Origin of the sequence: Niallia taxi (assembly GCF_004005475.1) — a bacterium.
GTDB classification, from domain to species: Bacteria; Bacillota; Bacilli; order Bacillales; family Cytobacillaceae; genus Niallia; species Niallia taxi.
In genome coordinates, this window is sequence record NZ_RZTZ01000002.1 from 632,496 (window position 1) to 690,166 (window position 57,671).

A 57,671-nucleotide genomic window follows, 5' to 3' on the forward strand; every position below is an offset into this window, starting at 1 on the left:
TTTTTGGAGAATGTGGATTATACAACACTTGTTACCTATAATGGCAAAGCCTTTGACTGGCCGCAAGTTAAGACAAGGCATGTGTTCGTGAAGGAGCATGTGCCGAAGCTTCCTGAATTCGGCCATTTCGATTTATATCATGCTTCACGAAGAATGTGGAAGCATAAGCTAGAGCGAACAAAGCTATCCATTGTTGAAAAGGATGTCCTTGGTGTGGAAAGACAGGATGATATTCCTGGTTTTCTTGCGCCAATGATATATTTTGATTTCGTGGAAAGAAAAGACCCAGAAGGCATGCTTGGGATATTGAAGCATAATGAGATAGATATTCTCTCCCTCATCACCCTTTACACGCATATCAGCTTTCAATTATTAAACAAGGATGTCAATATGTCGGCTAGAGAAACATACGAGGTCGGCAGATGGTATGCTTCTTTAGGAGAAAACGCACAAGCTGTTGAAAGTCTGTCAGCTATCATAGATGGAAGCAGTGAAGAAAATATACTGGCAAAATTCATCTTGGCAAAGCAATACAAAAGGGAAAAGAAATATACGGAAGCAACATTACTATGGGAGGATATTATGGAAGCTGAGGGCAAGGTAGACAGCAAGATAGTATTTGAGTCCTATATTGAAGCAGCAAAACTCCTGGAACATAAAGTGAAGGATTTAGAAAAAGCATTAGCCTATACAAAAAGAGCGTTTATGCTGATAGAGGGAACAGAATATGCTGAAAAGCCCCGCTTATTAACAGATATTCACAAAAGGGAGCTGCGTTTGCAGAGGAAAATAGGTATATTAACCTAAGCGAGGAAATTAAAAAGCCACTATTTACCTTGTTGTCTTAATAAACCTTTCCTATTAAAATAAGATAGAACTGATAAATCCCTTCATTTCAAACAATATTTTACAAGTTATTGGAGTGTGCATGTTGTATAAAGTCGTAATGTTCATGTTTTTTGTCGTTGTTTGCCTGACTGCCATTTTATTTTCATCATTAAAAGAAAATCTATACGCTTTATTATGAATAATAAATTAAACTTAAAATTTAGGTGTTTGTATTAGTACAAGATAACCTCTCCCGACATAAGTTGTTACTGTAAGATAATTATACAAAACGGAGAGGAGATTTTAAAATGCATTGCAGACCTAATGTATTACCAGCAATCTGTCACCCAACTAAATGTTGCGTGAACCACACGTTCCAAAATAATATTGTTCCTCATATTCACCCAACTCATACTACTACAGTAAACCACGTGAATTATGAGCACCAACATTTCTTCCCACAAACACAATCTGTACAAAATGTGGTGACAAACACGCAAGCAAATATGGGGCCAGCACCAGTTCCATTCCCGGTGCCACAACAACCTGCACAAACTGGTGGCGTTCCATTTACAGCTACTGGAACAGCTTTTCCTGGAGGAGCTCCAGGCGGTTTCCCAGGTGGATTCCAGGGTGGATTCCCAGGTGGTTTTCCTAGAAGATAAAACTTACTAAAACCTTCATGGCTGCCAATTTTCACTCGGCAGCCATTTAATATGAACTCGAGGAAAAAAATTTCTCTTTTGGCCGAAAATGCTTATAATGATTCATATGGAGAAATAACTAAGTCTTATTTACAAAAAAATGTAAAAATGTGGTTATTTTTTATAAGGAACAGAAATAGATTAATTAAGGTTAAATAAGTGCTGAAAAATAAGAAGTTTATAGGCAAGGGAATGGACAATTCATGAAGGTAGCAGCTATTTCAGGCTATAAGCCATTTGAAATTGGCTTGTTTAAAAAAAATGATCCTGCAGTCGAATACATAAAAAAAGCGATACGAAAAGAACTGGAGCAGTTGCTTGAAGAGGGGCTTGAATGGGTGCTGATAAGCGGCCAGCTAGGTACAGAGCTCTGGGCAGCTGAGGTTGTATATGATATGCAGATAAATGGTCATTCAGAATTAAAGCTTGGAGTTGTAACTCCATTTTTAAACCAAGAGCAAGGCTGGAAGGAAGAAAATAAAGAATGGTATGAAGAGATTTTGATGCAGGCAGACTTTGTCGATTCTGTATCAAAAAAGGATTATGAAGGTCCGAACCAGCTGCGAATGAAAAATGTGTTTTTGTTGCAGAAAAGTGATGTGTTGCTGATGTTTTACGATACAGAAAAAACAGGGAGTCCTAAATATTTATACGATCTTGCAGCACAATATAAGGAAAGAAATAATTATGACATCCGGTTAATCAGTTTTTATGACCTGCAAGCAATTGTTGAAGAAGAACAATATAACAATGACTTCTTCTAGAAAAATTGACAAATCGGTAAATGTTTGAAAAAATTAATTAAATACGGCAATTGACTGAGGTGAGCGGAATATGATGCTATCAGATAAGATTAAATTAACGGCTAAGGATATTCTCGAGAAGGAATTCAAAACGGCCATGCGAGGATATAAGCCAGAAGAAGTAGATCAATTTTTAGATTTAATTATTAAAGATTATGAAACATTGCACCAAGAAATTGAGGAGCTGCAGCAGGAGAATATGCGCTTGAAAAGACAAGTAGAAGACAGCTCCAAAAGGCCGCAGGCACCAACAACCACGGCTGGGACAACTAATTTTGATATTTTAAAAAGGCTGTCTAATTTGGAGAAGCATGTTTTTGGCAGCAAGCTTTACGATTGAGTAAAGTCTGTCATCCAAAATCTGCTATTGCTATTATTGTGTGGACATACTATAATAACCTTTGTAATCAATAACAACGCTTTGGTAATCGCTGCAAACTTTGTTTGTAGAGGAAAGTCCATGCTCGCACAGGCTGAGATGCCTGTAGTGTTCGTGCCTAGCCAAAAAATAAGCTAGGGCAGCAAATATTGCTGACGGCAGGGAAAATGCCTAAGTCCTTTGGATATGGCATGAATACCTTGAAAGTGCCACAGTGACGGAGCCTGTTCAGAAATGACCAGGGTGGAACGAGGTAAACCCCGCGAGCGAGAAACCCAAATTTTGGTAGGGGAACTTTCTCTGAGGAACTGAACGAGGAGAAGGACAGATTTTATAATCTGTAGATAGATGGTTACCGCCTTTATACGAGGCCTTTAAAGGTCGTTACAGTACAAAGGAACAGAACATGGCTTATAAAGCGTTAATGTTGATACACTAAACATGAAAAATAGCACAAGGTGACTCGATGTTTGCACTGACTAAATCAGGTAAGCATAAAGTCATCTTTTTATTTGAAGATAAATGATATTGGCACATGCCAAATGGACATAATAGGAAATACATAATTAGTTATTTTTTAGGAAATAGGTGAAGTCATGAAAAAATATTCATTGGTTGCAACAGCAGCAATGGGGCTAGAAGCAATTGTAGCAAAGGAAGTAAGAGATCTTGGCTATGAATGCACGGTTGATAACGGCAAGGTTCACTTTAAAGGGGACGAAAAAGCAATTGCAAGATGCAATATGTGGCTTCGAACTGCTGACCGCGTAAAAATCATTGTGGGCGAATTTAAAGCAACAACCTTTGATGAATTATTTGAAAAAACAAAGGCATTGAACTGGCAGGACTACTTACCAGTTAATGCTCAGTTTCCTGTAGCGGGAAAATCAGTAAAATCTAAGCTTTTCAGTGTTTCAGACTGTCAGGCAATTGTTAAAAAAGCGATTGTTAACAAATTGAGCACGCATTTCAATAAAACAGGCTGGCTAGAAGAGAATGGCGCAATGTATAAAATAGAAATCAGTATGTTAAAGGATGTAGCAACATTAACGATTGATACATCAGGCCATGGCCTTCATCGTCGCGGATACCGTGTTGGACAAGGGGAAGCGCCAATTAAGGAAACACTTGCAGCAGCCCTGATTCAGCTCACAAACTGGACACCAGACCGTCCTTTTGCTGACCCTTTCTGTGGTTCTGGCACGATTGCAATTGAAGCAGCCTTAATCGGCCAAAATATCGCTCCCGGCTTTAATCGTGAGTTCATCTCAGAAGAATGGGATTGGATGAGCGAAAAAATTTGGGATGAAGTCAGAATGGAAGCAGAAGACTTAGCTAATTATGATCAGCCTCTTGACATAACAGGAACTGATATTGATCATAGAATGGTTAAAATAGCAGGAGAGAATGCTTTCGAAGCAGGTCTTGGCGAGCTTGTAACATTTAAGCAAATGCAAGTAAGAGACTTTACGACAATGAAGGAAAACGGCGTAATAGTTGGAAATCCGCCATACGGCGAACGATTAGGGGACAAGCCTTCTGTGCAAAAAATGTACCAGGAAATGGGACAAGCGTTTGAACCGCTTGAAACATGGTCTATCTATATGCTGACAGCAGATGAGGAATTTGAAGAGCACTACGGCAAAAAAGCAACAAAAAAACGCAAGCTCTTCAATGGCTTCATTAAGACAGATTATTATCAATACTGGGGCAGAAGAAAACGGGATTAATTGTAAAAAGCAACAGATGTAGTGCGTATATTTTCTCCATCATTTGTGTATATATAAATCTATATGCCGTTGGTGGAGGGAAAACGATGATGGACAATACAATTGATTATCAAAAAATATTGAATGCGATTAACCAGTCATTAGATATTATCAAAAACGAAGATATCGGAGAAGATATGCTTCAGCCATATATAGATGCACAGCAGACAGTTATGCAAGCAATGAACTTTTCCATATCAAACAGCATCAAGTAGAAAGCCTGATGCTGTCTTTTCTTTTTTAAAACTTTTTCGATTAAAATGGCAATACATGTAAGAGGGTGCTGTGCCAAAATTGGCGGCCCTCTTTTCGCTTGAATAGTACAAATTAATTGCCTATTTTAATCATGTCACACATTATAGTTAATGGAGGCATCCTCCTGTTAGAAATTAGTGAATTTACTTGCAGGCAGGCCTCTTATTTCATTTTTGCGGAGGGGTATCATGCAAAACAGCATGCCATTTGAGGTTTCGAAAACAGAATCATTTTACGATAAATTAGGAGAATGGATTGGGGATGTGTTCTACGACATTCTTCCGGACGCAGGGTATGAGCTTCGTGATGAACAAGTGTTCATGGCATACCAGCTCGAAAAAGCGTTTAAAGAGAAAAAGACGATTTTTGCAGAAGCAGGAGTCGGTACAGGTAAAACATTTGTATATTTACTTTACAGCATTTGCTATGCAAGATATGTGAATAAGCCTGCCATTATAGCATGCTCTGATGAAACATTGATTGAACAGCTTGTCAAAAAAGAAGGCGATATTGCGAAGCTGGAACAAGCTTTAGGATTAAAAATTGACGTACGCCTTGCTAAATCGAGAAACCAGTATCTTTGCTTAAATAAGCTTGATCAAAAAATCACTTTTGAGGATACGTATAATACCATTTATGATACATTGCCTGATTTCGTTCATGGCAGTGGTTCCCTGCAGTCATTTGCACCATATGGCGACAGGAAGGATTATTCTGACTTAACGGATGAAGATTGGGCTGGTGTAGCTTGGGATTCGATGCAGGATTGCTTTACATGCGATAAGCGTCACCGTTGTGGACAAACCTTGCACAGAGACTACTACCGCAATGCTAAGGACTTGATTATTTGCTCACATGATTTTTATATGGAGCATATTTGGACAAAGGAATCAAGAAAAAGGGAAGGTCAATTGCCATTGCTTCCAGATAGTGCTTGTGTAGTGTTTGATGAAGGCCACTTGTTAGAATATGCAGCCCAAAAAGCATTGACTTACAGACTAACAGAACAAAACCTAGAAAACCTTTTGACTAAACTCCTTGCAAATGACGTTAGAGAAAAAACATTAAATATTATTGAAGATACTATCTATCAAAATGAACAGTTTTTCGCTGCATTAACAAATGCATCGTTTGAAACAGAAGGCTCGGACAAGCAGGAAATTAAAAAAACAGATACTGTCATGAAGGAAGGCAAAAGACTTGCAGGACTTATCTCAGACTTAGAAGAAGAATTAGTCTTCGAAAGTGAGATGTACGTCATTAATGAGTATGATTTAAAAGTAGTGGAAGAGTACTTAGAGCAAATATCTCATTCCCTTCGTTTATTCTTAAGAGAAATGAATGGTATTACTTGGTTTGAGGAGCACGACGGGGAGCGCACCCTTGTCATTATGCCAAGACTTGTACAAGATATTATGAAGGAGGATGTATTCAGCCAGAAAAAACCGATTATCTTCTCTTCTGCAACATTATCTAACAACAAGTCATTTGAATATATGGCAAACAGCTTAGGAGCGAAAGACTTCCTATCTTTCTCTGTCGAATCTCCATTTGATTACGAAGAAAATATGAAAGTAATTATGAGAGAATATAATCAAGGAGATAATGAGCAGAAAACGGAATATGTACTAAAGCAGCTTGTCGATGCTGGCGGAAGATCACTTGTACTGTTCAACAGTAAAGAAGACTTAGCCAGGTTTAAAGCAGCATTGCCAAAGGATTTCAACATTCCTGTTTATTTTGAAGGGGAAGCAGAAATTAGCGGCCTAGTTTCCAAATTCCAAAATGAAGAAGAGTCCATATTATGCGCTGTTAACCTATGGGAAGGCTTAGACGTACCAGGAAGATCACTAGAAAATGTCTTTATCTTCTCCTTGCCGTTCCCGCCAAACGATCCTGTTTATAAATCAAAACGTGAAAACACAACAGATCCATTTACAGAAGTAGATTTGCCTTACATGATACTCCGCTTAAGACAAGGTATCGGACGTCTAATCCGTACTACAGAAGACAGCGGCAGCATTCACATCTTAATGGACAAAGAAGAAAAACAAGCTGTTAAAGAAGCAGTGACAGCAGCATTGCCAGTAGAGCCAGCTGCCGTTTAATAGGAGCAAAAAGAGTTCTCATTTGGACTTCGTCCGAGTGCTGGTAACCCCAATCGATTTTAATTCGATTGGGGTTTTTTATGCTTTAAGCAGATAACTCTCAGATATAAGATGTCTTTTTGAATTCTTGAGAATAAAAATGCGCCTCAGTCAAAATTTTTTAACAAAAACTAAAATAAGCAGTCCTCTATTAAAAAGTATTCGTCTAATAAATAGCAAACTGAATTGTTTGTAGAAGTGTTCGGATTAACGATTGCATATAGTAAAAAACGAGATAGTTTATTTTTTCAGCTACAGCGTTTTATATTTACATAGTAGAAAAATATGGTAAGATAGTTTTCATATCTTACTATTTTGATTTAAGGAGGAGAAATTATTTGAGCAACATAAAAGAAATAGAGCAGAATTTTTTAGCATATGTTAAAAAAATCGGGGCATATAATGAAGCATTAGCACTAATATATTGGGATTTACGAACAGGAGCACCAAAAAAAGCAGTTGATCAGCGTACAGAAGTTGTGGGCACATTATCGGCAGAGGCGTTCAACATGTCTGTTTCACCAGAGCTGGAAAGTTATTTGACAGAATTATCTGATGAAAGTATTCAAAAAGAATTATCGTTTGTAACGATAAAAACAGTCGAAGAAATGAAAAAAGAGTTTGAACGTAATAAAAAAATTCCGCCGAATGAATATAAAGAATATGTGATGCTTCAATCAAAAGCAGAAAGTGTGTGGGAAGAAGCGAAAGAAAAATCTGATTTTTCTATATTTGAGCCATATTTGGAAAAATTAGTTGAAACAACAAAACGATTCATCGGGTATTGGGGCTATGACAAAACACCTTATGATGTTCTTTTAGATATGTATGAACCAGGTGTTACAGTCCAAATTATCGATCAAGTATTTGATGAATTAAGAGGGAAGATTGTTCCACTTGTTCAGCAAATTGCTGATTCATCACAAAAGATAGACACAGACTTTTTATTTAAGCACTTCCCAAAAGAAAAACAGCATGCATTTAGCTTGGAGCTTTTAAAGCAAATTGGCTATGATTTTGATGCAGGCAGGCTTGATGAAACTGTGCATCCATTTGCAACAGGCATTAACCCAGGCGATGTGCGGATTACCACAAAGTATGTGGAATCTGATTTCCGTGTGGCAGTATTCGGTACCGTTCATGAGGTTGGCCATGCTTTGTATGAGCAAAATATCTCGGAGGAACTTGTCGGCACACCGCTGGCTACGGGAACGTCAATGGGGATACATGAGTCACAGTCATTATTTTATGAAAACTTTGTTGGAAGGAACGCCTCCTTCTGGAAGAAGAATTACGCTTTATTAAAGGAATATGCAGACGGGCAGTTTGATAATGTAGAGGTAGAGGATTATTACAAGGCAATTAATGAATCTAAACCATCACTTATCCGAATTGAAGCAGATGAATTAACATATCCATTGCATATTATTATTCGCTACGAAATGGAGAAAGGCTTATTTAATGGCGATATAAAGGTTAAAGACCTTCCGAAAATATGGAATGAAAAATATAAATCTTATTTAGGAATTGAACCAAGTAATGATGGAGAAGGAGTTCTTCAGGATGTCCATTGGGCAGGGGGCAGCTTTGGTTATTTCCCGTCCTATGCGCTAGGCTATATGTATGCAGCTCAGTTTAAACAAACCCTATTAAAGGACTTGCCTAACTTTGATGAGCTCCTTGAAAAGGGTGAGTTATTGCCAATTAAACAATGGTTCAATGAAAAAGTCCATCAATACGGAAAAACAAAAAAACCGCTTGAAATATTATCAGATGTGACAGGAGAAGGCCTTAACGCACAATACTTAATTGATTACCTGTATGAAAAGTACAGCAAGGTGTATCAACTTTAATTTAAAATTCCAGACAAAAAGAGCAAGGAAGTCCTTGCTCTTTTCTGCTTTTCGTAAGAAATGAGGCGCAATTGTCACGAAAAGCGCAGTACAGGAATATACTATTATAGAATTAATAAACTGGATGTGATAATCGATGGAACATTATTATTGCAAACACTGTCTCATTCTTTATAAGGAAAGCACAATCTGTTCTAATTGTGGAACGAAGGTTGAGAATAAGATAAAGATAGAAGTGCAAAGCCAAAAGGAAAATGAGTAAATAGCAATAACAAAGAGTATGACGATTTTGCCATCTCTTTGTCAGCTAATTTTCTATACTTCAAGCATTAAAATTATATAAAGCGTGCCTGTGTCAGCTAATGTTACTTTAAGGCTTAAAGCCTTGTCAAAGCCATACATTTTTGTCTCTCCCACCAAAACCGTCGGAGGGGTTATATCCATTGCAATTCCATTTTTTGATACAAAAGTAGTCAGGTTACCTGCGATCATGTTACCAAGCTCTCCAGAGAAAGAATCAAGCATTTCTCCTTCAAGAGCCATTCCAAACATTGCTTCACCGATTTTACCGAAAACCTCTTGATTTCCATCTATAATGACTCTACCGCGGAAGTCACCTGTCAGACCAATTAGCACACCTAAAGATTTCTGCTGATAAGGTGCCGTTACTAAAGTTGGTTTATCAATTGTTAGTTCAAAGGGGATTACATTCTTAACTGAATCAATAGTCCCGTTTAATATTTCTGTTGCGCTTCTTGTGATTGTCAAAATTCATTCCCCCATACTGTAGTTATCATCATCTTAACATAGTTTATAAAAAATTTGGATAAGGAAAATTCAAAAAAACGACAAAAATTATAGTATAATATACCTATCTTTACTGATGAGCGATTAGGTTTAAACTACTATGTTTTTTACTACTGGTTACTATTTACAATGAAATTTTAATTAAATCCTTTTATAATGAAGAAGCACAGCAACATCCTTCAAAACATTTCATTCCTCCTTTTATGAGAGGAATTTTTTTTTGCCTATATTGAAAATGATTATCATTGATGGTACAATGTAACTGAAATTGAAAATTACTCTCATTAAGGAAAGAGGTGTGCAAAGCATGGTTATGGTCTTTATTGCTGCTGCTGCAATTACTTGCTTGTCCGTTATGAAATATGTGTTGAAAAACGTCTCACCTACTGCAAATACAAAATAAATACATTAATGAAGGATATTCATATTCTTATTATTTCACTTTTCCCTCATAATTTATTCTGGTAATACCTCTTTTTTATCATCTGCGTTTAAAATTCAAAATATTTTCTTTATTCTAATGTTGAAAATGGTTAAAATGGAACTAATCTACATAATAAGATTAAAGGAGTTAGTCATGCTTCCGACAACCATTTTTCAGCTAAACCACCTAACAGAATTTCATCATTTTTTAAACAAACAAAAGGATTTTGCTGCAGCCGAAAAGGTGAAGGACTTAATCAACAAAATTTACAAGGACGATTTTGTCTTTACCTTTTGTGGTCATTATTCTGCTGGTAAGTCCAGCTTAATCAATGAGCTTATTGGCAAACCCTTGCTGCCAAGCAGCCCAATCCCGACAACAGCACATAAAATAAAGGTTACACGGGGCGATGATGCTGTCAAAGTCTATTTCACAGCTAAACCTACGCTGTTATTTCCAAACTGTACGGATTTGAAATTAGTGGATGCCGAGCTAATAGACAAAGATTTGATAAAGGAAGTAGCTGTAAATGTAAGCGATATCGAATTGCCGACTAATATTATGTTCGTTGATACACCTGGAATAGATAGTATAGATAAAGCTCATATGCTTGCAGCAGAATCAAGTATTCATTTGTCTGATGTATTGTTTTATGTAGTGGAATATAACCATGTTCAATCTGAAATTAATATTGAATTTACAAAACAACTTGTCGACAGCGGCAAAAGCTTTGTTCTGATCATTAATCAGATTGATAAGCATCGCGAAGCAGAAATTCCGTTCCAAGCATTTAAGGATAGTGTAGAGCAGGCGTTTGTTTCAAGTGGTGCAGTGCCTGAACAGATTTTTTACACATCAATAAAAGCAATGGACAGCAGCAAAAATCAGATAGACGCATTAAAACAGTACATTGCCGAAAAAATGGCGCACAAGGGCTCATTAATGGAAGCATCTGCAGATCAATCCTTTATAAAGATAAAAACCGATCACAGCAAGGTAATGGAATTGAAATTGGAAAAGGAATTAGCAGAAGCAGGTGAACCGCTTGCTAATGTAACAGCAGAAAAGCTTAACCTTTTAGAGAGTGACTTCCATGCACTTGAAAAGAAGCTTGAGGCACTACAGCAAACTAAAGTGCAGCAGGCAGAATTGGAAGCAGGCTTTCTAGCTATCATTAAAGACGCTTATATTATGCCGTATGCAAACAGGGAGCTTGCGGAAACGTATTTAAACTCTAAAGACAAAAAATTTAAGCTCGGATTGTTCTCCAGTAAACAAAAGATAAAAGCCGAGCAAGAAAAAAGGTTAGAGAATTTCCATGGCGTTTTGGCAGAAGCCGTCCAATTACAGCTGCTGGGACCTTTAACCAAATATTTAGAAACAGTCTCTGGGAAAATGGGGGTTAATACAGCTGCATTTAAAGAGGAATATTTAACAACTCCATTATTTAAGCTAGACAAACCAGCTTTAGAGGAGCTTGTTAATCCTAATGCACAAATGTCAGAAACCTATTTGCTCCGTTATTGTGAAGAAGTCGAAGATTACATAAAAAGCTCAGTGAAAAAAGAAGCAAATAAGCTTTTTTCAATTTTATCTAGTGAGCAAAATAGTCACGCTAAACAGGAAGAGCACATAATTTTAGAAGACCAGCGCCGTCTTGAAACCTTGCTTAAAGCGAAAGAAAAAAAAGAACAATTAACGAAAAACTGGCTTAAATGGCAGGAAACGCTTATGCAGCTTATCGAAAATAGACGTGAGAATATGGCTGACAATTACTTGGAGCTGATTGATGATGAGGCTGTGCCCGTTATTCAAGAAGTAAATCCTCTTAAACAGGTAAAGCAGGTTCAAAGGAAAAAAGAAACTCAAGTCCGCAGCAAACCAGAGCAAATGCTGGTAAACCAAGAGGAAATGCTGGCACAGCTTGATTTTATATCAGATCAATTGCAGGACTTAAAAGGGTTTAAAGAGGTTTGGCGCAATCTACAGCGGCGCACAGAGACAATCCGTAATAAGCAATATACAATCTGTTTATTCGGTGCTTTCAGTGCAGGTAAATCTTCTTTTGCGAACGCACTGTTAGGTCATCCACTGCTTCCTGTATCCCCTAATCCTATGACGGCAGCAATTAATCGTATTCTGCCTGTTGATAAGGAAAATGAGCATGGAAAAATGGTGATTGTCTGGAAAACAAAAGAGGACATGTTAGGAGAGCTGCAGGATTATTTGCAAGTATTTCATGAAAACGCAGATTCACTTGAGTCTGCACAGCTTGTCATTGAACGAATAAAAAATGACAGTGCTCCTTCCTCAGCCAGCCACTTTCGTTATTTAGAAGCGTTTTTAGAAGGATTTTCTTCCCACAAGGATATGCTTGGAGCAGTCTCGACTGCAAGCATGGAGGAACTGAACCAGTATGTATCAGTGGAAACAGTTTCGTGTTTTATCGCAAAAATCGATGTTTATTTTGATTGCAGCCTGACAAGAAAAGGCATCGTTTTAGTTGATACGCCTGGCGGAGATTCGATAAATACAAGGCATAGTGAACTTAGCTTTGAATACATGAAGGCCGCTGATTCTATTCTGTATTTATCCTATTATAATCATGCTTTTGCGAAAGCGGACCGCTCATTTCTGCTTCAATTAGGAAGAATGAAGGATTCCTTTGAAAAGGATAAGATGTTTTTTATTATGAATGCCATTGACCTAGCAAAGGATCAAGAGGAACTAGACCTTGTCTTCAATTATCTATATGACCAGCTTGAGCACTATGGTATCAGGAATCCGCGTATCTATCCTGTTTCAAGCTTATTTAGTGAAAAAGAGCCATATAAAGGACAGATGGATGCTTTTAAAGGGAGTTTGCTGCAGTTTATTGAGGATGAATGGCTTCCATTTATGCTGAAAGCAGCAGAGACGGATTGCGCTGCTAGCATTCAAATGCTTGAGGATTTCATTAATTCAGCGGAACTCGAGCATGCAAAGCAAAAGGAACAAATAGACGCATGGGAAAGAGAGGAGCAGGGGCTTAATTCGCTCCTCGCCCAGCAAAAGCATACTTATTTAAATAAGAAAATAAAAGCAGAGATAGACGAACAGGTTCATTATTTAAAGCAGCGGATATTCCTGCAATTCAATGATTGGCTGAAGGAATCCTTCCATCCTGGACTTCTAAAGGGAGAGAACCGGAAGCAAGAGGGAGAAAAAGCATTAGACGACTTCCTTTTTCAGCTTAGCTATGAGGTGGAGCAAGAGCTGAGGGCAGTTAACTTAAGATGCGAAAATTATTATTATGCGCAAAGAAAAGAGCTTTATGAATTGTCATTAAAAAGTATCCGCCAAGTAAATAAGGAAATTATTGTACAGCTTGATGATTCTGTAAAGCTGAGCGGGGGTATTACCCATCAAGCTCCATTCAGAACATTGGAAAGAGGATTGTTTAAAAAGGCATTGTCTTATTATAAAAATCCGAAGGCTTTTTTTGAAAAAGGAGACAGAAAATACCTTGCCGAGGAAATAAAAGCAGTAATGGAAACGGAGAGTTTTCCATTTTTTGAGGAGGAAAAATCCCGATTGTTTGCATTTTACGATGATACGTTAGAGAAGGAAAAGCGAGAAATGCTGCAAATATTGCAAGCACAAATGCAAGAGTATTACAGCGGCAAGATAGAGTTGTTCCAAAATGAGGAGATTCGCCAAAAAATGAAGGAAGCTCTTCGTACAATAAAAGAAAGTAATGTATGGACATATGCAGACAGTATCTAACAATGTAATTGGTTAAAAGGGAGGAAAAGGACGGATGAAATTCACAGTGGAAGCAGATTGGCTCCGCGATAACTTGGCTGAAAAGGATGTTAGGGTCATTGATTGCAGGTTTGAGCTGGCAAGACCTGTTGCAGGCCGAAAACAATTTGAGGCAGGTCATATCCCTGGAAGTGTTTATTTTGATTTGGAAAAGGATATGTCAGCACCTGTGAAACAGCATGGAGGAAGGCATCCTTTGCCTGATCTTGATGTCCTTAAAGAGAAGCTAGAGAAAGCTGGCATTGGAAATAATACAACTGTCGTTGCATATGACAGTGGAGAAGGAGCGTTTGCTGGAAGACTTTGGTGGCTTATTAGCTATATGGGGCATGAAAATGTCTACATCCTAAATGGCGGGATGAAAGCATGGCTCGAGCAAGATTATCCAATAACGACAGAACGACCAGCTTATGAAGAAACATCATTTAATTATAAGGTCAATTCAGCTATTGCAGCCTCCTATGAAGAAGTTGAAGCGATCGTCCAAGCAAATAATAATGGTGTTGTATTAATAGATTCAAGGGAGTACAAAAGGTTCACAGGGGAGGTAGAGCCAATTGATAAAAAAAGCGGCCATATTCCTGGAGCAATAAATAAGGTGTGGACAAATGGACTTGTAAATGGAAGATTTAAAGATGCCGAGGAACAAAAGGAGCGCTTTAGTGAGCTGGATCCTAACAAGCAATATATCGTTTATTGCGGCTCTGGTGTGACTGCGACTCCTAATTTTCTAGCATTAAAAGCAGCTGGATTTCAGAACGTTAAGCTTTATCCAGGGTCTTTCAGTGATTGGATTTCATATGATGACAACAAGGTTTGCACGATAAAAGAATGATTAAGCAAACAGGAATGTCAATGGAAAAACGCACTAGCTTCTTAATGGCTGTTTTTCTGTTATAATAGAATAGATTAATGTGAAGGAGCGATTTATTTGAACACAGAAAAACAGCCATCCCTCCTGCTTGTTGATGGAATGGCCCTTTTGTTCAGGGCTTATTTTGCAACAGCTGTTACAGGACAATTTATGATAAATTCGAAGGGTATCCCGACGAATGCGATACATGGATTTGTGAAACATTTCTTTACGGCAATTGACCATTTTAACCCATCACATGTTGCTGTTTGCTGGGATATGGGAAGCAAAACCTTCCGAACTGAAATGTATCCTGACTATAAAGCAAACAGATCAGAGGCGCCGGTAGAATTAATGCCACAGTTTGATATAGTAAAGGAAGTAGTGGAAAGCTTTGATATCCCTAATATAGGTGTAGTCGGTTTTGAAGCAGATGATTGCATCGGAACAATTGCTAAAAAAATGAAGGGTTCAGCTCATGTAACTATATTAACAGGTGATCAAGATATTCTTCAGCTCCTTGATGATCATATCAGCGTAGCTCTCGTTAAAAAAGGATACGGCAATTATTTGGTTCACACTCCAAACAGCTTCCTTGAAGAAAAAGGAATTGAACCTAAGCAAATGATTGACTTGAAAGCACTTATGGGTGATACGAGTGATAATTATCCAGGAGTGAAGGGCATTGGCGAAAAAACAGCTTTGAAATTACTTCAGAATCACTTGCATATTGAAGGAATACTAGAAAACCTTGTGTCATTGACAAAAGGTCAGCGTGCTAAAATTGAAGCAGATTTGGACATGCTACACCTCAGCAGAAAATTGGCAGAAATAAAATGTGATGTGCCAGTGGACTGTTTATTGGAGGAAAGCATTTACCGAATTACTCCAGACAAAGCAATTGCTAAATTTAGAGAGCTTGAATTCAAGCATTTTGACACGCTTGTTCAACATAAAAACGAGGCACTTGCATAAAAAATGGTCCAGGAACGAATGTTCCTGGACTTTTTTTATTTTGTGTTTTTCTTTTTTGCCGCATTTTCAAGCTTGCTTTTCGGTGCTGGAGTCTGATCTCCGCCTCCAAAGCCTTGCGGATTTACGCCGCTTGCAGCTGTGCCCTTGTTTCGATCCTTGCTCATTATTAACACCTCCTGCTGCAATATTCGACCATTTGGTAATAAATAATCTTTTGTAGTATTTGCATGCTAGAATAATCTAAACATAAAACATGAAAACTAAAACTTGAGGTGATGATATGAATAAGGGAGTTTACGTTGCTTTGACTAGCATCGGATTGGCACAATTTTTGAAAATACCAATCCACTATGTGAAAACAAAAAAATGGGATAACCGTCTTTTTTTACAAACGGGAGGAATGCCGAGCTCCCATTCTGCAGGGGTCTCTTCTTTAACAACATTCATCGCTTTAAGGCGAGGAGTACCTACAATTGACTTTGCTTTGTCCTTAGTATACGGCTTGATTGTCATGTATGATGCTCAAGGAATTAGGCGTCAAACTGGTGAATTGACACTGAAGGTAAATGATTTAGGTGACTTAATGGAAAAGCTGAAAACGGATGAAAAGGTACCCTTTGAGGAAAAGCAGCCAAAGCGTTTAAAAGAGATGCTTGGCCATCAGCCTCAAGAAGTAGTTGGAGGCGCTATACTTGGGATAGCTATGGGAACTTTAGGTCATGTACTTCTAAAAAATGATAGAAAAATGTCGAAGAATAAAGTAACATGGAAATAAGAAGATTTTGGGAGGAATGGACGGAAATTGAAGACATTAGAAGAGTATTTGCTGTTTCTAGAAAGCAAAGGCTTTTCATTCGGGGAAGATGCGGTTGGCTTTATTTACTTCGGAAAAGCTTATACAAATGCAGCAGATGAGTTAATTAATACAGCTATCGAGTGTACGCTAAAGATACAGAAGCATTTCGATGGCAGCTTCTATATGTCCTTGCTTGAGCGGTTTGTTAAGGCTCAGGTGAAAACGAGGAAGGAAGCATTACGATACTTAAAAGAAGAACAGTTATTCCCCCTTTAATGGGGGATTTTTTTATTATGTTTTTTGCTTCAATAAGGGCCTGAACTTTTGCTGCGGTAATTCTGTTGCAATCATGCCAAATAAAATTAGTAAACAACCAACAAATGCACTTACTGTTAACCTTTCCCCTGCAAAAAAATAAGCAGTGACGGCTGCAAATACGGGCTCAGTCGAAAAAATCAACGCAACAGTTGCAGCACTTGTATATTTTTGCAGGGATGTCTGAATAACAAAGGCAAGTGCCGTAGCAAAAATAGAAGTGACGACCAATGCAAGCAATACATCTGCTTGAACAAGCCTAAATACGTTTAATCCGTTCCATTCCTCAAAAAGAAAGCTTCCAATAAAGGAAAGCACAGATACTGTGAAAATTTGCATAATTGTCAGCAGAAGGGCAGAATGCTTGCTGCTGTATGTGCTTGTTAAAACAATCTGCATCGCAAAGCCTACAGCGCATATAAGGACAAACCCATCTCCGGCATTCAGTGACATGGTTGATCCGACTGTTATGGCATAGAGTCCAGCTGTGGCAAAAGCAATGCCTATCGTACTATTGACAGAGAGCTTTTGTTTGAAAAACAAAAATAAAAACAACGGAACTAGCACTACGCTTAGTCCTGTTATAAAGCCAGCCTTGGAAGAAGTAGTATATAGCAGCCCGATTGTTTGAAAGGCGTATCCTATAAATAAACAAAAACCAAGCACAGCTCCTGCGACAACAGTTGACGTTTTGAGTTCCTTCAGGAGATGACGATGAAACAAAAGAAGCCAAAGCAACAAAAACAAAAAGGCAATTAAAAAACGAATCCCATTAAACTGGAGCGGCTCCAGAAATAAAATAGCATTTTGGACAAGAACAAAGGTGGAGCCCCAAATAAGTGCAACGGCAAGCAATAGTATGTTTGCCTGTTTGTTTTTAGAAATCACGGCTTTTTCCTTCCGGTTTATTTTTGCGTATGGCGATTCTTGCCAGTTCATCAGCCGTTTTATTTTCGCCGCTTGGAATCCATTTAATAAAGAACAGGTCGAGTTTATCTGCTAAAAGCAGTGCCTCTTCTAGAAGTGGTGCGAACGTTTTGTTTTTGGCAAATCGTTTATCCACAGCGCTGTCGACTGTTTTAGAGTCTGTCCGAAAACTAACTGATTTGTAGTTTTTTTCTAAACAGATTTTCAAGCCGTGAATTAAGGCATAATACTCGGCCTCATGGTTGCCCATGCTGCCAAGTGGGATAGAATATTTTTCGGCACTTCCATGCCCTTTAATGAAAATGCCGGCACCGCTTGGGCCGGGATTTCCAGCACTTGCACCATCGATGTAGACTTCTATCATTTTTAAACCTCCAAAGTTTCTGGTATGATTATTCAGGTAATGGCAAGCTTTTTTAGCTATAAAAAGGAGCCAAACTACATAACATTATCTTATATGGATTCATATTGGGAAGCCATTTTATTATACCCTTTACTTACCCTATGGAACAGTATTTAAATGAAGGAAGGATGCTTTCATATGAAATATAAGCTTGAATATAGATACCGCGTAAAAAAGGAAGAAGTGTTTTTTACATCTGATTGGATGGTTCAATCTACGGCTATTGTAATCGGTGAAGAGTTAGAGAAGAACAAGCACGGCATTGATCTGACTTTTTATGATGAAAACGGGACAGAATGGAATTTAAAGGAGCTGATTAAGCTTCATGCAGAAGTGGAAGAGGAGCCGCATGATTTTACGATTTTCTTTGATGGCGGATATCGGAAAGAAACCAATACTGCAGGGCTAGGGGTAATTCTTTATTTTAATCAGGGCAAAAAGAAATACAGGATTCGGGCAAATGAATTATTTCATGAGATGGAAACAAATAATGAAGCTGAATATGCAGCCCTTTACCATGCATTGAATTTATTAGAGGAATTGGAAGTCAAAGGAGTAACCTGTGAATTTAAGGGTGATTCCCAAGTTGTACTGAATCAATTATCTGGTGAATGGCCATGTTATGAGGAGGCGCTTAATAAATGGCTTGATCGGATTGAAAAAAAGCTTTCTGATTTGAAGATCAATGCTATTTATACACCTATTGGTCGAAATGAAAATAAAGAAGCAGATAAATTGGCAACACAGGCCCTTGCTGAAAAAAGAATTTACAGTAAAATGCAGATTATATAAAGATGTATGAAGTATTTTGTTTACGATGTAAAAAGAGGAGAGATTGCTTTGTGAGCGATAGAAAGAAATGGCTGCAGCGTGCAGAAAACCTGATGAATGATTATTGTAAAGGCTGTTTTTTGTATGAACATAACAAAACAGACAAAGGAAAAAGGCATGCACATCGGTTTTGTATATCAGAATGCACGGTTGGACTGGAAATAAAAAAATACGGTGATATGCTTGCGGGGAAGGTTAAAGAGGAAGATAAAAAGAGCTGACATAAGCCAGCTCTTGGATATTGTTGCTTTTCGTTTTTTTATTATAGTTTTGTAACGTTAGCAGCTTGAGGTCCGCGATTTCCTTCAACGATTTCGAAAGAAACTTCTTGACCTTCTTCTAGTGATTTGAAACCGTCACCTTGAATAGCTGTGAAGTGAACGAATACATCGTCTCCGCCTTCAACTTCGATGAATCCAAAGCCTTTTTCATTGTTGAACCATTTTACTTTACCGTTTTGCATGTTAAGTTTCCTCCTAAGCCTTTCAAGACACATTAGTGCTGAAAAATAAATATTCTCATAGAACAAAATATTATAGAAAACCATATTTTCAGAATTTTGTTAAATGATGTCTATAATATACATGAATAACCCAATAGAGTCAAGGTTTCATAGAGTTTTTTCATAAAAAGTATTATAAAAAACGAAATAAAAGAAAACGGATACACATTTGGTTTAGGATTTAGCAAGTATTATGGTAGGAGAGTGTATGAAACAATTTATCACACATAATTTTATTGTCCTGCACATAACAATTTAATGACAAGTATAATGCATTTTTGTAAGTAGTACAGTTAGTATCACAGATGTGTGCTTTTTGCTAGTTGTTTTTTGACGAAGACAATCAAAGAAGGTGATTAGTATGTATCGGTTTTCGATTGAAAATGCTAACTGGATTTTGCGTTTTTCGCCAAATATTACGTTGGATGATGAAAGCAAGCAGGCGATAGTTAGGAGCATTCTCCAACTTGGCAAGGAACTTACTACATTTTCCCATGGCGAATCCTTTGTCATTATGAACAAGAATATCGGTTTGATTGTATTTTTGGTTGAGAAAATACCTTCGTTAATTTTAACTGTTGCTAATATTGTAGAAAGAGATAAATGGTATGTTCAATCCGAGAAAGCTATCAAGAAATATGATGCTTGAAAGCTAGCTTCGGGTGAAGACAATTTTTTTTTTACATTAGCAGGGAGATATTTCAACTTTGAAAGATGGAGCAAAAAAACTTTAGAGAAACACTATTATGTGCATCCATCCTTTTTTGGGCCTGAACTGCTCTATAATTTTATAGTATTCTGTTCTTTTTTGTCACTTGTTGAAACTAGCTAAGAGCTGGTTTTTTTTGTTTGGTTACAATGAAAGGCTTACCATAAAAAAACATGTGGGAATAATGATGGAAACCATTGAAATGTAGATGAAAATGTGTTTTTATTAACATGATAAAAGCTGTTATTTAATCTGGATTAGATGCTCGTCCATCAAACCAAATGGAGCAAAAAATTTAAAAGGGAAGATTTTAAAAAATGATTGAAACGATTGTAAAGAACAGTCAAAGTCCGTATTATGAAATTTCTAAAGAAGACCAAGTGATATTGAGCCCATTTGCAGGAATAGTGAAGGATATTTTCATTAAGGAAAATGCCTATTTTTATGAGTGGGAAACAATCCTGACAATTCAGACAGCTAACGGAGATTTGAAGGAAGTAGAAGTTCCATTCAGCGGTTCTGTCGTATCATTGTTTGTGAATACTGGAGATGAAATTTCAATTAATGCGAAGTTAGTTTCTTTACAGGATGATCTGTTAGTTACAGGTTGTGATTAAGCATGATCATAAGCTTATTAAAAAAATATAAAATAGGCTACCGTACCTTCAAAACTGCTGTTGCAGTAAGCTTAGGGATTACTGTTGCCCAGCTTTGCAATCTGGATTTCTTCGTATCCTCTGCAATCATCACGATATTATGTGTGCAAAACTCAAAAAGAAAATCGCTGCACAGCGCATTCGCTAGATTTGTGGCATGTATGCTTGCTATTCCTTTTTCCTATGTGTTTTTTGAACTGATTGGCTATAAGCCTTATGCGATTGGATTGCTGCTTTTGCTGTTTATTCCGGCGACTGTTCTATTGAAAGTAAATGAAGGTGTTGTGACTAGTACTGTCATCATTCTTCATATTTACTCGGCAGGAAATATTAATATGGCCGTGATAGAAAATGAGTTTGCGCTTATTGTCATTGGAATAGGAGCAGCACTTCTAGTAAACAGCTATATGCCTAGCCTTGATAAGGAAATGAAGACCTATCAGAAGAAGATAGAAAAGGATTTCCAGGAAATGCTGCAAGGGATGGTTGAATTCTTACGCACGAATGAAATAGCATTTGATTATAAACAAAAGCTCACGCAAACAGCGAAGGAAGTACAAATCGCAAAATCGCTTGCATACAGAGACGTAGAAAACCATTTTACAAGGAAAGAAAACTATTATTATAAGTATTTTACTATAAGAGAAAAACAGCTTGAAATAATAGAAGGACTTTTCGCGAAGGTAACGACTGTGAGCAGCCTGTCAGAGCAACGGCATTCCATCGCTGATTTTTTGGAGGAGCTGAGCCTTTGCGTCCATCCAGGAAACACAGCACAGCTTTTTTTAAGCAAACTGGAAAGGCTGGAGGAAGAAATAAGGACGCAGGATTTGCCGCAGGATTGGGATTTGTTTGCCGAACAAGCACAGCTTTATTACGTGCTTAAAGAGCTTGAACAGTATTTGAAGGTGAAAAAGTCACTGAAGGTAGCGTATAATTGATATAATGGTTAAGGGAAGATTCTATTAAACATACATGAATTGGATGTTTAATAGAATCTTTTGTTTGCTTATCGCAAACGGGAAGCCCCAATTTTTGGACAAAGCAAATAAAAAAGGTGATAACATGAAATTGATATTGGCTGAAAAACCATCTGTATCAAAAAATATTGCAGATGCATTAAAAATAAAAAACAAGCAAGACGGCTATTTCGAAGGAAATGGCTATATCATAACATGGGCATTCGGCCATTTGCTGCAGTTAAACGATGCGAAGGATTACGACGAAAAAATGGCGACATGGAAAATGGATAACTTTCCATTTATACCGGAAAGCTTTAAATATAAGGTGAAAAGTGATCCGCGCAATCGGGAAAAACCTGATAAGGGAGCACAAAAACAGCTGCGAACAATTCAACAGCTCATGAGAAGACAGGACGTTACTGCGATTATATCTGCGTGTGACTATGATCGAGAAGGACAAATCATTGGTGACAGTATTATTTATAATTTGCGGACAGATAAGGAAGTATATCGTCTGCTCTTGAATGAGTGGACACCAGATGAAGTATTAAACGGTCTTGAGCAAATTCGGGCAAACAGTGAAATGCGTCCATTACAAGATGCTGGTGTCAGCAGACAGTGGGCAGATTGGCTGATAGGGATTAACCTTACATCTGTAACTACATTAAAATACCAAAAGGGCAAAGGGAAAGCACTTAATATCGGCCGTGTATTGCTGCCGACCTTAAAGATAATTTATGATCGGGACAAGGAGATACGAGACTTTGTACCAGAGGATTATTTTAAGCTACAAGGGACCTTCTCAAGCACAGAAGGCAAATATACGGGTATTTATACAGTCGGTAAAGAAGACAAGTTTAAAACGAAGGAAGAGCTTGACCAGCTGCAAAAGCAAATTGCCGGCAAAAAAGGAATTGTAGCAGACAAAACAGTCCAGAAAAAGAAGGAGTATCCTCCGTTACTGTTTAATTTATCGAATCTTCAAGGCTATATTACGAGCAAATATAAAGGCTGGACGGCTGATAAGGTTTTGAAGGTTGCACAAGGTCTGTATGAAAAAAAATATATTACGTATCCAAGAACGGCAAGCATGGCGCTTGAGGAAAGCTTAATAGGTAAAACCGCTAAGGTCGTTAGTGCCATATCTGCAAACTTACCTTATAAAGATGACATAAAATTTTATGCATCCAAAAGAGTTTTTGATAATAAAAAAGTAGAAAGCCATAGTGCCATTATTCCGACCTATCTTATTCCGAAAAGGCTGACGAACGATGAGGAACAAGTCTATGAGGCAATTAAAACTAGACTGCTGATGCAGTTTATGCCTGTAGCTGAATATGAGGAAACTAGAATTGTAACAGAAATTAAAGATACGAGTCTGCCTGGTGCGTTTCATACAAAAGGAAAAGTGCAGCTTGTCGAAGGCTGGAAGAAAGCAGAAAACATTAAGACAAAGGATGTTCTTCTGCCGTATGTGGGCATTGGGGAGGAAGTGGACGTCAAAAAAATCGAAACAACCACCCATACGACACAGGCCCCGAAGGAGCATACAGAAAAAACACTATTGCGTCTCATGGAAACTTGCGGCAAAAACATCGATGCACTTAGTGATACAGAAGAGGACGTTATGTCCATATTAAGCGGCTTTAGCATCGGCACACCTGCTACCCGTGCAGACACAATTAAGAAGCTAAAGGATATCGGCTATATTGAAGCAAAAGGCAAAAGCTTGATTTGCACAGATTTAGGAAAAACACTCGTTGAAACATTCCCAATTAAGGAATTGTTTAACTTGGATTTCACGGGCAGGCTAGAAAAATCTCTTTATGACATAGAGAAAGGTAACTACTCTAAACAAGCCTTTTTGCAGCTTATTAGCGAATTTACAAAGAACTCTGTTGAAAAAATCAAGCATGAGCAAGATGTGACCATACAAGAGGTTTCCTATACAAAAAGGAAAATAGAGAATTTAGGTAAATGCCCAGTATGCGGTCATCAAGTGATAGAGGGGCAAAAGGGATTTGGCTGCAGCAACTGGAAACAGGGCTGTAAATTTGTGATTTGGAAAAATGATAAGTTTTTAGCAGCACTTAAGAAAAAACCAACCAAAACGATGGTAAAGGCAATCCTAAAAAACGGGTCTGCTGAGGTTAAGGGACTAACAAGCAAAAAAGGAAATAAATTTGATGCTATTTTAAAATATGTGAAAAATACAGATAATGATTATTTTAGCTGGCAAATGGATTTCGCTAGCAAAAAGTAGCATATGTCTGTTCAAAAAACAGTGGCATCACTAACAATGCTTGTTTCAACAATTTTTATATAGTAAAATGCTTAAAGGATATGCCGCTGCTCCGCCTACCTGCGTTTTGCGAAAAAAGCTTTAACGTAAAGGGGAGCAACGGTTAAATCGAACGAATACAGCTCTGTTTAGCTAAACATGGCAAGTGTTTGAGAGTATATGCAAAATTAGGAGGGTCATATATGCCAACACCCAGCATGGAAGACTATATTGAACAAATTTACAAACTGATAGAAGATAAAGGATATGCAAGAGTATCAGATATTGCAGAAGCCTTGTCTGTACACCCCTCCTCTGTTACAAAGATGGTTCAAAAGCTGGATAAGGATGAATATCTTGTATATGAAAAATATAGAGGGCTGATTTTGACCCCAAAAGGTAAAAAAATAGGACAAAGATTAGTTTTCCGTCATGAGTTACTTGAAGACCTTCTGCGTATAATCGGCGTGAAAGAGGAAAATATTTACGAAGATGTAGAAGGAATTGAACATCATTTAAGCTGGGATGCAATCGATCGTGTTGGAGATTTAGTCCAATATTTTCAGGAAGATTCAAAAAGAATCGAGGAGCTAAAAGAAATCCAGCAAAAAAACGAGGACCTGGATTAAAAAATGGCGAGAGACATATTTTATTTGCTCCATGGCAAAAAAGCGTGTCTCTATGTCTAGCCCCTCTTTTCCTATGTATGTTTATTTAAATGATTGGAAATTCCTCAAATGTATCCTCTATTGTCGTAAAGGAGCCTTCTTCTATGCTTGTCTCTGACAGCTTAATCCCGCTGAGTGAGCCTTCTGCTGCTTCCATCACCGCTTTTCGGTAAGAGATAATTCTATCGTCAGAAGTTTTAAAGCTTATTATTTCACCTGCATGATTTCTTTCCACAGCAACGATTGTTTCCATATTATCTATCCTTTCTCTAAAAAATAAAAATCATCGCTTAGTATGCACGAAAAGAAACAAATTAATCATGAAACTTTTTTATCTACCATACGTATTTATGGAAGGAAGCTTAAAAAAGAGAGGGATCTTACATATGAACAGATATACCTTGCAGGATTTTGTAAACCAAACAGAACAGCAGGATAAAGGGGAAGGCCTGTTTGAATTGGAAACACAGCGCATGCTTGAAGTGAATTTAGAGAGCAAAATTTGGGCGAAATCTGGAAGTATGGTTTCGTATATGGGAAACATTAAGTTTACAAGAGAAGGTATTTTGGAGCATGGAATAGGGAAGATGTTCAAAAAAGCACTGACAGGTGAAGGTGCCTCCCTTATGAAGGCAGAGGGGGAGGGCAAGCTGTATCTTGCAGATCAAGGAAAAAAAATCTCCATTTTAAACCTGTATGATGATTCCATTTTTGTTAATGGCAATGATCTGCTGGCATTTGAGCCTTCTGTGTCTTGGGATATTAAGCTGATGAGGAAGGTCGCTGGCATGCTCTCAGGGGGACTTTTCAACATTCATTTGTCAGGTAGAGGTATGATTGCCATTACCTCTCATTATGAGCCGCTTACTTTGAGAGTAACGCCATCAAGACCAGTTTTCACTGATCCGAATGCAACAGTGGCATGGTCAGGAAGCCTGCAGCCAGAATTTGTAACAGACGTATCCTTGAAAACATTCTTCGGAAGAGGCAGTGGTGAATCGATTCAAATGAAATTCAGCGGCGAAGGCTTTGTGGTTATCCAGCCATTTGAAGAGGTTTATTTTAGCGGGGATAATAATGGATAATGATTGTTCTAAAAAAAGGGATATTCTTTCAAACTGTGTACGGAATGCATACACATTGAAAGAAATATCCCTTTTTTTATACTTTACTTGCCTTTCATTTCCATTCGTACGGAGTTTCTTGATAAACATAATAATTCAGCCAGTTTGAAAACAGCAGATGTGCATGAGAACGCCACATATTGAGTGGTTTTCTGCTTGGATCATTATTCGGAAAATAGTGAAGAGGAAGATGAATATCTAGTCCCTTTTCTTTATCGCGTTTAAATTCCTCTGCAAGTGTGGATGAATCATATTCCAAATGGCCAGTTATCATTATTTGTTTTCCGTTGTTTCCACTAATAATAAGAGCACCAGCTTCATCTGATGCTGCTAAAAGCTGCAGCTCTGGATGATCATTAATTTCTCGTGTTGTGACATTCGTATGCCTTGAATGAGGTGCCACAAAGCTGTCATCAAAGCCGCGCAGTAATTTTTCAGACGGCCTAAGAACTTCATGAGAATAAATTCCATAGCATTTTTGGTCAAGCTCGTATTTTTTTATACCAAAGTGATGATACAAGGCGGCCTGTGCGCCCCAACAAATATGTAACGTGGAGGTTACATTTGTTTTAGTCCACTCCATAATTTCAGTAAGCTCTTGCCAATATTGGACTTCCTCAAAGCTCATTAATTCAACAGGAGCTCCTGTAATAATCATGCCATCATACTTATTTCCTTTAATAGCTTGGAAATCTGTGTAGAATTGCTCTAAGTGATACGGACTTGTGTTTTTGGAGTGATAGGATGCAGTCCGAACGAGTGAGATGTTAACTTGGAGTGACGTGTTCCCAAGAAGTCTTAGCACTTGAACTTCCGTTTTTTCTTTTTCTGGCATTAAATTAAGAATCAATATATTTAATGGCCTGATATCTTGAGCCTTTGCTCTTGTTTCGTCCATTATAAAAATATTTTCTTCTTCGAGAATTTCCCTTGCTGGCAGCAGCTGTGGAATTTTAATAGGCATAATGGTTCGCCTCCTGTTTTTTCCTTATTTCTGCATGTTGTGAGTTAGTATGGATTTTACTTGCACTGGAATATTTAATAGGACAACAAGCAAAGCTATCGTAGTATTCCAGTAATTTAATTGTTGGTTGTTTTAAACATATAGCCTATTATAAGTTTCCTTTCGGTTTGCCGCAATACAATTGCAGGAAATGTGTGAAAATAGTTTTTTTTCAGCATTTTTAAGATTATCTATTTTTTATTTGACGTTCCTTTTCAAGAGAAAGGCGAACATTTTATGAATTTCCTTTTATTTTTATTCGTTAATCTGTAAAATAGTTAAGGACAGTATACATAAAAATAGATTAAAAGCTCTCTATTAGTTTGCCATGAATTTGATAAGAACAATTTATTTGAAAGGGTGCTTACATTGATGAAAACGGATATTGAAATTGCACAACAGGCAAGTATGGAACCTGTATTGGACATAGCAAAAAAACTTGGATTAACAATCGATGATCTTGAGTTATACGGAAAATATAAAGCGAAAATTTCATCTGAAAAGCTGGAGCAAATAAGCGCAAATAAATCAGGGAAAATTATCCTTGTGACAGCAATCAATCCGACACCAGCAGGAGAAGGAAAATCAACGGTTACAGTTGGTCTTGGCGATGCTTTACAAAAGCTGGATAAAAAAACAGCCATTGCGATGAGAGAGCCTTCACTTGGACCAACAATGGGCATTAAAGGTGGTGCAGCTGGCGGTGGCTATGCACAGGTTATGCCGATGGAAGATATTAATCTTCATTTCACAGGTGACCTTCACGCTATCACAACTGCAAACAATGCACTAGCAGCACTAATGGACAACCATATTCACCAAGGAAATGAACTGAAAATTGATCAAAGGCGTATTGTTTGGAAAAGAGCCCTTGATTTGAATGATCGAGCTTTAAGAAAAGTAGTAATCGGTCTTGGTGGTCCGTTACAAGGTGTTCCGCGCGAAGATGGTTTTGATATTACGGTTGCCTCAGAAATTATGGCTGTTTTGTGCCTGGCACATGACTTAAATGATTTAAAGGTAAGGCTGTCTAAGATGGTTATCGCTTATAACATAGAAAAGCAGCCTGTAACAGTTGGTGATCTTGGTGTTGAAGGTGCTTTAACACTTCTGTTGAAGGATGCTGTGAAGCCGAATCTTGTGCAGACGCTTGAGCATACACCAGCAATCATTCACGGCGGCCCTTTTGCAAATATTGCGCACGGGTGCAATAGTGTAATTGCAACTGCAGCTGCAAGCAAGCTAGCAGATTATGTTGTGACAGAAGCAGGCTTCGGAGCAGATCTTGGTGCTGAGAAATTCTTAAATATCAAAGCTAGAAATGAACAAATCAATCCAGAAATTGTCGTAATCGTTGCTACAATCAGAGCATTGAAAATGCATGGCGGCGTAGCCAAGTCTGAATTGGCAGAAGAAAATATTGACGCGCTGAAAAAAGGATTTGCGAATTTGCAAAAGCATGTTGACAGTATTAAAAGCTTTGGTCTGCCATTTGTAGTTGCCATCAACCGGTTTTATACAGACAGTATGAAGGAAATCGAAGTGCTTAAGGAGCTTTGCCATGCGGAAGGTATTCCAGTGGCACTGACAGAGGTTTGGGAAAAGGGCTCAACTGGTGGACTCGAGCTTGCTAGGAAGGTGCTGGAAATCATCGAGCAAGACAAAAATGAGTTTCAGCATATTTATAGTCTTGATGCATCCATTGAGGAAAAGATTCGCACAATTGCTACAACAATTTACGGTGCAAGCAATGTAGAATTTAGCACAAAGGCGAAAAAGCAGATGAAGGATTTTCAAGGCTTTGGCTGGGGCAACCTCCCTATCTGTATGGCCAAAACCCAATACTCCCTTTCAGATGATCCATCACTACTTGGACGTCCACAGGAGTTCTCCATCACAGTAAGAGAGCTGAAGCCAAGCATTGGTGCAGGCTTCCTTGTTGCCTTGACAGGAGATGTAATGACAATGCCAGGACTGCCAAAGCAGCCTGCAGCACTGAAAATGGACGTAAATGAACAAGGAAAAGCAATCGGTCTGTTTTAAGGTAATGAACAAAGTAGCGCAAATATAACTATTTGCGCTTTTTTAAAAGGAGAATTTATATGTTTGATCCAACGGCATACGACAACTTAAAAACAGTAATCGAAGGCCTCCTCTATGATAAAGACCTAGAAGGAGTTATTAATATCTTAGATAGAAAAGATATGCTTAACATGAGTACTATGTCTCGTGAATTCCATCTAGCCTTCGCTTTGAGCGACCAAAAAAATGCCCAATTGATATTTTCACTGTACGCCTCTTTAGAAAACTTAGCTTCTGAGCTTCTAGAACTAGAAGATAAGCTCGATTTAGTTGGTGCTAATGTGAAGTTAACCATTGTAGTAAGGCACGAAAACAAACAAGAGATTATAGAATTGCTGCAGGACCTGCTTCGAAAAATATGGGGAACAGAGCAAATCATCAAGCAGGAAATTCGTTATCAGCCCTTCGGTTCTGATAATATAGTAACTAATCATATTACAATCGTTTTCAGCAGATTGGTTACAGAAGGCCACATAGACGATTTAGCCGAAATGACAGATTATATGCTCGCTACTTTGGCAGGCTTAAAAAGACAGAAGCTGCTGGTCGATTTAGGAAGAAGGGAATGAGAAGGATGACTGTTTATGATTTTGAAGTTAAGAAAATCAATGGCGAGGAAATGTCACTGAACCAATACGAAGGTAAAGTTCTAGTTATCGTTAATACTGCGAGCAAATGCGGATTTACGCCTCAATTTAAGGAGCTTCAATCCGTTTTTGAGGAATATAAGGAAATGGGACTTGAAGTGCTTGGATTTCCGTGCAATCAGTTTATGAATCAAGAGCCAGGCAGCGAGGACGAGATTCTGTCATTTTGTGAAATGAACTACGGAGTATCATTTCCGATGTTCGCTAAAATTGATGTGAATGGAAAAAACGCTGCACCTTTATATAAGCATTTAAGCGAAGAAGCTCCTGGCGCAATGGGTCTTAAGGCAATCAAATGGAATTTTACCAAGTTTTTAGTAGACCGCTCAGGCAAGGTTGTGAAGCGTTATTCTCCAAATGCATCTCCTTTAGAGATGAAAGAGGATATTGAAAAATTATTATAATAATTCAAAAGGAAGAATAGAGCAATCTGTTCTTCCTTTTTTTCAATGGAGGTGAGGAACTTGGCTGTAATTGGGATTGATGCAGGTGGAACGATGATAAAGTTGGCGTATGAAGAGAAGGGCAGAATTCATTTTAGAAAGTATGCAAACACAGAAATGGATGCAGCGATGGGCTGGCTTAAGCTGTTTAAGTGGGAGCGGATAGCTTTAACAGGTAGTCAAGCCGCCTATTTGCAATCCATGTATTTTCCTGCCGTACAAATTGTTTCTGAGTTTGATGCAGTGAGTAATGGCGCTAAATGGCTTCACGAAAAGGAGAACCCAAACAGTGAAGAGGAATTTCTCCTTGTCAATATGGGAACAGGCACTTCCTGGTTTCACATAAAAAAAACTAGCTATAAACGGATTTTAGGAAGTGGTATCGGGGGTGGAACGATTATAGGCTTGTCTTCCATGCTGACAAACGAACAGAATTTTTCCGCGATCACAGACCTTGCAGCAAAAGGCAAGCATAACAAGCTTGATCTGCTTGTTAAAGACTTATATGACAAAGAAGATATTGGAGTTAATGGCAACCTTACTGCCAGTAATTTTGGCAAAGGACAAGAGGCTAATGGAAGTCAAGAGGATGGAATTTCGTCTTTATTTCAAATGGTGGCAGAAACGATTGTTCTGTTAACACAACAAGCAAGTACCATTCATCAAGTGGATAAGATTGTCTATGCAGGAGGTGCTGTTTATGGTAATAAACCACTGCAAAAGATAATTACTTCATTTGATTATTTGTTCCCTGCAAAACAGGTTTTTCTGCAGGATGGACAGTTTTGCGGTGCGATTGGAGCGTTTTTAGCAATAGAGTAAAAAAAAGAAGGGATGATGGAATTTATATAGAGGTGATAAGCGTCTATACAAATTCCATCATCCTATTTTGGTGTTAACGGAAAGAAAATAAGCGGAAAAACGATCCTCTTCTTACTGGCACTTCCTTTTCCTTTTCCTTTTGTTCCTCTTTCGTTTTTCTGGCACCATAAGTATGCTCAAAAGGTCTATCTGCAGCAAGAGCTAAGGCGGAAATTTGCTCTTTTTGTGCTTCAATGAATTCTTGTTGGCGGTCCATTTCCTCTTGCTGCTTCTTCAATTGCTCAACTAGAACAGAATTAAAGTTAATTTGCAGTTGAAGCTGTTCTTTTGTTGCTGTTAATTCTTCTAAAATCTTTTCTGTTGTTACATCTGTTTGTAGCACAATCGGAGCTTGCTGAGAATGGTTTAATGTTTCTTCAATTTCTCTTAGTGATAATTTGTCGTCATTACGCATTCTCTTTACCTTTTCCAATACTTCCATCGCATTGCTGTCAAAGTAGCGATAGCCATGCTCTCCGACGATAGTTGGAATAACACCTTTCAATTCCCTGAGCCAGTTGCGCACAACTCCAGGTGTTTCTTCAATTTGTACAGCTGCTTCCTTTACACTTAATAAAAGTTCCTCTTTGGCAGCGATTATTTCCTTTTCTTGTTCCAACATCACACTTCATCACCCTTCTGTTTTGATAGATTAAAAAGACCAAAAACAAAAACGAATCGACTTTAATACTAGTTCGATATAGAAAAATTTTCTCCTTTAGCGAGGTTTGTCTAGTTTTGTTGATTATTAGTTTCTGAAAATTTAATTATAAACTTTACAATAATTTCCATGCATATTAGGATAGATTATAGGTTTAAAAAGCGATTTGTGTAAGTAGGATAGAAAGGGATGTCATGTAAGAACAATATTGCGAGAAAAGGATGCTGATTCGTTGTGATGATGGAAAATACTATTTCGAGCATACAGATTGTAGAGTATGAGGATAAGTTTGCAAGCAGTATTGCGAAGATGTGGAATGACAGCAAGGATGCATGGGGAGGCGGTGTTAAAACAGAGGAGCAAATCATCGAAAAGCATCGAAGCTCTGATAATCTTCATACATTTTTAGCAATGGATAATAATCAAGTTGTCGGTTATTGCGGATTATCTGTGTATAAGGAAGATATCGATTCACTGTATATTCCATTGTTAAATGTTCGCCCAGACTATTATGGAAAAAAGGTTGGTAAATTACTGCTGCTCCATGCCTTAAAGGCAGTTGTTGCAAAAAAATGGCCACGGCTTGATTTATACACATGGGCAGGGAATACAAAGGCTGTTCCACTTTATAAACGGTGCGGATTCTTTTGGGAAGAGGAGGACAGCAACACACATTTGATGAATTTTATCCCTTCTGTATTAAATGACAGCCTGCTTGCCCCTTACATAGGCAAAGTAGATTGGTATAAGGATATGCTGCGTACTTTGGAATTAAAGCCAGATGGCAGGCAAGAGAATGGCTTTACTTATTATGATTATGAATGGGCAAATTCAGACACGAATTTAACAGCAAGCTTTGAACGGACTGGCAGAGGGTTAAGCAGAGTAGAAACAGATGACTTTATTATTAAGCTGTCATTAAAGGACCATGAATTATTAGAAGGCGAGAACCATGAAGTAAAATGCTATGTTAAAAATAAATCTGGCAAGCAACTCTCTGTTGAGGTTTCTTCCTGCTCGAATGAAAGAGTAGTATGTGATTTTAACCATATATATTCTGTTGAAAAGGAAGTAACCACAACAAATGCCTTTTATTTACAAGCTGGACCTGAGCCTGAAAAGGGAAAAACATTTCCAACTATTTCTGTTAATGTGAGTGTCAATGGCTTGATGACAACGTTTAAATTAGGGGTTAATCCAAAAACACCAATCACCATTGACACAAAGGCAATTCCCAATGTGCTTCAAGAAGGTTTTGAGACAACTGTTGATCTTGAGCTAGAAAACAATCTATCTGTGCCTGCATTGATAGAATTAGAGCTTCCTAACAATAAGTACTTATCCTTCCATAACCCTTCCTGCCGCATATGGTTAGAGAGGAAAGGAAAAGGATATGTATCTATACCTGCGACAGTTTTGTCATTAGGTTTTTTTCAAGAAGACATTATTTGTCGTGTAAAGCTGGAGAATGACGAGGAGAAGATTATCAAGAAAACAATTTCTGCTGGTTTGAAAGGAGCTGGCGAGAGATTTTTCGGTGAAAACAAAAACTCCTATTATATTTATAATGGAACATACCACATAAGGGTTTTTAAAGCAGATAATGTCATGAAATTTGGCACCAATCGCATAGGAGAATTACCTTTTGTCATGTTTGCACCAATGCTGGGCAAACCATTCTCTAATGAATTATCAAAAAATAAACCGGTTAAAACGGAAACTACACTTGAAAAGACATCTATCATTCTAGCACTTTATTTCCAATCTACTGCTCATCCGAACATTCAGATAGCACTCCGTATACAGCTTTATGCGGAAGGGATTGTCAAAAGATGGGTAACGCTGGAAAATAGGCAATCATCTACTGCAAGTGTTCATTTACAGGAAACCTTTTATCATGATTGGTCAGAGCTGTACTTTCCGCTAAGAGATGATGTTGTAGTGTTTAATGAGGCAGATGCAGTGGAGCCAGGTGATATTGCATCAAAGGATATTAGCGAAAACTGGTATTTCTCTAATGATGAGGTAACTCCAATTGGGGTGTATTGGACAGAAGGGAATAAAATGACAATGGAAGGCTGGAAAATGCATCTTGAGTCAATGGAAGGCTTGGAGGGATGTAATAGCTGCAGCTTTCCACCAATTTATATGTCTATTGGTGCATATACAAGCTGGAGAGATTTAGAACAAGCTGCAAAAGGAACGCAGTCTTCTCATAAAGCGCTTAAAGGGGAAATAAATCTGGCTATAAATGAGAACAATCCTGTTATCGATGAAAGCGAGTCTTTATCTGTATTGTTTTCAAGCTATCGAAATAATCAAGCTGATGGCGAAGGGGAACTATTTGTAAATGGTACATCAACATTTAAAAAGACTTTGCCTGTTAACAAGAAGATAGCACTACCAGATGAAGTAACGGAATGGAAGACTGTTAATAAAGTGCAGACAAAAATTACGACAGACAAAAGGCAGTCTTATTTTGATACCGTCCTTTTTCGACCATATGGAGAGATTTTACAGAACAGAATAACAGCAGAAGGATACGAAATATATAGTATTGATAACGGAATTATAAATTTCCGAGCAGCGCCGCATTATTATCCAGGGCTATTTTCGTTAAAAGCTCAGCAGACAGAATGGCTTGACCAAGCATTCCCAAATCTGATCCCGAAAAGCTGGTGGAACCCTTGGGCAGGCGGGATAAAAGCAGGTCCACCTGATTTGAGTGTTCATTCGTTATTAAAGGAAAAAACAGAAGCGGAGTTTGTGCAAATTAAAGACAACTTTGCTAATGTATGGTCTGGCATTAGGCTCGATACGGATATTATCCACCATTCAAAGTGGAAAGGACTTTCCTACTCTCAATTTTATGTCACAATGCCCAATATCCCAATCCTCGCTATTTTTGTCCAAATACGAAATACGGCAGGTAAACTGATGACAGAAGAGGAATGGCATCATAATCTTTTTTTAAAGACAGGGAAAGAGAGCTGTGTCCTGCATTTGCATCAGAAAAAAAATCATAATCTTATTTATACTGTTGGCAGGGAGGAGCAGGAAATAATCCTAAAAGATGATTTTTATATTACACAGTCAGCATCTAATGATAAGCTGCACCTGCTTACAGATGTAAACAGTAAAGTTCAATATTATACGAACAAAGAAGTCATTCAGCTTGTTTCGACGAATACATGTGAAAGAGAGAAGAATGGATATGTCCATATGCAGCCAAGCTTTCTTTATTTTGATGAAGATAGTGTTCCTTTTCACCAGCTAGAAACAGTTCGGAAGCTTCAGTTTAGGCTGACAGAGGATTGATCTAAAAAAAATTAAAGAATAAAGGAGACCGAATGAAAAAAATTATTGATGCACACATTCATCTTTCTAACATTCAATCATTTAAGGAAACAGCGCAATTGCTCTCTAAAGTAGATTATAGCCTAGCTGGGGTCCAAGCTGAGATGGAGGCTGCCAATATTGTACTGGCCATTGGAATGGGAGTGACAGAAACCCCTAAAATGGGGTTTCCAGATTATGAAGCGAATACTCCGATGGGTCTTGATCTTGGAGATACACTGCCGAGAACAATCGTTTATTGTGCAGGCATCAATCCATACAAGCTAGGGACAGCTGCAATAGCCGAGCTAGAACGGGAAATACAAAAGGATAATGTTGTTGGTATAAAGATATACTTAGGGTATTATCCGTTCTATGCCTATGATCAAGTTTATGACCCAGTATATGAGCTTGCCGAAAAATACGACCTGCCCGTCGTGTTTCATACTGGCGACACATACTCAGAAAGGGGATTATTAAAATATTCCCATCCTCTTGCAATCGATGAAGTTGCTGTTAAATATCGCAAAATTCGTTTTATGATGGCTCATTTTGGGGATCCATGGACATTGACAGGTGCGGAAATATTGTATAAGAACCGCAATGTATATGCAGATTTATCTGGATTGGTGGTTGGTGCTAGAAAGGAGCTAGAACAGGCGCAGCAAGGGATATTTCTTCAGCATTTAAGACATGCACTTGTGTATTCAAATTCCTATGACAAGCTTTTATTTGGTACAGATTGGCCACTAGCACCATTTGGCCCGTATATCGAATTCTCTTTTATAATACGGCACTTAAGGTTTTTCCGAAAATCAAGAAATTTCTTTAAGAGGTATGCAACGGGAACAAGACTGCCGTCTACGCTTATTAATAAAGCTGTCGGCAGTTTTTTTTCAATGTAATACATGATTCCCCATTAAGGCTCTTAGCAGCTTTAGTATTAGTCCTCATACCGCCTCCACATCCCAATTTATATGATTCAAACAAAACAAATGGAGCATGCACGTTGTTAACCAACAAAAACATTCATCGATATTGTGGGCTAAATGTCCATACCCCTACCTTTTTTACAAAGTGTTAGGCTATTACTTAGTTCCTACTATAACAAACGGTTTTGTAGTTGATTTTTTTCTTTCATGTTACAATATTTCGGTAGGATATAGATTGGAGAACTAAATACAATGAATATCATTCAATTAACAGAAGAATTTGTGAAGAACAAGTTGAAAGGTGATGTGTCGGGTCATGACTGGCATCATATTGATAGAGTCAGGAATACGGCGCTTTTCCTATGTAAACAAGAAAACGATGGTAATTCATTTATTATAGAGCTGGCTGCATTACTCCATGATGTGGCAGATGCAAAATTGAACAAATCTAAGGAGGAAGGTCAGCGCTTGCTTGAGCAGTTCGTAGAAAGCCTTCCTATTATTAATAACGAAAAAAAGGAAATTCTTTCTGCAATAGCGACAGTCTCCTTTAATGGCGGAAACAATGAAAAGGCTCGAACGAAAGAAGCACAAATTGTTCAGGATGCAGACAGACTAGATGCAATTGGAGCAATTGGTATTGCGAGAACCTTTGCTTATGGCGGGAAGTCGGGGAGTCCTATTTATAATCCAGCAGCAAATATTCGCAAAAGCATGACAGAAGAGGAATATCGCAGCGGCGATTCTAGCTCCATTCAGCACTTTTATGAAAAGCTTCTTAAACTAAAAGGGTTGCTTCATACCGATTCGGCAAAGATTATTGCGGAAAAACGGCACAAGCTGATGGAGGATTATTTGAAAGAATTCTATAAGGAATGGAATGGTAATTATGAAGAGTATTTCAGTTGAGAATTTAACAAAAACATATGGGGAAAAAGAATTATTTCATTCCATATCTTTTGCGATAAGTGAAAAAGAAAGAGTAGGGCTAATCGGTATTAATGGTACAGGAAAATCATCGCTTTTGAAAATCGTTGCAGGAATTGATTTGCCTGACGATGGAGAAATTATTGCTCCAAAGGATTATCGGATAGCTTATTCCTCCCAAAGCCCTGACATTGATCCAGATATGACCGTGTTAGATTATGTCTATACAGGAGACGCTCCTGTTTGGAAGATAGTCCGAAACTATGAGGAAATTTTGCTTAAGCTCGAAACAGACCCGGAAAACAATAAGCTTCATAGTGAACTGTTTGACGTTCAAAAAAGAATGGATGCACATAATGGCTGGGATGTTCACACGAACACAAAGACCGTATTAACAAAGCTGGATGTCAATTTTTACGACAAGAAAATCGGGGAGCTGTCAGGTGGTCAGAAAAAGCGTGTCTCCCTTGCACAGGTTCTTATCCAGGAACCAGATTTGCTTATACTAGATGAGCCTACAAACCATCTTGACTTTGAAGCAGTTAAGTGGTTGGAGGATTATTTAGGGAAATTTAACGGGGCACTGCTGTTAGTTACACATGACCGCTATTTCTTAGATAGGGTTACAAACCGGATGTTTGAACTTGAAGGTGGCAATCTTTACAGCTATAAAGGAAATTATGCTGAATTCCTCCAAGCAAAAGCAATTAGGGAAGAGAACGAAGCAGCTACAATCGACAAACAGAAAAATTTGTTCAGAAGAGAGCTAGAATGGATTCGCAGGGGTGCTAAAGCTCGTTCCACAAAACAAAAGGCAAGAATTCAGCGCTTTGAAGAGCTGGATGACAAGCTTTCGTCCGTTTCTGAAAAAGGAAAGCTCGATATTTCCTTAAAAGGCAGCAGATTGGGTAAACAGGTTTTTGAGCTTGTTTCTGCTACTAAATCGTTTGGAAATAAAATGATATTAAATGATTTTAATTTGCTTGTAAAGCCAGGCGACAGAATTGGGATTATCGGCCATAACGGTACAGGTAAATCAACCCTGTTGAATATTCTTGCAGGCAAGATTCCGTTAGATACAGGCGATTATATTATCGGCCAAACCGTAAAAATCGCTTATTATACGCAGGAAAATGAAGAGATGGACCTAAGTAAGCGAATGATTGAGTATTTAAAGGAAACAGCTGAAATCATTGAAACAACGGATGGAAAAACAATTTCTGCAGCACAAATGCTGGAAAGATTCTTGTTTCCGCCACACACACATGGGACAATCATCGGTAAGCTTTCTGGTGGCGAAAGAAGAAGACTGTATTTGCTGAAAATATTGATGGGCGAACCAAATGTTCTGCTTCTCGATGAGCCGACAAATGATCTGGATACACAAACCTTGATGGTTTTAGAGGATTATTTGGATGAATTTAAGGGTGTTGTCATCACTGTATCCCATGACCGCTATTTCCTTGATAAAGTCGCACATGAGCTTCTAATCCTGCAAGGAAATGGGTATATTGGAAGCTATTATGGCAATTACACAGAATATTTGCAGGCTGAAAAGCAAAAAGAGCAGGCTGAAAAGGCAGTGAAGGAAAAGCCGAAGCAACAGGAGCAGCCAAAGCAGAAGAAAGCAAAACTAAGCTATAATGAACAAAGAGAATGGGAAACGATTGATAGTGATATTGAGGCATGTGAAAACCGTCTTGAAGAAATAGAGAAGGAAATGGAAAGCATAGGAAGCGACTTTGAGAAGGCGAATGCTCTCCTGAAGGAACAAGCAGAACAAAATGAAAAATTGGAACATTTAATTGAGCGTTGGAGCTATCTTTCTGAAATTGCAGAAGGTTAACCATTAATATAGTAGATTTGAGGGGGATGCAAGATGAAAATTTTGGCGATTGAACCAACTCCTAGTCCAAATACGATGAAAATCAATTTGAATGAAGAGCTGCCAATGGGAAAAGGCAATAACTATAAAAAAGCAAATGCAGAACATGCACCACAAGTGATTCAGGATATTTTGTCAATTGAGGGAATTAGAGGGGTATATCATGTAGCTGATTTTCTAGCCGTTGAACGAAATGCAAAATATGACTGGAAGGAACTTCTTTCTAAAGTACGCCATGCATTTGGTGAAGAGGCAGACAGCACAGAAAATGGTCAGGAAATAAATGATCACTTTGGAGAAATTAAAGTGCTAGTGCAAATGTATAAAGGAATTCCAATGCAAATAAAGCTAACTGATGGAGCAGAAGAAAAGCGTTACGGTTTACCAGACCAATTTATGCAGGCTGTAGCTGAGGTTAGAATGCCGAATGATAATGTTGTTGCCAGCAGAAAGTGGCAAGAGTTTGGCGTCAGATACGGTGAATTTGATGAAATAGGACAAGCTGTGCAAGAGGAATTAATGGCTGCCTATCCACAAAGCAGAATTGACGCTCTTAGTGAAGCGGCGAAAAATCCAGAGACAGCAGAAGCAAACGTAATGAAAAGGGAAAAAATAAAGCTGACACTTGAAGACTTGGATCATGAAGATTGGAAAGTAAGGTATCAAAAGCTAGAGCAAAGTGAAGATCCAACCGTAGAGGATATCCCTGTTTTAACGAAGGCTCTTGCTGATGATAAACCATCGATTCGCAGACTGGCAACCGTATATTTAGGGATGATAGAGGACCCTGCGGTCTTGCCGTCCTTATACATTGCCTTAAAGGATAAGACGGTGACAGTAAGACGAACTGCAGGTGATTGCCTCTCTGATTTAGGCTTTGCTGAGGCAATGGACGAAATGATTAAGGCACTTGACGATAAAAGCAAGCTAGTTAGATGGCGTGCAGCAATGTTCTTATATGAAGTAGGGGATGAAAGGGCGCTTGAAGCATTAAAAGCGCATGAGGAAGACCCGGAATTTGAGGTAAGCCTGCAAATTAAAATGGCAATTGAAAGAGTTGAGCTAGGAGAAGAGGCTAAGGGCTCTGTTTGGAAACAGATGACAGAAGCACGTAAGCAGGATTGACTTAGAAAATTTTTCTTATTTGTTTAGAATGGTTTATAAACCCCGCTAAAAGGAATAATTTCAGTAATCTAATTATGACGGGGTGTATAAAGATTGAAAAAACATATAGATGAAGACAATAATCTCCATATTTCTTTCGGTTCTTTAGCGATTATTCTTAAGGATAAATATCAGCTGGTTTATACAATTAATGATATTCTGATAGGTCTATTATTCTTATTAGGAACCATTTTTAACATGCTGCTTGGGTGGAAGGTGTTAGGCGCTGTTATGTATATTTGCGGAAGTGTCCTTCTGCTAATTCGTCCAGCTATTCGGATTTGCCGCCTCCTTGGTGTGAGAAGGCTGAATAAAGAAAAAACGTGGCGTTAGCAGAGTCTCATTTCGTTGCATGAACAATTTCAGTGTTGTATGCTATATTCACATGCACAAATTAAAGGAGGAAACAATTATGTCAATGGCATACGAAGAATATATGAAGCAAATGGTTAAGCCAATGCGAGCAGAGCTAGTTAATGCAGGTTTTGAGGAGTTGACTTCTGAAGAGGCAGTAGAAGAGTTTATTAGCAAAAGTGAAGGGACTTCATTAGTTGTTGTTAATTCTGTATGCGGATGTGCAGCAGGACTTGCAAGACCTGCTGCAACACAGGCTGTTTTGCAGGCGGAGAAAAAACCTGATCATCTTGTAACAGTATTCGCAGGACAAGACAAAGAAGCAACGGCTAGAATGAGAGAATTTTTTGGAGATATCGAGCCATCATCTCCTTCTATGGCTTTAATTAAAGACAACCAAGTCGTTCATTTCATTCCTCGTTATGATATCGAAGGCAATTCAATGGAAGCGATCATGGAAAATTTAATGTCTGCTTTTGAGCAAAACTGTTAATTACAGTAATAAAAGATGTAAAAAGGAGGGCATGTATACACTGCCCTCCTTTTTTTAACGCTAACTTAGGTTCTGTATGAAAGGTGATTCATAATGATTGTTACAACAGCAGGAAGAACAAATGAAGTGATGAAGCAGCAGGCGAAAGACGCGGCATACCTTTTAGGATGTAAATATGTGGACAGAAATAAAAAGACAGTTCGATCCCTGTTATCTTTTTATAAAGAGGATGTATTAGTAGCAGGCAAAGAAAGATATGAGCTGTTTGCCGTAAATGGAGAGGAGCCTTTTTTCTTCCATCCCAGCTCTGCTATGTTCCGTGTGAAAAGACTCCAGAAAAAAGAGTATGATCCATTTATTGAGGCATGCAATCTATCAGCAGGAAAATCCTTTCTAGACTGTACGCTTGGACTCGCATCTGACAGCATTGTCGCAAGCTTCGCAGTTGGCGAGAGTGGTATCGTTGAAGGCTTGGAGGCAAGCCCGGTCATTGCCTTTATCGTCAAAGAAGGGCTTTCAAGCTGGCAGGCAGATGAAGAGGATATTGACAGGGCGATGAGAAGAATAAAGGTTACAGCTGGTCATGCCCTAGATGAATTAAGGAAACGGCAGGATAATAGCGTGGATTGTGTTTATTTCGATCCGATGTTTGAGGAGCAAATCGATTCAGATGGAATAAAGCCATTGAAGAGTCTCGCTGTTTATGAGGATTGGACGAGTGCGATGATAAAAGAAGCACGACGTGTTGCAAAGGAAAGAGTTGTCCTAAAGGATCACTATAAAAGCAGCAGGTTTGAAGATTTTAATTTTAAGCGCATCGACCGAAAAACAGCAAAATTTCACTATGGCATTATTGAATTATAGGAAAAATTAAGGAAAGTCAGCTATTATTTTTATATAAATGCAGTATAAATAGTAGCTGAATAATTGAACTTTATTATATACTTGAATAGTACTGTATATTATTAAGAAAGAACCATTTTAAAGAGATAGAATATTCTTTACATGGATAAGCAGGACCTTGAAAGTGAGGTGTTTACAATGCCTAATTGGATTCGAAAAAGTCTTGTTGTCTTTGTGTCAATTTTAACATTTGGACTGATTACTCCTTCCCCTTCCTCCTTATACAATTCTGGAAATGGGGACGAAAAGAAGCCTGCAGATGAGAGACAGCTCCCAATATCGACAGAATTGTCGCTTGAGCCTGTCGCAGTTCTTGATGAACGATCGGATAGAGAAAAGGTCGTGGGCAAGCTGATGGAAGAAGCTGAGGTGCAAAGCTATACGAAATTCGGAAGCAAAATTAAACCAGTCATTGAAGATGAATTTAAACTGGCAATTTTGCCGAATATAGAAAAAGCGATAAACGATGTGACAAGCAGCTTCCCTGATGAAGATTTGAGCCAGCTTACCATAACTGAAATGCCAAGCCCAGGGACGAGCGAACGGATTTTTCACATTTTGAAAGACGATCAGGATGTGATTCGCTTTCATGTGAGAAGGGATCGCCCCCCACAAGAAGGCTATTGGTTCAATTTTCATTATCACACGTTTCAGGATAACTTCCAAAATCATTATGCACTAGGCAACATCTATTGGGATAAGAATATGCCGCCAAGATGGATGAGCTAATAAAAACTTTCCCAATAAATTATAATAAAATGTGAAACCCTTGGAGCAGTAGAAACGTAGATAATAAAAATGAGAAAAAAATGGAGGAATTAATCATGGCAATTAGTTTATCAAAAGGACAAAAAGTGGATTTGACAAAAGGAAACCCTGGATTGACAAAAGTGGTTGTTGGTTTAGGATGGGACGTGAATAAATACGATGGCGGAAACGATTTCGACTTAGATACATCTGTATTTTTGTTAGCGGAAAATGGAAAAGTAGCTTCTGACGCTGACTTTGTCTTCTACAATAACACAACTGGCGGTAACGGATCTGTCGTTCACTCAGGAGATAACCGTACTGGTGATGGCGACGGCGATGATGAATCTGTAATTATTGATTTGCAAGGTGTGCCTGCAAGTGTGCAAAAAATTGCCTTTACTATTACTATTCATGAAGGTGACGCAAGAAACCAAAACTTCGGACAAGTTTCTAATTCATATGTGCGCATCCTAAATGAACAAAATAATGAAGAGCTTATCCGTTATGACTTAGGAGAAGACTTCTCTATCGAAACTGCATTAGTTGTCGGAGAATTATACCGTCACAACGGCGAATGGAAATTTAGCGCTACTGGCAGCGGCTATCAAGGCGGCTTAGCAGCGTTAGCGACTGATTTCGGACTACAAGTAGGCTGATTTTAGATAAAGGGGAAACTCTTTTCGGTTGCATTTTCCATTTGATTGCAGGCTGAAAAAAAGAAAAAGCAGCATGATTGTTTAATCATGAATAAAGAAGAGCAATCAATTAGGAGGAACATACACGAATGGGAATTATTGAAAGCATTATCCATACATACTCTCAGTTTTTCAATTGGGAAATGTGGGGTCAGGTACTAACAGACCCTGTAAGCTGGGGATATATTGGAACACTTGTTATTCTTGAAGGGTTATTATCAGCAGACAACGCACTTGTGCTTGCTGTTATGGTAAAGCATCTTCCGCCGGAAAAACGAAAAAAAGCACTTTTCTATGGTTTGCTTGGCGCATACATCTTCCGTTTCATTGCAATCGGAATCGGTGTATTCCTTATTAAATTATGGTGGGTTAAAGTGCTTGGTGCAGCGTACTTGGCATATTTGGCAATCAAATACTTCATTGATAAACGCAAGGAGAAGGATGCATTAGAAGGAGAAGGCGAAGAAGAATCACATGGTATTAACCAAAATGGTCTTTTAATTCGTCTTTTCGGAACATTCTGGGGTACAGTTATCGCAGTTGAAATGATGGATATTGCTTTTTCTGTAGACAGTGTTCTTGCGGCATTCGGTGTCAGCAACCAGGTTTGGGTACTGCTTGTCGGCGGTATGCTTGGAGTCTTGATGATGCGCGGTGTTGCAGGTGTATTCTTGAAGCTGATTGATCGTGTACCAGAATTGGAAGGCACAGCATACATTTTGATTCTGATTATTTCAGTGAAAATGCTTTTAGGTGTTGTTGGTGTTCATGTACATCACTACGTATTCTTCGGCATATTAGTTATCGCTTTTGCAGCGACATTTGTTGTTCATAACCGCAACAAGAAAAAAGCAGAGCAAGGCGAAGCATAAGATAGTTAAACTTAAAGAAGGGATAAAGACATTATGTCTTCCCTTCTTTTATTTCCTTTCCAACTTAATCTCCTCCTTATAGCAAGGATAAATCAATCCAATTGATTACAAAATTCCCTATAAAAAGAAATATATTAATGCAAGAAGAACTATATTATATTAAAATAAGTACGTACTATTTATATAAAAATATTATCGGAATAATCTGAATATATAGGTATTATAGTTGAATGGAGTTAGTGAAAATGAAATTATTTGCTGATTTAAATGATAAGCAACGAGAAAAGCTTTTTTATAAAAAACCTGAAGAGTTATCTATTAATTCGGATAAGGAAATTTTATCCTATGCACTTGCTTCCACCCTGTATATGCCTGCAACAAGACCGAATATATATCATGACCTTCTCATAAAGAAGCATTCTGGATTAACATCTATGGTTATATGCCTGGAGGACTCTATTGGTGATCATGAAGTGGAGCTTGCTGAAGAGAAATTAAAAGAAGAGCTTATCAACATCAAGACAAGCATCGAGCAAGGCATTTTATTAAAAGCTGAGATGCCGATGATTTTTATTCGCATCCGTTCTGTTGAGCAGTTTTTGAGGCTGATGGATTCTCTCCACGAATGCATCCACTTATTAACAGGAATTGTTATTCCTAAATTTGATGCTGCAGTAGGAAGTATTATTTTGAAGGAATTGGAGGCATATAATAGCATAGGGAATTTGCTATATGCAATGCCAATCTTGGAGACGAAAAGAATCATAGAAAAAGAAACTAGACTAGAAGAATTGTTGTCGATTAAGGCAGTGCTCGATACATATAAGCATCTTATTTTAAATGTCCGGATTGGTGCGACTGATTTTTGTGGTTTATATGGGATTAGACGGAATACAGATACGACCGTATATGATGTGGCCATTATCCGTGACTGCATCACAGATATCATTAATGTGTTTTTGCGTGCAGATAGCCCTTATGTCGTGTCAGGACCTGTATGGGAATATTTCTCTTCAAAAGAAAGAATGCTGATTCCACAGCTGCGGGAAACGCCGTTTCGGAAAAGATACGGCAAGGCTGGCATGCAGATGAGGACACAGCTAATAGACAGACATATGGACGGCTTGATAAGGGAAGTGCTAATGGATATTACTAACGGTCTAACTGGAAAAACAATCATCCACCCATCCCATATTAAGCCTGTTCAAGCACTAAACGTGGTCAGCTATGAGGAATACTTAGATGCTGCAAATATCATTGCAAGCAATAATGGCGATATTGGGGTTATGAAAAGCTCCTTTTCCAATAAGATGAACGAAATAAAGCCACATTTTTATTGGGCACAGAAAATCATGCTAAAATCTAGAGTTTATGGGGTGTTCCATGAAGAATTTACATACATTGACTTACTCAAACAAGAAAATTTCGTTACCAATCCTAAATGAATTAAAAATGCATATCGAAATAACGGAAAATCCATTTGAACTGGAGGTACAAGAGCTGTTTCAAATGGCGGCGAGAATTAATAAAAAAAGATCCTTTTTATTCGTCAGCAAGCTACTAGGAAAACATATTCCTATTAAACCACAATTAGGATTGTGGACTGGCTTTGCGCTTGCTGCCAGATATGAAGAATTAAAGACTGGAGCTGTATCTTCTAATAAAGAGATATTGCTGGAAGCCTATTATGACAACATTGCCAGCTTTCGCGATGAACCGATTATTGCCAAGGAAATAGCAAACCCAATTATCATCGGCTTTGCTGAAACAGCAACAGCGCTTGGCCATAGTTTTTATAGGGCATTTTCCCATGCGTCCTTTTTTCATACAACGAGAGAAGTAGTGGATGGCATGGACTCCATCATCTCATTTGAGGAGGAGCATTCCCACGCTACCTCACATCGCTGCTATATTGATGCCACCATGCTTGATACACAGCGTGAGGTTATTCTCGTTGATGATGAACTGACAACAGGTAATACGGCCATTAATATTATTCGAGATATACAGGCGAAATATCCGCGCACAGAATATACAGTTGTCTCTATCCTTGATTGGCGTTCAAAGGAAAATGAAGCAAAGCTTAAAAGCCTACAACAAGAGCTTGGTATTACTGTCCGTTGTGTCAGCTTATTAAAGGGTGTTTTCCAATTAGACGGTGTGCTGCAAAATATCTGTGACGAACAGGAAGCAACAGGCATATCAACAAATAAAGTGGAAACAGAATATATTAGCTTAAACGAATTTACGAAGGATAATTTGCTTCCTTTTTCCTCAAGAACGATGCTTGGCGAACGCAATCAAAATCCGTATTTAGAGAATACAGGCAGATTTGGTCTTAACTCAAGTGAAATAGGTTGGGTGAAGGAAGCGGCCTCCTTCCTTACGCAAAAGCGCATTGGCAATCAAACACTTTCCATAGGAACTGGCGAGTTTATGTATATTCCAATGAAGATTGCGTCTCTGATGGGAGATGGAGTCTACTATCAATCAAGTACGAGAAGCCCTATTTATCCATATAATGAACATTTTTATGGCGCAAAAACAGCCATTCACTTCCTTAATCCGGAGGATACTAGTATTGACCACTATTTATATAATTTAACGGAATATCCATATGATGATATATTTATATTTTTTGAGAGGAAACTAGACGAAGCCAAGCTCCAGCCTCTAATTGAGAAGCTTGCGGGTACGGGAGTTAGAAAAATAAACATCGTGTATGCAGCGGGAGGTAAGTGAGATGATACAGAAAGCTGGTCAGAGAAGGTTTGGATCGTATAAGCAGGAGGATGTCGTTTTTCTATTAAAGGACTTAAGTGACGTCCGTTTAGAGGGGAATACAGAAGAGCGGGAAAAACGCATTCAAGGTGGTCAGCATTATAGTGAGACATTGCCGTTTGAATACAATCCGCCAGAACATTATTTGCAGGTTTTTTGGGAAACTCTTGCAGAATACAAGACAAAGGTAGCCTTTTGCACGGCAGTCGTTGCAGAGCAAATATACAGAAGAAAAGGGCAAAACACAGTCCTCGTCTCCCTTGCAAGAGCAGGCACACCAATCGGTATTTTGATGAAGCGATACATACAATTTAAATATCGTGAAAATATTCCTCATTACAGCATCTCTATTATCAGGGATAGAGGAATAGACGAAAATGCGCTTAACTACATCCTGAAATCTCATCCTGGCTGCAATATTCAATTTGTAGACGGCTGGACAGGTAAAGGAGCCATTTCCATTGAACTGACAAAGTCTGTGCAAGACTTTGAAGAGAAGTATGGCGTAAAGCTTGATGATAGTCTTGCTGTTGTTGCAGATCCTGGCTATTGTACGGATTTGTTTGGCACTAGAGAAGACTTTCTTATTCCAAGCGCGTGCCTTAATTCGACTGTTTCAGGCCTTGTCAGCAGAACAGTCCTTAATGATGCGTATATAGGAACAAATGATTTTCATGGCGCCAAGTATTATCAAGAATTAGAAGAATATGACGTTTCAGAACAATATTTAGAACAAATCGCCTCGCAATTTACGCATATTAACGAACATGAATTAGAACAAGCGATTGCAGAAATCAAAAAGGCAGAAGCAGTTTCCTTCAAAGGAATGAAGGAAGTTTTAGAGATAAAGGAAGAATTTGGCATTGAAACAGCCAATTACGTTAAGCCAGGGGTAGGCGAAACAACAAGGGTACTTTTAAGACGTGTGCCATGGAAAATCTTAATGAAGGATCCTGATAGCCCTTATGTACGTCATATCATCATGCTGGCGAAGGAACGGAACGTAGAAATAATCCCATATCCAAATATGAGTTATACATGCTGTGGTCTCATTAAAAAAGTGGGTGAAGCGAAGTGATAATGTTCGCATCCGATTTGGACAGAACGTTAATTTATTCACAACGTGCCCTTTCTGAAATGGGTACACCGCTTAATAAAGAAATGGTCCCTGTTGAAAAAAGGAATGGAGAAAATGTCTCTTATATGAAGGGAACAGCACTTAACCTTCTTAAGGAACTTGCTAGTGAAGCTCTTTTTGTGCCTGTTACGACAAGGACATATGAGCAATATAACCGCATCTATATTTTCGCAGAGGAAATACCAGTGACATATAGTGTGACTTCAAATGGGGCGAATATCCATTATAAAGGGGAAGTACTTTCTGAATGGACAGAAACAGTACAAAGCAAGCTTGCAGAAGAGTGTAGCCAAAAAGAGGATTTAATGAAACTTCTGCAAGGATATAAGCTTCCTGGCAAACTGAAAATCGCAGATGATCTATTCTTTTATTTTATATTAGAGGAGCAAATAACCTCAGATACAAAAAAACAGATAGGTGATATTGCTGCCGAAAATGGCTGGAAGCTGTCATTGCAGGGAAGAAAGCTGTACTTCATGCCATCACCTGTTTGTAAGGGAAAAGCAGTAAAGTTTATTCAAAAGCGAGAGGGCATAACACAAATAGCAGGTGCAGGAGATTCCCTGCTTGATGTCCCTTTATTGGATGTTTGTACATATCCATTCATGCCAAGGCATGGGGAAATGGCTTCAGAGCTGATGAGCGCAAATACATTTACATTCACGAAATTTCAAGGAGCAAATGCTGGTGAAGAGATTATTAAGTCTGTTCACCAGCTTATAAAGAGAAGTTCTACTCCTCTGCAGGAGAGTCTTTGAGCCATTTGGAAAGTAAATAATAAATGGTAGAGAAAACTGTATAGAAAACGAAGAAGGCGACTGCGCCGACTAACAGGGAATGAAAGCTAATGGAAACAGCGAAACTGATCATGATACCGATAAGAAAGAGGTCAATGTACAAAAAAGACTTGGAGCAAAGTACTTTCTCCATTTGTTTCATGTCATCTTCCATTTGATGATAAGACATTTTTCGAAATAGTAATCTCATAATTAACACCTACTTAGCCTAAATTACTGTATTGTATGCATTTTGCAAAAAATGGTGAAAGATAGATAGTTTTTACATAAAGGCTATTAACTTTTGACTTTAGATTAGCAGCAGGCAAAAGCTTGACCTTATTAAGGGGAAAGCAAAGTTTAATTGTAGAAAAATGAAACTTTTTGGACAAATAATCGTACTAATTTATATAGGGTAAATATTTAGCAATATTAATATACTGTGCTATGATACATATAAAGCTTTACGCGAAATGATTATTTAAAAAAGAGCAGTTCGTTTAGGGAAGTGGGAAAAATGAATGTTAATTTACACACACTGAATGGGCAGATACTTCCTGTATCGATGGAAAACTGGTATACAACTATGCAACAGCCGCTGAATAGCCGGCCTTTTTATAAGGAAGAAAACGGAACCATTACCTTTGGGCAAGTATTTGTAAAGCTTCTAGGTGTACCAATGGATGAAGATGAATATTATAATCAGCTTTATGATTGGGTTCATTCAGAAGATAATAACTTAGAACTGATTAGCAATAATCACTTGAACCGTGTTTTGGATAACAAGCATTTCCAAGCAATTCAAAAAGTACTGAATGTACTTCATGAACAAAATCTTTCTGTTAATCGGTTTGTAGCCTTTTTGGACGGGGAAAACCTGATTTTGAAATCACCGAGTCCATCCATACACCGAAAATTAAGGGAAAGCATGATAAAGCTTGTCGAGCGCTTTGCCGAAACAGAACCAACTGGCTTAAAGAGCAGCGAGCTACGCAGAGTGCTTGTTGATGTTATTAAATGGTCTATCAACCACCTTCAGCCAAGTCTTGAGGCATGCGGTGGCAGTGATAGACTTCCGCAATACTTGTGGTATGGGACTGGCAATAAAAGCCAAGCTTACTTTTTAACATATTTGTCGCAAATCGGCTGTGATTTGGTGATTGCAAGTCCAAATGGTGACGATGTATTCGAGCAAATTGCAGGTGACGTGCAGCCTGTTTTTATCCATAGATATCCGCAGGAGAAAGAGGCGGAGGAATTTCCGACGGAAAAACGGAGAAGAACAGCAACGGTTGCTTACAGAGCGTCAAAAGAAATTGAGAGCATTTTAAATCATGAAGGCTCTGGCCTTTATAAACCATGGCAGCTGAGGGATTACACACCAATGTCCGTCACGCTCAAGACGACATATGACGAGCTGTTTTTATTGGAAAAAGAAAAAGCGATGATACGCCCGAATTTTGAAGTAAGTAATGGAGAAGTGAAAATTCCTACTATTTTTGCTAAAGTATTTGGTGTAAGCAGCAATAGGAAGGAATACTGGGATAGGATGCATACCCTTGTAAATGTGGAACATGCCCTATTAATAAAGAATTTTCCTTTTACAAGAGCAATCGTCAGCGATTATCGTTTTCATTATCGAAATGCTCTTGGCAAAGATGGGAAATTGGACATAGATAAAATGATGGGATCGAACTATTGGAGCTATGGCCGTTTGCCAATAGGATTGCAAAAAGGAATCGCATCAAGCATTCGATCTATTTGCCATAAGCCTCGTCTTCAGTCATTACCGAATGAAACTTCAGAAGAAGCAGCTATTTTCCTGTTTACACAAGGACTGATCATACCTGCTGACATCTTGAAGCTGCTGCAGAAATTTGACTATTCGCAGGATGTTCCAAGCATCATTTTGTATAAGACAGAGCAAAACGGCATTTTTACGAGAGAGGATGCAGCGATTTTGCTGTTATTAAATGCATTCGGAGTGGATATTATTCTTTATAATCCGCCAGGCCATATGGATATGGAGCCGTTTATTACAGAAGGCTCCTATGACTCCCACTGGCTCGAGGATGTTGTGTTTGAACTGGAATATAAGGAAGAGTCGTTCTTTAAGAAAATGATACTGAATGGTTTTAAAAAAAATAGAAGGGGAGATTAGCAGTGAATATGCAATCATCTAATTCTTCAAGCAATGAACACCAAGTTATAGATGTGTTAACGGAAAATAAGGTTTCTGAAATCAAGCTTGCCTTAAGAAATGAACCAGAAGTACAGCAGCTGGCAAAATCTATAGATGAAAGAGACCAAATTCAAATACTAGAGTTCGGAAAAGAGCCTGCTGTTCAGATTTCTAAATTCTCCGATCAAATTCTCAGCAACATGAGAACAACAAAAGTCGAAGACTCAGGAGAACTGCTGAAACAGCTTGGCAGGATTATGGATAAGTTCGATAAAAAAGACTTTGAGCAATCCTCAAAGGGACTGTTTGGAAAGCTGTTCAAAAAAAGCGAAAAAATCATGGAGAAGCTTTTTGGTAAGTACCAGTCAATGGGATCGGAGATTGATAAGGTTTATGTGGAAATTTCCAAATACCAAACGGAGATGGTTGATTCGACAAACATGCTCGACAATATGTATGAGCAAAACTATCAATATTATTTGACGCTTGAGAAATATGCTGTTGCAGGCGCAATGAAATCAGATCAGCTAAAACAAGAGGTGCTTCCTCCAATTGAGGCAAAAGCAATCCAAGGAGATCAGCTTGCTTCGATGCAGCTTGATACATTACGAAATGCGATTGAATTGATCGATCAGCGTGTGTATGATTTGGAAATGGCCAAAATGGTCGCATTGCAGACAGCACCGCAAATAAGACTGCTGCAGCGCGGAAATACGAAATTAATCGGAAAGATTAACTCTGCTTTTGTTACGACAATTCCTATTTTTAAAAACGGATTGATTCAAGCTGTTGCAGCAAAAAGACAGAAGCTAGTAGCAGACAGCATGAGCGAGCTTGACCGTCGCACAAATGAGATGCTTGTCCGCAATGCACAAAATATTTCACAGCAAAGTGTGGATATTGCAAGAATGGCAGGTGCGCCAAGCATTAAAATTGAAACAATCGAGGAATCCTGGAATATCATTATGAAGGGTATGCAGGAAACAAAATCGATTGAAGAAGAAAATAAGAGGCTCCGCGAAGAAGGTACGAAAAAACTGGAGCAGCTTCACAGTAATTTCAAGCAAATGAAATTAAAAGGCTAACAATCAGGGCAGTACTGCTGCCCTGACCTAAAAAAATACATAATACATAGGAGTGGATAATATGGCAATCAATCTGCAAAAAGGACAAAGAGTGGATTTGACGAAGGGCAATCCTGGTTTATCAAAGATTATGGTAGGTCTTGGTTGGGATCCAGTTCAGCAAAATAAAGGCGGCGGACTGTTTGGTTCTTTATTTGGCGGCGGTTCTGGCGGAGCAAATGTTGACTGTGATGCATCAGTATTAATGCTTGATGAGAACGGCAAAGTAAAAGGGAACAGTGATGTTATTTACTTTGGCAACTTGAAAAGCAGAGATGGAAGCATTCAGCATACTGGCGACAACTTGACTGGAGACGGTGCAGGGGATGATGAGCAAATTTTTGTGGAATTAAGCCGTGTTCCTGCAGCAGTACATAAGCTTGTTTTCGTTGTTAATATTTATGATGCGGTGAAAAGAAAACAGCATTTCGGAATGATTCAAAACGCATTTATCCGCATAGTTAATCCAAGCTCTAATGAGACACTGCTTCACTACAATCTGACAGATAACTATAATGGCATGACTAGCTTAATTGTTGGTGAACTTTACAGAAACGGTCAAGAGTGGAAGTTTGGCGCAATTGGTTCTGGAACATCTGCCGGCAGTCTTGGTGAAGTAGTAAAATCTTATTCTTAATATCAGCAAGTGATTAAAAGGAGGAGAAAAGAATGAGCATCAATCTATCAAAAGGACAAAGAATTGACCTGACGAAAACAAATCCAGGCTTAACGAGAGCGATAATCGGATTAGGATGGGACACAAATCGCTATGACGGCGGTGTTGATTTTGACTTGGATGCATCAGCATTTCTGGCAGATGCAAACGGTAAAGTGATAAATGATGTAGATTTCATTTTCTACAACAACCTTGCACATCCGAGCGGCGGTGTGGAGCATACAGGCGATAACCGGACAGGTGAAGGCGATGGGGATGATGAACAAATCGTCATCGACTTTTCTAAAATTCCAGCACATGTACATAAAGTCGGCATCGCTGTGACGATTCATGACGCAGATTCTAGAAGTCAAAATTTTGGTCAAGTTTCTAATGCGTTTGTTCGTGTCGTGAATGAAGAAACAAATGTAGAAATACTTCGATATGATTTAGGCGAAGATTTTTCTGTGGAGACAGCTGTTGTCATTTGTGAATTGTACAAGCATAATGGCGATTGGAAGTTTAATGCTATTGGCAGCGGATTCTCTGGCGGACTTGCAGCACTATGCCGCAACTACGGATTGGACGTATAACTCCTGGCTGTCACAAAGACAGAGTGTATGAAATAAACAGCAAGCTAAGCAGCCTTTCAGAAAAGAAGCCTTTCTTGTTTCTTTTTTGAAGGGCTTTTTTTGAAGGTATTGCCAATATTTTTTCTGGCGCAATTAAACTATCATTATATGCTATAATCTATTATATTATTAATCTCCTCCTCATCAAACATACTAGTAATACATCGGAGAGCAAAGATGGAGAGAGTAAGGATGAAGCATTTAAAAAAGATTATGCCATTTTTTATGATTGGCATTGTCTCGCTACTGATGGGGAATTCCCAGCAGGAGACAGACGGAATCATGCTGAAAGATTATCCTGTCCAATCGATATTAAAGGATACTCTTACAGCAGAAGAACAGGAAAACCTGCAATCTATTATTTTGCTTCCAAAAGGAGCATTTGATCAAATGGAAGCAGCAGTAATTGGGAAGCGTCTTAATAGGCTGCCATTATCTCTTTTATCTAAAATAGAAGAAAAGGGAATTAAAATAAAGCTATTTACTGGAAAGCTAACCGATAATCCGACAGCAAAGCAATTTGCTGGAATAATACCAAGAGGGTATCGCACGACAAAAACGTGGGATGATGTACCAGGAATCGGTGGCGGACAAACGGTGCTTGTCAAGATTGGCTCAAGTAATAAAGGGAGCGGACACGGTTCAGTTAACCTGGAGCTACATGAACTCGCTCATTCCATTGACTATAAGGTACTGAATTATTATAGTAAAAAGGAACAATTTATTTCGGCTTGGAATAAAGAGAAAGCCAGGCTTTTTCCACAAAGACCGTATTTTTTGAACTATCCTGAGGAATACTTTGCGGAAACCTTTGCCATGTATTATTTAGGCGGTTCTTATAAAGAATCATTAAAACTGTTGGCACCTTTAACATATAAACAGATTGCCAGCATTAAATAAGCAAATTTAGCAGGAAAAGGATGTTGAATAAATGAAGCAATATTTAGATCTATGCAGACATGTCTTGACAACAGGAACGAAAAAAGAAGATCGTACAGGAACTGGCACTGTTAGTACTTTCGGCTATCAAATGCGTTTTGATTTAGCAGAAGGTTTTCCATTGATCACGACGAAAAAGCTCCACTTGCGTTCGATTATTCATGAGCTATTATGGTTCTTAAATGGGGATACAAATATCAAGTACTTACAAGATAATAATGTTCGCATTTGGAATGAATGGGCAGATGAAGAAGGCAACCTGGGACCAGTATACGGCCATCAATGGAGATCATGGACATCAAGGGATGGTAGCACGATAGATCAGATAGCTGAATTGATTCACACAATTAAAAACAACCCAGATTCGCGCAGAATGATTGTTAGTGCATGGAATGTCGGTGATATACCTGATATGGCATTGCCACCTTGTCATTGTCTGTTTCAGTTTTATGTAGCAGACGGAAAATTGTCTTGCCAATTGTACCAGCGTTCTGCAGATGTATTCTTAGGAGTACCTTTTAATATCTCCTCATACGCTTTACTAACCTATATGATTGCTCAAGTATGTGATCTTGAAGTAGGGGAGTTTATCCATACATTTGGTGATGTTCATATTTATAATAATCACATAGAGCAAGTGGAGCTGCAGCTAACAAGAGAACCGAAGCCACTGCCACAGCTCGTGCTGAATAAAGAGGTTAAGGACATTTTCTCGTTCAAATATGAAGATTTCGAAATTGTGAACTATGAAGCACATCCACATATTAAAGGAGTAGTAAGTGTATGATTTCTTTAATTGTAGCGATGGACGATAAGCAGGCAATCGGAGTAAATAACCAATTGCCTTGGCATTTACCCGAAGACTTAAAGTATTTCAAGAAGGTGACAACAGGTCACCCAATCGTAATGGGGCGTAAAACGAGAGATTCGATTGGACGAAATTTGCCTAACAGGGAAAATGTGATTTTAACGAGAGACAAAAATTATACTTGTGAAGGCTGTACAGTTCTGTATTCTATCGATGATTTTAAAAAATGGCAGGCGGAAAAGGATGAGGAGATTTTTATCATCGGCGGGTCTGAAATTTTTAAAGAAACAATCGAAATTACTGACAGACTTTACATTACGGAAATTAGCGGCGAATTTGAGGCAGACACTTATTTCCCTGAAATTGACTGGAACGAGTGGCATGTCATAAGTGAAAATAAGGGCATTAGAGATGAAAAGAATGACTATGATTACCGCTTCCTAGTATATGAAAAGAATAAATAACAAAGAAAAAACCAAATCAAAGTTGATTTGGTTTTTTTTATACATAAAATAGGATGCAAAAATACATGAACGAGCTTCCAGCTAACACAAATACATGCCAGATTGCATGGAAGTAAGGGGTTTTCTGAAGCACATAAAATATGCTGCCGATTGTATAAAACAAACCGCCAATAATGAGCAGAATGGCTCCTTCTGTTCCGATAGCATGGAATAAAGGAACGATTGCTGAAACAATCAGCCAGCCCATAATTACGTATAGGATTGTGGAAGCAACAATAAACTTTTTCACAAAATAGCATTTAAATACTATCCCTGCAACGGCAAGTCCCCAAACAATTCCGAATAATGTCCAGCCAAGCGGCCCTCTGATTGCTACAAGTAAAAAGGGCGTGTACGTACCTGCGATAAGCAAATAGATGGCAGAATGATCGAGAATTTCAAAGAAATCCTTCAGCTTTTCATATGTTGTACTGTGCAGAAGAGTCGAGCATAAATACAGGATTACCATAGTGGCTCCAAATATCGTAAAGCTGACGATTCTCCACGGATTATCTGTTTCAGCTGCATACAGAATTAAAAAAACAAGTGCTGGAATGCTTAACAAAAAGCCGATTCCATGTGTTATGCTGTTGGCTATTTCTTCTTTTACAGAAAAATTCATTCCATCACCTCTTCTTTATTCTAAAGGAACAACGATGGAAAAACAAACGAGGACAAAGAAATGAAACAAAAATAGGTCTAGAAACGTATATCCTTTATAAGGAGGCTGGACATTTGATACACTTGAATTTTATATTTTTGCTTATCTTAATTGGAACATTTATACGTTATCTTGTTTATGGAGAATTTGATGCATCATCCATTGTTTTGGCTTCTTTATTTCCCATTACTTCTGTCTTGATGTATATTACCGCAAGCTATTTAGCCAAAAAGGAACAAGCTTATTCCCCGAAATATGACGACAACTGGTCCTTTTATGTGCTGCAAAAATTGCTGCACACACCGAAGCCTCTTTTTAAAGGGAAGGAAAAAAAAGGCGTTTACAAACGCTATTATGTTAAAGGCTGGCATTGGCTTATAGATAGCCTATTGGAGGGCAAATCGCCAATGTATTATTCCTTTTACCTAACTATAGACGACCATAACTACAAAGTAGAGTGGAAGAGGGATAAAATTTTTTCCAACAATGATAAATGGGTTATTTATAAAGATGGCGAGTATTTTGGTGAAGCAGCAACTGACTTTCGATAAAAAAACGCAGTCCAATTAAAAGAATGTATCAAAGCTACATTCGGTATGGAAGAATTGCTTGTCACCTCAAAAACAATAAAAGGGGAGGCTGTATTGCACTGTAATGATAAAGTTGTAGGAACCATAAAGCGCAGCAGCCTGGTAAGCAGTTCGCATATTATCAACATAGATGAAAATTCAGACACTTACATATTGGTATTAGTGCTTTTCCGTATGTATTATAAATGATCATAAAAATGGAGCAATCAGCATTCTGATACCTTTTTGACTATTTAATGTGAAAAAACAAAAAATTTAGAATTATTTTATGGTTTTACCTCTCTGACATGTTATAATGTACAAATTAATGGTGGAAATGAGGGTGTGGATATGGAACAAAATGTAATGAGAAAAATGGTGCAGCTGGAGGATATTCTAATTGCATACCAGCGAATTAAAGACATAGTGGCCCATACTCCTTTACAAAAGAATCATAGGTTGTCAGAGAAATATGATTGTAATATCTATATCAAAAGAGAAGATTTACAGCATGTTCGTTCCTTTAAATTAAGAGGAGCCTTTTATTCTATGGTTATGCAGGAAAAAGAAAAAATGAAAAATGGAGTAGTATGTGCAAGTGCAGGGAATCATGCGCAGGGAGTTGCCTATTCATGCCGGTATTTAGGTGTGCATGGGAAGATTTTTATGCCTGCAACAACACCGAAGCAAAAAGTAACACAAGTAAAAATGTTCGGTAAAAATTATGTCGAGGTTGTTCTAGTAGGAGACACGTTTGACGACTCGTACGAAGAAGCAATCAAATGTGCCACTGGGGAAGAGCGTGCATTTATCCATCCGTTTAATGATGAGCATGTAATTGCAGGTCAAGGAACAGTAGGCATTGAGATTATGAATGACATCGATGAGCCTGTCGATTATGTGTTTGCAAGCATTGGCGGGGGCGGACTAATGGCAGGATTAAGCACTTATATTAAAGGTGTGTCTCCTGGAACGAAAATGATCGGCGTTGAGCCAGCAGGTGCTCCTTCGATGAAGGAGGCTATCTTGCAGCGCCAAGTCGTGACCCTAAGTAAAATTGATAAATTTGTTGACGGTGCTGCCGTCAAGCGTGTTGGCGAAAAAAGCTATGATGTGTGTA

Annotated in this window: 58 protein-coding genes, 1 other RNA gene and 1 pseudogene (2 of these 60 cut by a window edge); 50 read left to right on the plus strand and 10 right to left on the minus strand. The window is 38.3% G+C overall.

Annotated features, from left to right (window positions below; translation table 11 throughout):
* The 9 genes from EM808_RS08020 to EM808_RS08055 all read left to right on the plus strand — a co-directional run.
* Positions 1-807 carry the 3' portion of a ribonuclease H-like domain-containing protein gene (locus tag EM808_RS08020; protein WP_127737654.1) on the plus strand. It extends 459 nt beyond the left edge of the window, so only the last 807 of its 1,266 coding nucleotides appear in the window; its start codon lies off the left edge, out of view; the stop codon is at positions 805-807.
* Between the two features lie 329 nt (positions 808-1,136).
* Positions 1,137-1,493 (plus strand): CotD family spore coat protein, encoded by a 357-nt coding sequence (locus EM808_RS29635; RefSeq protein ID WP_127737655.1) that lies wholly within the window; start codon positions 1,137-1,139, stop codon positions 1,491-1,493.
* Between the two features lie 242 nt (positions 1,494-1,735).
* A complete protein-coding gene (locus EM808_RS08030) occupies positions 1,736-2,296 on the plus strand; it encodes an SLOG family protein (RefSeq protein ID WP_127737656.1) in 561 nt (186 codons plus the stop codon).
* Between the two features lie 73 nt (positions 2,297-2,369).
* Complete coding sequence (gene gpsB, locus EM808_RS08035) at positions 2,370-2,675, plus strand: cell division regulator GpsB (RefSeq protein ID WP_127737925.1); 306 nt, start codon at positions 2,370-2,372, stop codon at positions 2,673-2,675.
* Positions 2,676-2,751: 76 nt separating this feature from the next.
* Positions 2,752-3,133: RNase P RNA component class B (gene rnpB, locus EM808_RS08040), an RNA gene on the plus strand.
* 177 nt (positions 3,134-3,310) lie between these two features.
* Positions 3,311-4,444: a THUMP domain-containing class I SAM-dependent RNA methyltransferase gene (locus EM808_RS08045; RefSeq protein WP_127737657.1), complete on the plus strand. Its 1,134-nt coding sequence runs from the start codon at positions 3,311-3,313 to the stop codon at positions 4,442-4,444.
* An 86-nt stretch (positions 4,445-4,530) separates the two neighbouring features.
* Positions 4,531-4,698, plus strand: a complete 168-nt coding sequence (locus EM808_RS28525; RefSeq protein ID WP_164849592.1) for a hypothetical protein — start codon at positions 4,531-4,533, stop codon at positions 4,696-4,698.
* Positions 4,699-4,926: 228 nt separating this feature from the next.
* Positions 4,927-6,846, plus strand: coding sequence for an ATP-dependent DNA helicase (locus tag EM808_RS08050; RefSeq protein ID WP_127737658.1), 1,920 nt, complete (start codon positions 4,927-4,929; stop codon positions 6,844-6,846).
* A gap of 377 nt (positions 6,847-7,223) precedes the next feature.
* Positions 7,224-8,738 carry a carboxypeptidase M32 gene (locus tag EM808_RS08055; protein WP_127737659.1) on the plus strand — a complete coding sequence of 505 codons (1,515 nt, stop codon included), beginning with the start codon at positions 7,224-7,226 and terminating at the stop codon, positions 8,736-8,738.
* Positions 8,739-9,053: 315 nt separating this feature from the next.
* Here EM808_RS08055 and EM808_RS08060 read toward each other — a convergent pair whose 3' ends face one another.
* Positions 9,054-9,506, minus strand: coding sequence for a chemotaxis protein CheX (locus EM808_RS08060; RefSeq protein WP_127737660.1), 453 nt, complete (start codon positions 9,504-9,506; stop codon positions 9,054-9,056).
* A 616-nt stretch (positions 9,507-10,122) separates the two neighbouring features.
* Between EM808_RS08060 and EM808_RS08065 the strand changes: the two genes are divergently transcribed.
* From EM808_RS08065 to EM808_RS08075, 3 genes are all read left to right on the plus strand, one after another.
* Positions 10,123-13,734, plus strand: coding sequence for a dynamin family protein (locus tag EM808_RS08065; protein WP_164849593.1), 3,612 nt, complete (start codon positions 10,123-10,125; stop codon positions 13,732-13,734).
* Between the two features lie 34 nt (positions 13,735-13,768).
* Positions 13,769-14,608, plus strand: coding sequence for a sulfurtransferase (locus tag EM808_RS08070; protein WP_127737662.1), 840 nt, complete (start codon positions 13,769-13,771; stop codon positions 14,606-14,608).
* 138 nt (positions 14,609-14,746) lie between these two features.
* Entirely contained in the window at positions 14,747-15,601 is an 855-nt protein-coding gene (locus EM808_RS08075; RefSeq protein ID WP_235856587.1) for a 5'-3' exonuclease, read from the plus strand.
* A gap of 35 nt (positions 15,602-15,636) precedes the next feature.
* Here EM808_RS08075 and sspL read toward each other — a convergent pair whose 3' ends face one another.
* The gene (sspL, locus tag EM808_RS08080) at positions 15,637-15,765 is read right to left on the minus strand and encodes a small, acid-soluble spore protein L (protein WP_127737664.1); all 129 of its coding nucleotides are present in this window, start codon (positions 15,763-15,765) and stop codon (positions 15,637-15,639) included.
* 116 nt (positions 15,766-15,881) lie between these two features.
* On the opposite strand from sspL, the gene EM808_RS08085 reads away from it, so the two are divergent.
* Together EM808_RS08085 and EM808_RS08090 are read left to right on the plus strand one after the other, a co-directional pair.
* On the plus strand, positions 15,882-16,376 hold the full coding sequence (locus EM808_RS08085; protein WP_127737665.1) for a divergent PAP2 family protein: 495 nt from the start codon (positions 15,882-15,884) through the stop codon (positions 16,374-16,376).
* A gap of 27 nt (positions 16,377-16,403) precedes the next feature.
* A complete protein-coding gene (locus tag EM808_RS08090) occupies positions 16,404-16,673 on the plus strand; it encodes a DUF6123 family protein (RefSeq protein WP_127737666.1) in 270 nt (89 codons plus the stop codon).
* A gap of 15 nt (positions 16,674-16,688) precedes the next feature.
* Here EM808_RS08090 and EM808_RS08095 read toward each other — a convergent pair whose 3' ends face one another.
* A complete protein-coding gene (locus EM808_RS08095; protein ID WP_235856577.1) occupies positions 16,689-17,600 on the minus strand; it encodes a DMT family transporter in 912 nt (303 codons plus the stop codon).
* Positions 17,590-18,003, minus strand: a complete 414-nt coding sequence (locus EM808_RS08100) for a reverse transcriptase-like protein (protein WP_127737668.1) — start codon at positions 18,001-18,003, stop codon at positions 17,590-17,592. The genes EM808_RS08095 and EM808_RS08100 overlap by 11 nt, the downstream gene beginning before the upstream one ends.
* A 177-nt stretch (positions 18,004-18,180) precedes the next feature.
* On the opposite strand from EM808_RS08100, the gene EM808_RS08105 reads away from it, so the two are divergent.
* Entirely contained in the window at positions 18,181-18,834 is a 654-nt protein-coding gene (locus tag EM808_RS08105) for a reverse transcriptase-like protein (protein WP_127737669.1), read from the plus strand.
* A 50-nt stretch (positions 18,835-18,884) separates the two neighbouring features.
* On the plus strand, positions 18,885-19,094 hold the full coding sequence (locus EM808_RS08110; protein ID WP_225314677.1) for a zinc-finger domain-containing protein: 210 nt from the start codon (positions 18,885-18,887) through the stop codon (positions 19,092-19,094).
* 41 nt (positions 19,095-19,135) lie between these two features.
* Here the strand turns inward: EM808_RS08110 and cspD are convergent, their stop codons facing one another.
* Positions 19,136-19,336, minus strand: a complete 201-nt coding sequence (cspD, locus tag EM808_RS08115) for a cold-shock protein CspD (RefSeq protein ID WP_119547134.1) — start codon at positions 19,334-19,336, stop codon at positions 19,136-19,138.
* Between the two features lie 400 nt (positions 19,337-19,736).
* Between cspD and EM808_RS08120 the strand changes: the two genes are divergently transcribed.
* The 5 genes from EM808_RS08120 (at position 19,737) to mntR (ending at position 24,612) form a co-directional block, all read left to right on the plus strand.
* Entirely contained in the window at positions 19,737-20,024 is a 288-nt protein-coding gene (locus EM808_RS08120; RefSeq protein WP_127737671.1) for a hypothetical protein, read from the plus strand.
* A 377-nt stretch (positions 20,025-20,401) separates the two neighbouring features.
* Positions 20,402-20,701 carry a hypothetical protein gene (locus EM808_RS08125; protein ID WP_127737672.1) on the plus strand — a complete coding sequence of 100 codons (300 nt, stop codon included), beginning with the start codon at positions 20,402-20,404 and terminating at the stop codon, positions 20,699-20,701.
* Between the two features lie 2 nt (positions 20,702-20,703).
* Positions 20,704-21,681: an aromatic acid exporter family protein gene (locus tag EM808_RS08130; RefSeq protein ID WP_127737673.1), complete on the plus strand. Its 978-nt coding sequence runs from the start codon at positions 20,704-20,706 to the stop codon at positions 21,679-21,681.
* A 124-nt stretch (positions 21,682-21,805) separates the two neighbouring features.
* Positions 21,806-23,965: a type IA DNA topoisomerase gene (locus EM808_RS08135; RefSeq protein WP_127737674.1), complete on the plus strand. Its 2,160-nt coding sequence runs from the start codon at positions 21,806-21,808 to the stop codon at positions 23,963-23,965.
* A 221-nt stretch (positions 23,966-24,186) separates the two neighbouring features.
* A complete protein-coding gene (gene mntR / locus EM808_RS08140) occupies positions 24,187-24,612 on the plus strand; it encodes a transcriptional regulator MntR (protein ID WP_127737675.1) in 426 nt (141 codons plus the stop codon).
* Between the two features lie 85 nt (positions 24,613-24,697).
* Here the strand turns inward: mntR and EM808_RS08145 are convergent, their stop codons facing one another.
* Positions 24,698-24,904: a DUF3892 domain-containing protein gene (locus tag EM808_RS08145; protein WP_127737676.1), complete on the minus strand. Its 207-nt coding sequence runs from the start codon at positions 24,902-24,904 to the stop codon at positions 24,698-24,700.
* Positions 24,905-25,037: 133 nt separating this feature from the next.
* Between EM808_RS08145 and EM808_RS08150 the strand changes: the two genes are divergently transcribed.
* Complete coding sequence (locus EM808_RS08150; RefSeq protein WP_127737677.1) at positions 25,038-25,736, plus strand: AIM24 family protein; 699 nt, start codon at positions 25,038-25,040, stop codon at positions 25,734-25,736.
* 94 nt (positions 25,737-25,830) lie between these two features.
* Here the strand turns inward: EM808_RS08150 and metA are convergent, their stop codons facing one another.
* Positions 25,831-26,739, minus strand: coding sequence for a homoserine O-acetyltransferase MetA (gene metA, locus EM808_RS08155; RefSeq protein ID WP_127737678.1), 909 nt, complete (start codon positions 26,737-26,739; stop codon positions 25,831-25,833).
* 411 nt (positions 26,740-27,150) lie between these two features.
* On the opposite strand from metA, the gene EM808_RS08160 reads away from it, so the two are divergent.
* Genes EM808_RS08160 through coaW form a run of 4 tightly spaced genes read left to right on the plus strand, consistent with a single transcriptional unit; the run spans position 27,151 to position 30,772 of the window.
* Positions 27,151-28,821: a formate--tetrahydrofolate ligase gene (locus EM808_RS08160; protein ID WP_127737679.1), complete on the plus strand. Its 1,671-nt coding sequence runs from the start codon at positions 27,151-27,153 to the stop codon at positions 28,819-28,821.
* Positions 28,822-28,880: 59 nt separating this feature from the next.
* Positions 28,881-29,429 carry a hypothetical protein gene (locus EM808_RS08165; RefSeq protein ID WP_127737680.1) on the plus strand — a complete coding sequence of 183 codons (549 nt, stop codon included), beginning with the start codon at positions 28,881-28,883 and terminating at the stop codon, positions 29,427-29,429.
* A gap of 5 nt (positions 29,430-29,434) precedes the next feature.
* Complete coding sequence (locus EM808_RS08170) at positions 29,435-29,911, plus strand: glutathione peroxidase (protein WP_127737926.1); 477 nt, start codon at positions 29,435-29,437, stop codon at positions 29,909-29,911.
* Between the two features lie 60 nt (positions 29,912-29,971).
* Positions 29,972-30,772, plus strand: a complete 801-nt coding sequence (coaW, locus tag EM808_RS08175) for a type II pantothenate kinase (protein WP_164849594.1) — start codon at positions 29,972-29,974, stop codon at positions 30,770-30,772.
* 73 nt (positions 30,773-30,845) lie between these two features.
* Here coaW and EM808_RS08180 read toward each other — a convergent pair whose 3' ends face one another.
* Positions 30,846-31,433 (minus strand): MerR family transcriptional regulator, encoded by a 588-nt coding sequence (locus EM808_RS08180; protein WP_225314695.1) that lies wholly within the window; start codon positions 31,431-31,433, stop codon positions 30,846-30,848.
* Between the two features lie 276 nt (positions 31,434-31,709).
* Between EM808_RS08180 and EM808_RS08185 the strand changes: the two genes are divergently transcribed.
* From EM808_RS08185 to EM808_RS08255, 15 genes and pseudogenes are all read left to right on the plus strand, one after another.
* Positions 31,710-34,790, plus strand: coding sequence for a GNAT family N-acetyltransferase (locus EM808_RS08185; protein ID WP_235856588.1), 3,081 nt, complete (start codon positions 31,710-31,712; stop codon positions 34,788-34,790).
* 32 nt (positions 34,791-34,822) lie between these two features.
* Positions 34,823-35,640 (plus strand): annotated as a pseudogene (locus EM808_RS08190) (amidohydrolase family protein).
* Between the two features lie 352 nt (positions 35,641-35,992).
* Entirely contained in the window at positions 35,993-36,649 is a 657-nt protein-coding gene (locus tag EM808_RS08195; protein ID WP_127737684.1) for an HD domain-containing protein, read from the plus strand.
* Positions 36,630-38,513, plus strand: coding sequence for an ABC-F family ATP-binding cassette domain-containing protein (locus EM808_RS08200; RefSeq protein ID WP_127737685.1), 1,884 nt, complete (start codon positions 36,630-36,632; stop codon positions 38,511-38,513). Before EM808_RS08195 ends, EM808_RS08200 begins: the two co-directional genes overlap by 20 nt.
* Positions 38,514-38,546: 33 nt before the next feature.
* The gene (locus EM808_RS08205) at positions 38,547-39,677 is read left to right on the plus strand and encodes a conserved virulence factor C family protein (RefSeq protein WP_127737686.1); all 1,131 of its coding nucleotides are present in this window, start codon (positions 38,547-38,549) and stop codon (positions 39,675-39,677) included.
* Positions 39,678-39,770: 93 nt separating this feature from the next.
* Positions 39,771-40,049 (plus strand): YrhK family protein, encoded by a 279-nt coding sequence (locus EM808_RS08210; protein WP_127737687.1) that lies wholly within the window; start codon positions 39,771-39,773, stop codon positions 40,047-40,049.
* A 79-nt stretch (positions 40,050-40,128) separates the two neighbouring features.
* On the plus strand, positions 40,129-40,563 hold the full coding sequence (locus EM808_RS08215) for a BrxA/BrxB family bacilliredoxin (RefSeq protein ID WP_127737688.1): 435 nt from the start codon (positions 40,129-40,131) through the stop codon (positions 40,561-40,563).
* A 93-nt stretch (positions 40,564-40,656) separates the two neighbouring features.
* Positions 40,657-41,427, plus strand: a complete 771-nt coding sequence (locus EM808_RS08220) for a class I SAM-dependent methyltransferase (RefSeq protein WP_127737689.1) — start codon at positions 40,657-40,659, stop codon at positions 41,425-41,427.
* A 177-nt stretch (positions 41,428-41,604) separates the two neighbouring features.
* On the plus strand, positions 41,605-42,195 hold the full coding sequence (locus tag EM808_RS08225) for a YpjP family protein (RefSeq protein ID WP_127737690.1): 591 nt from the start codon (positions 41,605-41,607) through the stop codon (positions 42,193-42,195).
* A gap of 95 nt (positions 42,196-42,290) precedes the next feature.
* Positions 42,291-42,872: a TerD family protein gene (locus EM808_RS08230; protein WP_127737691.1), complete on the plus strand. Its 582-nt coding sequence runs from the start codon at positions 42,291-42,293 to the stop codon at positions 42,870-42,872.
* Positions 42,873-43,000: 128 nt separating this feature from the next.
* Positions 43,001-43,783, plus strand: a complete 783-nt coding sequence (locus tag EM808_RS08235) for a TerC family protein (RefSeq protein WP_127737692.1) — start codon at positions 43,001-43,003, stop codon at positions 43,781-43,783.
* Between the two features lie 245 nt (positions 43,784-44,028).
* Complete coding sequence (locus EM808_RS08240; protein ID WP_127737693.1) at positions 44,029-45,228, plus strand: HpcH/HpaI aldolase/citrate lyase family protein; 1,200 nt, start codon at positions 44,029-44,031, stop codon at positions 45,226-45,228.
* Positions 45,167-46,525, plus strand: a complete 1,359-nt coding sequence (locus EM808_RS08245) for a phosphoribosyltransferase family protein (protein ID WP_127737694.1) — start codon at positions 45,167-45,169, stop codon at positions 46,523-46,525. The genes EM808_RS08240 and EM808_RS08245 overlap by 62 nt, the downstream gene beginning before the upstream one ends.
* A gap of 1 nt (position 46,526) precedes the next feature.
* Positions 46,527-47,642: a cysteine protease StiP family protein gene (locus tag EM808_RS08250; protein ID WP_127737695.1), complete on the plus strand. Its 1,116-nt coding sequence runs from the start codon at positions 46,527-46,529 to the stop codon at positions 47,640-47,642.
* 2 nt (positions 47,643-47,644) lie between these two features.
* Positions 47,645-48,460, plus strand: a complete 816-nt coding sequence (locus EM808_RS08255) for an HAD family hydrolase (protein WP_235856589.1) — start codon at positions 47,645-47,647, stop codon at positions 48,458-48,460.
* On the opposite strand, the gene EM808_RS08260 is transcribed toward EM808_RS08255, so the two are convergent.
* Entirely contained in the window at positions 48,435-48,689 is a 255-nt protein-coding gene (locus EM808_RS08260; RefSeq protein ID WP_127737697.1) for a hypothetical protein, read from the minus strand. The genes EM808_RS08255 and EM808_RS08260 overlap by 26 nt on opposite strands.
* 306 nt (positions 48,690-48,995) lie before the next feature.
* Here EM808_RS08260 and EM808_RS08265 point away from each other — a divergent pair, with 306 nt between their 5' ends.
* The 7 genes from EM808_RS08265 to EM808_RS08295 all read left to right on the plus strand — a co-directional run bounded on the left by EM808_RS08265 (position 48,996) and on the right by EM808_RS08295 (position 55,282).
* On the plus strand, positions 48,996-50,639 hold the full coding sequence (locus EM808_RS08265) for a YceG family protein (protein ID WP_127737698.1): 1,644 nt from the start codon (positions 48,996-48,998) through the stop codon (positions 50,637-50,639).
* Positions 50,640-50,647: 8 nt separating this feature from the next.
* On the plus strand, positions 50,648-51,745 hold the full coding sequence (locus EM808_RS08270; RefSeq protein ID WP_127737927.1) for a toxic anion resistance protein: 1,098 nt from the start codon (positions 50,648-50,650) through the stop codon (positions 51,743-51,745).
* 61 nt (positions 51,746-51,806) lie between these two features.
* Positions 51,807-52,421, plus strand: a complete 615-nt coding sequence (locus tag EM808_RS08275; protein WP_127737699.1) for a TerD family protein — start codon at positions 51,807-51,809, stop codon at positions 52,419-52,421.
* A 32-nt stretch (positions 52,422-52,453) separates the two neighbouring features.
* Positions 52,454-53,032, plus strand: a complete 579-nt coding sequence (locus EM808_RS08280; protein WP_127737700.1) for a TerD family protein — start codon at positions 52,454-52,456, stop codon at positions 53,030-53,032.
* A gap of 231 nt (positions 53,033-53,263) precedes the next feature.
* Positions 53,264-53,971 (plus strand): anthrax toxin lethal factor-related metalloendopeptidase, encoded by a 708-nt coding sequence (locus tag EM808_RS08285; RefSeq protein WP_127737701.1) that lies wholly within the window; start codon positions 53,264-53,266, stop codon positions 53,969-53,971.
* Positions 53,972-54,002: 31 nt separating this feature from the next.
* Entirely contained in the window at positions 54,003-54,797 is a 795-nt protein-coding gene (locus tag EM808_RS08290; RefSeq protein ID WP_127737702.1) for a thymidylate synthase, read from the plus strand.
* Complete coding sequence (locus tag EM808_RS08295) at positions 54,794-55,282, plus strand: dihydrofolate reductase (protein WP_127737703.1); 489 nt, start codon at positions 54,794-54,796, stop codon at positions 55,280-55,282. The genes EM808_RS08290 and EM808_RS08295 overlap by 4 nt, the downstream gene beginning before the upstream one ends.
* A gap of 37 nt (positions 55,283-55,319) precedes the next feature.
* Here EM808_RS08295 and trhA read toward each other — a convergent pair whose 3' ends face one another.
* Complete coding sequence (gene trhA, locus EM808_RS08300) at positions 55,320-55,943, minus strand: PAQR family membrane homeostasis protein TrhA (protein ID WP_127737704.1); 624 nt, start codon at positions 55,941-55,943, stop codon at positions 55,320-55,322.
* Between the two features lie 113 nt (positions 55,944-56,056).
* Here trhA and EM808_RS08305 point away from each other — a divergent pair, with 113 nt between their 5' ends.
* On the plus strand, positions 56,057-56,533 hold the full coding sequence (locus tag EM808_RS08305; protein ID WP_127737705.1) for a hypothetical protein: 477 nt from the start codon (positions 56,057-56,059) through the stop codon (positions 56,531-56,533).
* Positions 56,534-56,902: 369 nt separating this feature from the next.
* On the plus strand, positions 56,903-57,671 hold the 5' portion of the coding sequence (ilvA, locus tag EM808_RS08310; protein WP_127737706.1) for a threonine ammonia-lyase IlvA. 497 nt of this gene lie beyond the right edge of the window; only the first 769 of its 1,266 coding nucleotides appear in the window; its start codon is at positions 56,903-56,905; the stop codon falls past the right edge of the window.

Excerpts from the sequence above, each read along its gene's own strand:
- EM808_RS29635 (WP_127737655.1), top strand. The coding sequence starts at position 1,137 with ATGCATTGCAGACCTAATGTATTACCAGCAATCTGTCACCCAACTAAA.
- EM808_RS08030 (WP_127737656.1), top strand. The coding sequence starts at position 1,736 with ATGAAGGTAGCAGCTATTTCAGGCTATAAGCCATTTGAAATTGGCTTG.
- gpsB (WP_127737925.1), top strand. The coding sequence starts at position 2,370 with ATGCTATCAGATAAGATTAAATTAACGGCTAAGGATATTCTCGAGAAG.
- EM808_RS08045 (WP_127737657.1), top strand. The coding sequence starts at position 3,311 with ATGAAAAAATATTCATTGGTTGCAACAGCAGCAATGGGGCTAGAAGCA.
- EM808_RS28525 (WP_164849592.1), top strand. The coding sequence starts at position 4,531 with ATGATGGACAATACAATTGATTATCAAAAAATATTGAATGCGATTAAC.
- EM808_RS08050 (WP_127737658.1), top strand. The coding sequence starts at position 4,927 with ATGCAAAACAGCATGCCATTTGAGGTTTCGAAAACAGAATCATTTTAC.
- EM808_RS08065 (WP_164849593.1), top strand. The coding sequence starts at position 10,123 with ATGCTTCCGACAACCATTTTTCAGCTAAACCACCTAACAGAATTTCAT.
- EM808_RS08070 (WP_127737662.1), top strand. The coding sequence starts at position 13,769 with ATGAAATTCACAGTGGAAGCAGATTGGCTCCGCGATAACTTGGCTGAA.
- EM808_RS08075 (WP_235856587.1), top strand. The coding sequence starts at position 14,747 with ATGGCCCTTTTGTTCAGGGCTTATTTTGCAACAGCTGTTACAGGACAA.
- sspL (WP_127737664.1), bottom strand. The coding sequence starts at position 15,765 with ATGAGCAAGGATCGAAACAAGGGCACAGCTGCAAGCGGCGTAAATCCG.
- EM808_RS08085 (WP_127737665.1), top strand. The coding sequence starts at position 15,882 with ATGAATAAGGGAGTTTACGTTGCTTTGACTAGCATCGGATTGGCACAA.
- EM808_RS08100 (WP_127737668.1), bottom strand. The coding sequence starts at position 18,003 with ATGATAGAAGTCTACATCGATGGTGCAAGTGCTGGAAATCCCGGCCCA.
- EM808_RS08105 (WP_127737669.1), top strand. The coding sequence starts at position 18,181 with ATGAAATATAAGCTTGAATATAGATACCGCGTAAAAAAGGAAGAAGTG.
- cspD (WP_119547134.1), bottom strand. The coding sequence starts at position 19,336 with ATGCAAAACGGTAAAGTAAAATGGTTCAACAATGAAAAAGGCTTTGGA.
- EM808_RS08120 (WP_127737671.1), top strand. The coding sequence starts at position 19,737 with ATGTATCGGTTTTCGATTGAAAATGCTAACTGGATTTTGCGTTTTTCG.
- EM808_RS08125 (WP_127737672.1), top strand. The coding sequence starts at position 20,402 with ATGATTGAAACGATTGTAAAGAACAGTCAAAGTCCGTATTATGAAATT.
- EM808_RS08130 (WP_127737673.1), top strand. The coding sequence starts at position 20,704 with ATGATCATAAGCTTATTAAAAAAATATAAAATAGGCTACCGTACCTTC.
- EM808_RS08135 (WP_127737674.1), top strand. The coding sequence starts at position 21,806 with ATGAAATTGATATTGGCTGAAAAACCATCTGTATCAAAAAATATTGCA.
- mntR (WP_127737675.1), top strand. The coding sequence starts at position 24,187 with ATGCCAACACCCAGCATGGAAGACTATATTGAACAAATTTACAAACTG.
- EM808_RS08145 (WP_127737676.1), bottom strand. The coding sequence starts at position 24,904 with ATGGAAACAATCGTTGCTGTGGAAAGAAATCATGCAGGTGAAATAATA.
- EM808_RS08150 (WP_127737677.1), top strand. The coding sequence starts at position 25,038 with ATGAACAGATATACCTTGCAGGATTTTGTAAACCAAACAGAACAGCAG.
- metA (WP_127737678.1), bottom strand. The coding sequence starts at position 26,739 with ATGCCTATTAAAATTCCACAGCTGCTGCCAGCAAGGGAAATTCTCGAA.
- EM808_RS08160 (WP_127737679.1), top strand. The coding sequence starts at position 27,151 with ATGAAAACGGATATTGAAATTGCACAACAGGCAAGTATGGAACCTGTA.
- EM808_RS08165 (WP_127737680.1), top strand. The coding sequence starts at position 28,881 with ATGTTTGATCCAACGGCATACGACAACTTAAAAACAGTAATCGAAGGC.
- EM808_RS08170 (WP_127737926.1), top strand. The coding sequence starts at position 29,435 with ATGACTGTTTATGATTTTGAAGTTAAGAAAATCAATGGCGAGGAAATG.
- EM808_RS08180 (WP_225314695.1), bottom strand. The coding sequence starts at position 31,433 with ATGTTGGAACAAGAAAAGGAAATAATCGCTGCCAAAGAGGAACTTTTA.
- EM808_RS08185 (WP_235856588.1), top strand. The coding sequence starts at position 31,710 with ATGATGGAAAATACTATTTCGAGCATACAGATTGTAGAGTATGAGGAT.
- EM808_RS08195 (WP_127737684.1), top strand. The coding sequence starts at position 35,993 with ATGAATATCATTCAATTAACAGAAGAATTTGTGAAGAACAAGTTGAAA.
- EM808_RS08200 (WP_127737685.1), top strand. The coding sequence starts at position 36,630 with ATGAAGAGTATTTCAGTTGAGAATTTAACAAAAACATATGGGGAAAAA.
- EM808_RS08205 (WP_127737686.1), top strand. The coding sequence starts at position 38,547 with ATGAAAATTTTGGCGATTGAACCAACTCCTAGTCCAAATACGATGAAA.
- EM808_RS08215 (WP_127737688.1), top strand. The coding sequence starts at position 40,129 with ATGTCAATGGCATACGAAGAATATATGAAGCAAATGGTTAAGCCAATG.
- EM808_RS08220 (WP_127737689.1), top strand. The coding sequence starts at position 40,657 with ATGATTGTTACAACAGCAGGAAGAACAAATGAAGTGATGAAGCAGCAG.
- EM808_RS08225 (WP_127737690.1), top strand. The coding sequence starts at position 41,605 with ATGCCTAATTGGATTCGAAAAAGTCTTGTTGTCTTTGTGTCAATTTTA.
- EM808_RS08230 (WP_127737691.1), top strand. The coding sequence starts at position 42,291 with ATGGCAATTAGTTTATCAAAAGGACAAAAAGTGGATTTGACAAAAGGA.
- EM808_RS08235 (WP_127737692.1), top strand. The coding sequence starts at position 43,001 with ATGGGAATTATTGAAAGCATTATCCATACATACTCTCAGTTTTTCAAT.
- EM808_RS08240 (WP_127737693.1), top strand. The coding sequence starts at position 44,029 with ATGAAATTATTTGCTGATTTAAATGATAAGCAACGAGAAAAGCTTTTT.
- EM808_RS08245 (WP_127737694.1), top strand. The coding sequence starts at position 45,167 with ATGAAGAATTTACATACATTGACTTACTCAAACAAGAAAATTTCGTTA.
- EM808_RS08250 (WP_127737695.1), top strand. The coding sequence starts at position 46,527 with ATGATACAGAAAGCTGGTCAGAGAAGGTTTGGATCGTATAAGCAGGAG.
- EM808_RS08255 (WP_235856589.1), top strand. The coding sequence starts at position 47,645 with ATGTTCGCATCCGATTTGGACAGAACGTTAATTTATTCACAACGTGCC.
- EM808_RS08260 (WP_127737697.1), bottom strand. The coding sequence starts at position 48,689 with ATGAGATTACTATTTCGAAAAATGTCTTATCATCAAATGGAAGATGAC.
- EM808_RS08265 (WP_127737698.1), top strand. The coding sequence starts at position 48,996 with ATGAATGTTAATTTACACACACTGAATGGGCAGATACTTCCTGTATCG.
- EM808_RS08270 (WP_127737927.1), top strand. The coding sequence starts at position 50,648 with ATGCAATCATCTAATTCTTCAAGCAATGAACACCAAGTTATAGATGTG.
- EM808_RS08275 (WP_127737699.1), top strand. The coding sequence starts at position 51,807 with ATGGCAATCAATCTGCAAAAAGGACAAAGAGTGGATTTGACGAAGGGC.
- EM808_RS08280 (WP_127737700.1), top strand. The coding sequence starts at position 52,454 with ATGAGCATCAATCTATCAAAAGGACAAAGAATTGACCTGACGAAAACA.
- EM808_RS08285 (WP_127737701.1), top strand. The coding sequence starts at position 53,264 with ATGAAGCATTTAAAAAAGATTATGCCATTTTTTATGATTGGCATTGTC.
- EM808_RS08290 (WP_127737702.1), top strand. The coding sequence starts at position 54,003 with ATGAAGCAATATTTAGATCTATGCAGACATGTCTTGACAACAGGAACG.
- EM808_RS08295 (WP_127737703.1), top strand. The coding sequence starts at position 54,794 with ATGATTTCTTTAATTGTAGCGATGGACGATAAGCAGGCAATCGGAGTA.
- trhA (WP_127737704.1), bottom strand. The coding sequence starts at position 55,943 with ATGAATTTTTCTGTAAAAGAAGAAATAGCCAACAGCATAACACATGGA.